This is a genomic window from Bradyrhizobium sp. LM2.9 (assembly GCF_054056555.1).
Genome location: NZ_JBSRYJ010000002.1, coordinates 1,264,527 through 1,322,197, shown reverse-complemented (window position 1 = coordinate 1,322,197; position 57,671 = coordinate 1,264,527). Strand labels below are relative to the sequence as shown.

The window sequence follows — 57,671 nt, the reverse complement described above, 5'->3', positions numbered from 1 at the left end:
AGCGCCACAGCGCCGTCGACGCGCACGGCGGGCCGGAGGGCCGCCGCCACTTCCCGATCAGACGGTGATCCTGACCAAGGAGTTTCCAAGGCTCCAGCCGAACAGGGCCGCCGCAGCCATCGGCGCCATCGACATGCGCCTCAACTCCGCAATCGACGTCTCGCTGCGCTCACACATACGCCAGCTGCGGGGCGGCCCGTCCAACTTCGTCATCGACGCCGCCGATGCCCACGGTCCCTTCAAGGGGCGCACCTTGCTGCTGGTCCACGGCACCTTCTCGAGCGCCGTCAACATGATCGGCGAGTTCCAGGCCACCGCCGACGGCCAGGCGTTTCTTGGCTCCGCCCTGAACGGACCCAACAAGTACGATCAGGTTCTCGTCTTCGAGCACGCGACCCTTGCCGTCAGCCCGGTTCTGAATGCGCTCGAGCTTGGGCGCGCGTTCGTCGATGCAATTGGACAAATCGACGTCATCGCCCATAGCCGCGGCGGCTTGATCGTGCGGTGGTGGCTGGAGGCGTTCGGCCGCTCGCTCGCCGCCACGACGCGCGTCGTCTTTGCGGGCTCGCCGCTCCACGGCACCTCGCTCGCCGCGCCCGACAAGCTCCAGCATGCGCTGAGCCTGCTTTCCAATATCGGCACCTTCGCCGAGAAAACGTTACAGCTCGCCGGTGGGGCCAATCCGTTCCTGTGGGTTGCCGGCAAGCTGGTCGAGGTGGTGATGACCGTCACCGGCACGCTTGCCCACACGCCGCTCCTTGACGGGCTGGTTGCGCTGGTTCCAGGGCTGTTCGGACAATCCATGATCGAAAACAATTACGAGCTTAATCTGCTGCGGCTCGGTCCCTGCACGACTCAGCCCGCCTACTTCGTCGTGCAGTCGAATTTCGAGACGACGGATCCCGGCTGGCAGTTCTGGAAAAATTTCAGGGCACTGCGGATCGGCGACCTGGCCGCCGACGAAATTTTTCCCGACAAGAACGATCTCGTGGTCGATACAGTCTCGATGTCGGACCTGGGAGCGACGGGCTTCCCGCTCGCCATCCACGGCGTCGAGGATTTCGGCAACTCGCCCGACGTTTGGCACTGCAATTACTTTCGCCAGACCAAAACTATCGGCTTCATCCGGCGCAGCTTGGCCTAATCCCCCGGAATCGACGGCTTTGTCGCATGCTCGCGGAACAGCGCGCGCAATTGCCGTCGCAGCGGCACCAGCGGCTTCGACGCGGCACCTGTACGCGCAGAAAGGTCGATGTCAGATCATATGGTAAATCATTCCTTAACCCACCCGCACCCCAACCGGCCTGGAAAAGCGGCATTTCCCGGCCGTTTCCGCCCATAAGTATGCATTGGGAACAAACCTCACGGCCGAATTGTCGCGGATTTAAGGAAGCGCGCGCGGTTGCCGTTTAACCGTTTGTCCAGCGACGGCCGCGCATAGTCCGGGCAAAGCACTTGCTCTTGCCAGGTTCATTCATTGTGACATCCTTTGGACGCGTGATTTCGGTTCGCGGATCGCTCGCGCGGGTCGGGCTGCTGGCTGAAAGCCGGATGCCGGACTCGGAAGTTCGGGCCACCGTCGGCCGTTTCGTCAGCATCCGCTGCGCCAGCTCGGTGATCGTCGCGATGATCACCGAGGTGTCCTGCGAGAACCTCTCGAGCACCGACAATTTGATCGCAATCGCCTCGGTGGACCTGCTGGGCGAAATCCTCAATGCCGCCGGCAAGGCCAAATTCCAGCGCGGCGTCACCAACTATCCGACCATCGGCGATTCCGTCGACCTGATTACGAGCCAGGAGCTGCGCACGATCTACGCGCCGACCGGCTCCGACCAGATCAATGTCGGCTTCCTTCAGCAGGATAGCTCCGTCGTCGCCTATGTCGACATCGAGGAAATGCTCTCCAAGCACTTCGCGGTCCTGGGATCGACCGGCGTCGGCAAATCGACCGGCGTGTCGCTGCTGCTCAACGAGATCCTCAAGGCACGCCCGAACCTGCGTATCTTCCTGCTCGACGTGCACAACGAATATGGACGCTGCTTCGGCGACCGCGCGCTGGTGCTCAACCCGCGCAATCTGAAACTGCCGTTCTGGTTGTTCAATTTCGAGGAAATCGTCGATGTGCTGTTCGGTGGCCGCGCCGGCGTGCCCGAGGAGCTCGACGTCCTCGCCGAGGTCATTCCGCTCGCCAAGGGCGTCTACACCCAGTACCAGAATGCCGACCGCATCGGCCTGAAGCGCATCGATCCCAAGCAGATCGGCTACACCGTCGACACGCCGGTGCCCTATCGCCTGGTCGATCTGATGTCGCTGATCGACGAGCGGATGGGCAAGCTCGAAAACCGCTCCTCGCGTATCATCTATCACAAGCTGATCTCCCGCATCGAGGCGGTCCGCAACGACCCGCGCTACGCCTTCATGTTCGACAACGCCAATGTCGGCGGTGACACCATGGCCGAGGTGATCAGCCATCTGTTCCGCCTGCCGGCCAACGGCAAGCCGATGACGGTGATGCAGCTCGCCGGCTTTCCGGCCGAAGTCATCGACTCCGTCGTCTCGGTGCTGTGCCGGATGGCCTTCGACTTCGGCCTGTGGAGCGACGGCGTTTCGCCGATGCTGTTCGTCTGCGAAGAGGCCCACCGCTACGCCTCCGCCGATCGCAATGTCGGCTTCGGGCCGACCCGCAAGGCGGTGTCGCGCATCGCCAAGGAAGGCCGCAAATACGGCGTCTATCTCGGCCTCATCACCCAGCGTCCCGCCGAACTCGACGCCACCATCATCTCCCAGTGCAACACGCTGTTCACGATGCGTCTTGCCAACGAACGCGACCAGGCGCTGCTGCGCGCCGCGGTGTCGGATGCGGCCGCGAACCTGCTCTCGTTCGTGCCCTCGCTCGGCACCCGCGAAGTGCTGGCGTTCGGCGAAGGTGTCGCACTGCCGACACGGCTGCGCTTCAAGGAGGTGCCGCCGCACCAGTTGCCGCGCGGCGAAGCCACCATCAGCAGCGTGCCGTCCGTCACCTCCGGTCACGACATGCATTTCGTCGGCGCCGTGCTCGAGCGCTGGCGCGGCGCCACCTCGCAGCGCGACGTGCCGAACGACCCGGTGTTCTCGGCGCCGCCGGCCAAGACGCTCTCCAACGTCGAGGCGCCGATGCTGCAACCGTCGATGGGGCTGGACCCGGACCGTTTCTCGCTGCTGAAGAAGCCGCTGCGGTAAGGCAACGCTGCGTCCCCAACCTCGCAAGGGCGACAGCCCTTGGCCAAGTTGAGCACGACGCCCGCATCGACTATGGTTGCCGGCCCCAAGCCGGAATCCATACCAATGACAAAGTCCGCCGCGCAACGCTTCCCCGCTCCCGCCCTCGACGCGCTCCCCGACGATATCCGCACGCGCCTCCTCGCCGTGCAGGAGAAGAGCGGCTTCGTGCCGAATGTGTTTTTGACGCTGGCCTACCGCCCGGACGAGTTCCGCGCCTTCTTCGCCTATCATGACGCGCTGATGGAGAAGGACGGCGGACTCACCAAGGCCGAGCGCGAGATGATCGTGGTCGCGACCTCGGCCGCCAATCAGTGCCAGTATTGTGTGATCGCGCATGGCGCGATCCTGCGCATCCGCGCCAAGAACCCGCTTATTGCCGACCAGATCGCTACGAACTACCGCAAGGCCGACATCACGCCGCGGCAGAAGGCGATGCTCGACTTCGCGATGAAGGTCTCGGCCGACGCGCAGCGTACCTCCGACGAGGATTTCGCAGCACTTGCCCCGCATGGCTTCAGCGACGATGACATCTGGGACATCGCCGCGATCTCCGCTTTCTTCGCGCTGTCGAACCGGCTCGCCAATTTCACCGGCATGCGGCCGAATGAAGAGTTCTATCTGATGGGACGCTTACCGAAGAAATGACCGAGCTCGACTGGCCCGAAATCCTTGCCCGTCTCGGCGCAGCGACTGTCGCCACCGGAGCGATCGGGCTCGACCGCGATCTGCACGGCAAGCCGATCGGACTGAAAACGCTCGGCATCGTCGGGCTCTCCACCGCGACCGTCGTGCTGCTGGCGGTGCAGTTCGCCGAGCCGGGCAAAATGACCGATGCCACGAGCCGGGTCATCCAGGGCATCCTCACCGGCATCGGCTTTCTCGGCGCCGGCGTCATCGTGCACGAGGGCCACCGCTTCCGCGTGCGCGGCCTGACCAGCGCCGCCTGCACCTTCCTCGCCGCCTGCATCGGCATCGCCTGCGGCGCGGGAGAATGGAAGATCGTCCTGGTGGCGCTGGCGCTCGCCTTCGTGCTGTTGACAGTCGGCCGCCGCATCGAGCGCCTTCTGCACCGGATGGTCGGCGGCAAGGACGAGGCGCACGAGACGGAAATGCCGGAACATTAGAGCGAGTTCGACGCTGGCGGATCACCGGTTCGGTACCGGTGATACTGTGGCAACGCGCTGGGCGCTGCATTCCGAATGAGCCAGGATCGGAAAAGCCATCCTGGCGGGAGTCCGCGAGAACGCAGCGCACGTGTGTGCGTTAGAACTGGGCTTGGCCTACAACGCCGGCGGGGCGACCGCTAACGATGATAATGCCGCGTTCGGCAAGTGACCCGCCGCGTCCGTCCGGCGCGGTTACCGTGATAAGGTGCCGTCCGTCCTGCAATTGCGCGACGAGTTCGTACCCAAGGCCTAGGTCGCCGTCCAGATCCGAATGCCACCGAATTTCATCGGACCGGACAACACCGAGCCCGCGGCAGTCGATCATCGCGCCCAACGGCACGGCGCCTGGCGCGATCGGACACTGGGGATCAGGCAGTCGCAGATAGAGCCGGCGACGGCTGCGCTGCAGCTCGAATTGAGAGCTGTCGGCGCTCGCGCTCCGAAATTCCGCGGTTGCGATGGCGCGGAAGAAACAGCGTTCGCCGCCCGGCAAGCGTTCGCTTTCCACCAGCACCTCGCCATCTGGAGGATCAAACGCGACCGGTTGCCATGTCTCGCGATCATCACCGCTGAACAGCACGACTATCGACGGCTGGGCCCGCGGATGACGCGCGTGCACGCGCAGCGCGAGGAATTGGTCCCGCCGTTCGGGGCCGCTCATATCGACCTGCGGCGGTTCGCCCACTTCGAAAGTCGCGAGCGGTTCGCGGCCATCATGCAACGAGATGGCAGCGACTTCCTCGCTCGGCCATTCGATCGCTTCATGCAGATCGTAGAACGGCTCGCGGTCGAGCGGAACGGCTACACCTCCTCCACAACAGCCGCAGGTCGCTTGCGCGCGTGTGTAGAGACAATGATGAGTCGCAATGATCCGGCGATGGGCATCGAGCAGATCAACCGAGAGCGGCGAAATGGCGCCATCGCTCGGCCGTGATACCATGCCGGCGGCTTCGATCCGGTAAGCCTTGCGAATCTCGATGCGGTTCTCGTCGCTGACGCGGCGATGCACCCGCACTGCCAGGATCAGGAGCGAACGAACGCGACGCGGATCGGCCGGTGCGGATTGGTGATTCTCGCGCGCATTAAGGATCTTCAGATAGGTGTACGGCGAGATCCACTGCTTCGACTTGTAGGACATGACGTCGGATGTGTCCGACGGGCCGAACAGCGTCGGCGGCGTCGTTCCTGGATCGATGCCGACTTCGCCGATGGAGGTCTTGCTTCCGCCATAGTTTGGATAGTTCGGGTCATCGCTGCTGTCGCCTGGCACCGCGACGTGGTTGCAGGTGAAGACGTGTCCCATCTCGTGGGCGAAAATGAAATCGTAGGCGAAACGTGTGTCGCTCCCCGCAAAGGCGGCGCCGACGCCTTCAGCGCGACCGCACCCCGTGTTGTAGGAGCCGGCAGCGGCGGGAACAGCTACGCTCGGCACAAACGCGAAGACAATATCGCCGAGCTGGAACAGAGCGGTGAAGATGCGCGTGACAGCCAAGTCAGCGAGCAGGCCGGTCCACGCGGTGTTACAACCTCCGCCCGTCGCGGCGGACGCAAACGCTGCCGAGCTGTTCGTCGATGTGCCAAGAATCGTCGTCTCAAAATAAGGGAACGGCAGCATCCGTTCGGCCGTGCGCATCGTGCTGAGCATAATCGCGTCGGCGGGGCTCGTAACGTTGCCGGAGCTGTCGGTCCAGTTGACCCTCGCGATGGCGACACGCGGCGGCCGCACATCCATAAAATCGATATAGCGCCCGGTCGTGGCGCGGTCCTGGGGCGCGGATAAAGCGCCGTCGCTGCCAGCACGCCAGAGCCGGACGGAGAGATAAAAGTGGCCGGTCCGGCAATACCATGCTGGCACGAAAAAATTCAGCGACGAATTGACGTGCGCGAGGTGGAATGCAAGCGCGCCGAGTCCACCAACTGGGACCGTCAACTCGTTGTCCCACAGCTCGCGCGAGAGCTCGTTACGCGCACCGAGCCGGGCCCCGTCGGCGCGCGTAGGGCCGGTGCGGTAAACGATTCGATCGCCAACCGAAAGCACCAGCTCACCTGTAACGCGTGCGCCAGTGAGTGTGTCCGGCTCGGCAACGCCGGGCTGCACGTATGGATAGGCACGCACCACCAGCGGCTTGAGCGCAACGAGCGGGATCGAATTGTCGTCGCCGTAGCTGACGCCGACGGCGCCGTTGTACTGGATTGATTGGGTCAACTCGAGGCCGGCCAGCGCGAGGTGTCGCCTGGGCCAAAGTACGTCCGGAAGCTGATGCTGTGGATCCCAGGGGAGCGGTAGTTGCTCGAGATCCGGCTGCACTGGCTTGCCGCGAAAAGGGCCAGCAAGCTGCCGAGCGACCGCCGCCACGAGGGCGTCGAGTTCAGGACGATCTTGGGCGTTCATCTGGCGCTCCATGAGTGTCGGGCGCAATTTTCAAAGCGTCGGCCGCAACGTTACCGGGGTCATGGAAAACTCTGCCATCCGCAGCACGCGGCGCCTTTCAGCCCCCGCGGGTGTGATGCAGAACCCGGCGTGGATAAGTCTGAATGGACTACGCAAAGGTTCATTGGTTGGGGACCTATGTGAGGTTCCCAAGGCCGCTTCATCGCCTTCCCTTGCGCTGAAGCGTTTTCGAACGAAGTGGGTACCGACGCCCGGCCCTACTACGGCTGCGTTGCCTACGGGGTGCGACTATGCCGTTAGCGCTTCGCCATCAACTCGAGCGCCGGCGCAAAGCGCTCGGAAAATGTCAATGTCCTGGTGTGATGAACTGCGGCAAACGAGGCCGAGATCCCTGCTGAGGCGACCGCGAGCAAGGCAACGGCGAAAACCAGACGGCGCATTCCTGCCTCCTGTGTGAGCTCAATTACCTCAAAGATGGACCGGCTCTGTTTCAGGACCGCTTCATGGGGCGCGGGAAATGATTTCGCTCAAGCGGCTGTGATGAGGTCCGTTTTGTGGTGCCGCACGCCGTGCTGAAGTGAGCGTCTCGCCCTAATCATCCTCCGCCGGTCCGCACCAGCCGGGCAGATAGATCGCATCCTTGCTCTTGGCTGAGGACATCGCCTTCTCGAGCGACTTGTCGAAGTCGGCATCCACCGCCTTGCGCGACAGTTTTCGGCGCAGATAGTCGGCCCACAGGAATTCGGAGAACGGCGTGGTGTCCTTGGCGAAGCCGCCCATGCGGCGAAGCTCACCGGCAAGGCTCCGGAACGGATCGTCCTTGAGATCGACGATCGATTTCGGCAAGTCGCGGAACGGCCGCCGGCTCGCCCTTGGCGTCGTAGGGATAGACCCAGCGCTTGTTGTCCATCACGCCCCAGAACGCCTCGCGCTCGACCATCCTGAGGTCGCCGACGATGGTGACCAGCACCTCCTTGACGCCCTCGTCATGCAGCGCGCGGCCGAGATGATGATGGTCGATCACGTAATAGCGCTCGTCGGGGCCGTGCACGACGGGGATCATGTGCCTGCCGAGCAGATCGGCCTGCTTCTTCTTGTCGTGCTCGCGCCAGCGCTTGCGCTTCTCCTTGACCTCGCGCATGCCGACCGTCATCTGCGTCGGCCGAAGCGACAGGATCGGCACCGGATGCACTCTCGGCTCGCGCGTGTTGGTGGTCATGGTCGAAGGGCCCTTCCATGGTTGCAACTGGGTGGTTCAGGTTCCCTGGACTATGCCACGGGCTTCGCGCCGGCAAAATGCATTCAGCTGGCCGCAGAGTTATTGCAACGCACCGCCTGCAGCCCGGACGTCGGTTCCGTGATCACCGCACCCCGAGCAGGATAGTGTGTGAATGCGCAATGCACGTGCGCGTTGAGAAGATTTTCTGCAACGCGTTCACCACGTATGCTATCTAAAAATCGCTGCTTCGGAGTGATCCCTGCACCATGAAAACCCAGCGGCCCATAAGCTCGGATGACGAGCACCGGGTGCTCCAGTTCAGGCCGCGCACCTCGCCTTCCCCGACGGCCTCCCGGGGCAACGGTACCGTGCAGCAATTGCGCGTCGGGCCCGAGCCGCTCGACCTGTCGCGCTACGAGCAGGCCCGCCCTGAACCGGACGATTTCCGCCATCGCATGCTCGCCAACATCGCAGCGCTGGCCTTCACCATCGCGCTGACCGCGATCGGGATCTGGCTTGCGGTGAGCATCGCCGATCTGCGCCGGACCCAGGATTGCGTGCTGATGGGCCGCCGCGACTGCCTCAAGATCACGACTCCGCACGCCTAGGCGAGATATCTGGCAGGGCCCGCGGCCGGTCCTCGACCGAACGGGTTCCCGCCGGCATCCCCTGCCCTGTCCCCACCCCATCCGGCTCCATTGAACTCAGGGCGGCGCTCCGATATACGGGCTTTCGACCCGGCCAGAGGAGGGTTGAGGGCGTCATCAGGGGCGCGATGCAGACCCACCGTTCCCCTCTGGAAAATCCGACAAATATCAGCAAAATATCAAAGGCTTAGTGATGTCCTCCACATTCGATCAGGTCGCTACGATCATCGCTGAAACCTGCGACATCCCGCGCGACACGATCACGCCGGATAGCCATGCCATCGACGATCTCGGCATCGACAGCCTCGATTTCCTGGACATCGCGTTCGCGATCGACAAGCAGTTCGGTATCAAGCTGCCGCTGGAAAAGTGGACCCAGGAGGTCAACGACGGCAAGGCGACCACCGAGCAGTATTTCGTGCTAAAGAACCTGTGCGCCCGCATCGACGAACTGGTTGCGGCCAAGGGCGCGAGCGCGTAAGCGCGCGGTCATGCAACTCGAATATTTCCACATGATTGATCGCGTCGTCGACCTCAACATCGACGCGCAGACGATTGTCGTCGAGGCGCTGGTCCCGAAGGAGAGCACCATCTTCGAGGGGCACTTCCCGGGCTATCCCCTGATGCCGGGCGTGCTCCTGATCGAATCGATGGCGCAGGCCTCGGGCTGGCTTCAGCTCGGCGTGCTCAAGTTCGAGCGCATGCCGATCCTTGCCGCCGTCAAGGAAGCCAAGGTCCGCGGTTCGGTGTTCCCCGGCGATCTCATGAGCATCGAGGCGAGCCTTTCGCATCAAGGTTCGGGCTACGCGGTGACCGAGGCCAAGATCAAGGTCGGCGGCAAGCTGCGAGCGAATTCGACGTTGACCTTCACGCAGATTCCCTTCCCCAATGCGGATATGCGCTCCCACATGGACGCGGTCGCGAAACGCGTCGGCTTTCCGCAACAGGCCGTATCGCCATGACTGAGACTGCTTCGAAGCCCGGCCCGACGGAAGTCTGGATCACCGGCATTGGCCTTGCCACCTCGCTCGGCGAGGGCCTCGACGCCAACTGGGCCGCGCTTCAGGAGAAGCGCATCAATGTCGATGAGAAGGGCTTTGCGCCCTACATCGTGCATCCCCTTATGCCTGTTACCTACGACAGCCAGATACCCAAGAAGGGCGACCAGCGCCAGATGGAAGCCTGGCAGCGCATCGGCGTCTACGCCGCAGGCCTTGCGCTCGATTCCGCTGGCATCAAGGGCAACAAGGACATTCTGTCGAAGATCGACATGGTCGCCGCCGCCGGTGGCGGCGAGCGCGATCTCAACGTCGACACCGGCGTGCTCACGGCCGAGGCCAAGGGCGCCAACGCGCCCGGCTTCCTCAACGAACGCCTGATGAGCGATCTCAGGCCGACGCTGTTTTTGGCGCAGCTCTCCAACCTGCTCGCCGGCAACATCGCCATCGTCCACGGCATTGGCGGCACCTCGCGCACCTTCATGGGCGAAGAGGTGGCGCGGCGCCGACGCCGCCCGCATCGCGCTTGCGCGCATCGCCTCGGGCGAGAGCGACATCGCGCTGATCGGCGGCTCGCATAATGGCGAGCGCAAGGACCTGATGGTCCTCTACGAATTCGGTGACTTCAACCTGAAGGACAAGTTCGCCCCGGTGTGGGCGCGCAAGGATCACGCCGGCTTCGCGCTCGGCTCGGCCGGCGCGTTTCTGGTGCTGGAATCGAAGGCGCATGCGGAAGCGCGTGGCGCAAAGCCGTTCGCAAAGCTGTCGAGCGTCGTTGCGGACCTCGCCCGCCGCAAGCAGCCCGGCGACATGGCCGCGACGCTGGAGAAGCTTTGGGCGAAGCTGCCGAAGCGCGACGGCAAGGGCGCGATCATATCCGGCGCGACCGGCGCGGAGCCCGCCACGAGCGAAGAGCGCGGCTTCCTGAAGGGCCACGCCGACTTCCCGGTGCGCTCGACTGGCACGATGTTCGGCCACACCATGGAAACGCAATTCCCGCTTTTCTTTCGGCCTTGCACTCGCGGCGCTGTCGATCTCGCGCGGCGCGCTGTTTCCGCCGAACGATTCGACCGGGACCGAGATTGAAATGCAGGGCGCGCCCACCCAGATTGTGGTGGTGGGGGCCGGACACTGGCGCGGCGAAGGCATGGCGCTGGTCGAGGCAGTTTAGTTAGCTCTATCGGGGGATCGACATGACTGCACCACGCGACAAACTCGGGCGTCCCGTCGTCGTCGTCACCGGCATGGGCATCATGACCTCGCTCGGTAACGGCAAAGGCGACAATTGGGCGAAGCTCGTCGCCGGTGAATCCGGCATTCGCACCATCACGCGCTTTCCCGTCGACGGCCTGAAGACCACGATGGCCGGCACCGTGGATTTCGTCAGCGTCGATCCGTTCTCCTCCACCGGTCTGTCCGAGCGAATGGCCGAACTGGTGACGGAGGAAGCGCTCGCGCAGGCCGGCATCGGCGCCAAGGCTGATTTCCCGGGTCCCCTTTTCCTGGCGGGTTGCGCCGGTCGAGGTCGAATGGCCGCAGCGTCGTGAGCTCGGCCGCGCCGTCGGCGCGCTCGACTTCACCTATGACGATCTGCTGCGCATCTCCGGCGGCGGCAAATACAGCGCCTATCATCACCGCTTCATGTTCGGCTCGGTCGCGGCCCACCTCGCCGAGACCTTCGGCACCAAGGGCTCGCCGATCTCGCTGTCGACAGCCTGCGCTTCGGGCGCGACCTCGATCCAGCTCGGCGTCGAGGCGATCCGCCGCGGCGAGACCGACGCCGCGCTGTGCGTGGCGACCGACGGCACCGTGAATCCGGAGGCGCTGGTGCGCTTCTCGCTGCTCTCGGCGCTGTCGACCCAGAACGATCCGCCGCAGGCAGCCTCCCGCCCCTTCTCCAAGAACCGCGACGGCTTTGTCATGGCCGAAGGCGCCGGCGCCCTCGTGCTGGAAAGCTATGAAGCCGCCACCGCGCGCGGCGCAAAAATCCTCGGCGTGATCGCCGGCTGCGGCGAGCTCACCGATTCCTTCCATCGCACCCGTTCGTCGCCCGACGGCAAGCCGATCATCGGCTGCATGAACAAGACGCTGGCCGATGCCGGCATGACGCCGGACCAGATCGACCACATCAACGCGCACGGCACCGCGACGCCCGAGAACGACAAGATGGAGTACAATACGACATCGGCGGTGTTCGGCGAGCTCGTGCAAAAGATTCCGGTCACCTCCAACAAGTCGATGGTCGGCCACACCATCTCGGCCGCAGGCGCGGTCGAGGCGATCTTCTCGCTGCTGACGCTGGAGCATCAGCGCATCCCGCCGACGATCAACTACGACAATCCGGATCCCACGATCCTGTTCGACGTCGTCGGCAACAAGGCGCGCGACGCCCGCGTCACCGCGGTGATGTCGAACTCGTTCGGCTTCGGCGGCCAGAACGCATCGCTGATCCTGACCCGCGAACCGGCCTGACCGGACGCATGGCGCTGCTTCCTGCGAGGACGACGGCCCGCGCGCGGGAGGTCGCCAAGTCGATCGGCGGCAGCTTGGTCGGCGCCGCGACCGTCGGCATGCTGCGTACCACGCGCTATTTCGATCCGGCCAAGACCTCGGACTTTTTCGCGCGCGTTACCAAGCTGATCGGGCCGCGCCTGCGCGAACACCGCATCGGCCGCGCCAACCTCACAGCCGCCTTTCCGGAAAAGTCGGCGGAGGAGATCGAATCCATCCTGATGGGCGTCTGGGACAATCTCGGCCGCGTCGGCGGCGAATTCGCCCATATGGACCACGTCTGGGACTATGACCGCGATCATCCGGAAAACAGCCGGATCGAATTGCCCAAGCATAGCATCGAGCTGTTCGACCGCATCCGCGACGACGGCAAGCCGGCGCTGATCTTCGCAGCCCATCTGTCGAACTGGGAATTGCCTGCGCTCGCGGCGGTTGCGCATGGGCTCGACACGGCGATCCTCTACCGCCGGCCGAACATCGCGTCAGCCGACCGCATCATTCAGGAGATGCGCCAGGTCAACATGGGCACGCTGATCCCGGCGGGACGCGACGCGCCGCTGCGGCTCGCGCAGGCGCTGAAGGACGGCAAGCACGTCGCCATGCTGATCGACCAGTATCTGACCGGCGGCGTCGAGGTTACCTTCTTCGGCCGCAAGACCCGTGCCAATCCGATGTTGGCGCGCCTCTTGCGTCAGGTCGATTGTCCCATCCATGGCGTCCGCATTATCCGCCTGCCCGGCAACCGTTTCCGCGCTGAACTGACGGAAGAGATCCCGCCGGTGCGCGACGCCGACGGCAAGATCGACATCCAGGGCACGACGCAGGCGATCACGAACGTCGTAGAAGGCTGGGTCCGCGAGCATCCCGAGCAGTGGCTATGGCTGCATCGGAGATGGCGGTAGCAGGCTCGCCGCTCCGCGGTGGCCGGCTTGTCCCCGCCATCCACGCATCGCCACGCGGCAGGAAAGACGTGGATGCCCGGACAAGCCCGTGCATGACGACTGAGCAGGATGCGTCCGCTCCTCCCAACCCCTCAGCGCCCCGTTTTCACCTTGGTCCACAGTCGATTGATCACCCGCTGCGTCGCCGGATCGCGCGCCGTGATAACGAACAACTTTGAGAGTGTCGCCTCGTCCGGATAGATGTTCTTGTCGCCGAGGATCTTCGGATCGACCAGCTTCTGGCTGGCGAGGTTGCCGTTGGCGTAGGACAGGAAGTCCGAGTTCTTGGCGGCGACGTCCGGGCGGTAGAGATAGTTGATCAGCTCGTAGGCTTCCTTGACGTTCTTGGCATCCGCGGGGATCGCGAGATTGTCGAAGAACATCTGGGCGCCTTCTTTCGGGATCGTGTAGCCGATCTCGATGCCGCCCTTCGCCTCGGCCGCACGGGCGCGGGCCTGCATGATGTCGCCGGACCAGCCCACCACGAAGCAGATCTCGCCGGTCGCGAGCGCGCTGAGATATTCGGACGAATGAAACTTGCGCACGGAGGGCCGAACCTTGGCGACGACATCGGCCGCCTTCTCAAGGTCCGCCTGCCTGGTCGAGTTCGGATCGAGCCCGAGATAATTCAGCGCCGCCGGAAAAATGTCGTCGGCGGAGTCGAGCATGTGGACGCCGCAGTTTTTGAATTTTGCCAAATTCTCCGGCTTGAACACGATGTCCCAGCTGTCGATCTTCGCGTCCGCTCCCAGAATCTGCTTCAGCTTCGCGACATTGTAGCCGATGCCCGTCGTGCCCCACATGTAGTTGGCGGCGTAGACATTGCCGGAATCGTAGATCGCGAGACGTTCGGTCACCACCGACCAGGCATTGGCGAGGTTCGGCAGCTTCGACTTGTCGAGCTTCTGGAAGATATTCGCCTTGATCTGGCGCTGGAGGAAATAGGCTGTCGGCACTACGACGTCATAGCCGGACTTACCGGCCATCAGGCGCGTCTCCAGCGTCTCGTTGGCATCAAACGTGTCGTAGACCACCTTGATGCCGGGTCTCCCTGGTGAAGGCATCGAGGACGTCAGGCGCCACGTAGTTCGACCAGTTGTAGAAGTTGACGACCCGCTCTTCGGCCCCGGCGGGACCCGGGAGCCACGCCAGCGCCGCGGCGAACGCGAGACCAAGGCGAGCCCCTGAGCGGCCGACGTTCGTCATCTCCCTACCTCTTGCGCCTGCGCACCGCGTCCGACAGCCGCTCCAGCGCGGTGTCGAGCGTCTCGTCCTTCTTGGCAAAGCAGAAGCGCACCACCGAGGTCACGGGGTCCTGCTCGTAGAAGGCCGAGACCGGGATGGCCGCGACCTTGTAGTCCTTCACGATCCGCCAGCAGAACTCGGTGTCGCTCTCGTTAAGCCCGAGCGGCGACAGGTCGACGGTGAGGAAGTAGGTGCCCTGCGACTTCAGCACGGGGAAGCCGAGGCTCTCCAGCCCCTTGGCGAGGCGGTCTCTGCTCCGCGTCAGGTCCTTGCGCATTGACAGGAAATACTCGTCGGGCTTCGCCGAGGCCGTAGGCGACGGCGGCCTGGAGGTTGGGCGCGGTGGTGAAGGTCAGGAACTGGTGCACCTTGGCGGCGACGCGCAGCAGCGGCGGCGCGGCGCAGACGAAGCCGATCTTCCAGCCCGTCAGCGAGAAGATCTTGCCGGCCGAGCCGACCTTGATGGTGCGATCGCGCATGCCGGGCATCGTGATCAGCGGGATGTGCTTGTGCTCGTCGAAGGTGACGTGCTCCCAGACCTCGTCGCAGATCGCGATGACGTCGAACTCCTGGCAGTAGCGCGCAAGCAGCTCGAGGTCTTCGCGCGGAAACACCACCGCGGACGGATTCAGGGGATTGTTGAAGAGCACCGCCTTGGTCTTTGAACTGAAGACGCTTTTCAGCATGTCCTCATTCAGCCGCCAATGCGGCGGCTCGAGCCGGACCAGGCGCGGAATGCCGCCGGCCTGGCGGATGATCGGCAGATAGGAATCGTACACCGGCTGGAAGCACACCACCTCGTCGCCGGGCTGGACCACCGCGAGGATGGCCGAAGTCAGCGCCTCGGTGCCGCCGGAGGTCACCATCACCTCGCTCATCGGATCGAGCTTGAGGCCATGCCAATGGTCGTAGTGCGTGGCGATCGCCTGGCGCAGTTCCGGCAGGCCCATCATCGACGGGTACTGGTTGTAGCCGTTCAGCGATGCATCGGCCGCGGCGCGGCGGATGTCCTCAGGACCGGGATCGTCGGGAAAGCCCTGCCCGAGATTGATGGCGGCATTGTCGCGCGCGGCCTGCGACATCGCCTCGAAGATGGTGACGGGAAGGTCGGCGAAAACATTGTTCAGGGACGAGCTCTTGGTCATCGGCCGGTCAGCCACCGACCTTGCTGGGAAGACCCGCCGCCTTCCAGCCCAGCATGCCGCCGGCCAGATGCTTGTCATACGGCAGGCCTGCCGCCTGCGCCGCGAGCGAGGCCGTGACCGAGCGTTTGCCCGAGCGGCAGGCGAACACGACCTCCTTGCCGGCGGGATCGGGGATCGCCTTGGGATCGAAGGTCGAGAGCGGCACGACGACACCGTAGGGATAGGCCTCGGCTTCCACCTCGTTCGGCTCGCGAACGTCGACGAGGAGATAGCGGCCCTCCGCGACACCCTTGGAGACCTCGTCCGGGGTCAGATCCTGTACCTGGTTTGCCATATCATCCTCCAACGTCGCAGCCGCATCCGGGGTGATCCCCGCGGGCGGCAACCTCGCCTCTCGGTGAGCGAAAATCAAGCGCTACAAAGGCTTGGGCTCATCCGTGCAAGTTAAAGTTAAATCGCAGCCACTTGAAGTGCGACCCTCAAATGGAGGATCAGATCGTCGCTTTAGATCGTTACCTGGGTCCCGACCTCGACCACGCGACCGCTGGGGATCTGGAAATAGTCGGTGGCGTCGTTGGCGGAACGGCTGAGCGAGATGAACAGCCGGTCCTGCCAGCGCGGCATGCCGGAATGGGCGGCCGGCTTGAGCGCCCTCCGGGGGGGTCGGGGAACCCCCCCCCGACAGGAAGAACGAGGTCGACATGATGTCGAACTGCCAGCCGAGCTTGCGGGCGATCGCCAGCGCCTTCGGCACGTTGGGCGATTCCATGAAGCCGAACTTCAGCGTCACTTTGGAGAAGGTCGGCGAGATCTGCTCCAGCCTCACCCGTTCGGCCGGATTGATGCGCGGGGTCTGCGCGGTCTCGATGGTGAGAATGACGTTCTTCTCATGCAGCACCTTGTAGTGCTTCAGACTATGCATCAGCGCGGTCGGGGCGCTGAGGGGATCGCTGGTCAGGAACACCGCGGTACCAGGTACGCGCTGCGGCGGCCGCTTCTCCAGCATCGCCACGAGGTCGGCGAGGGGGAATTCGAGCTTGCGCGACTTCTCGAACAACAGCCGGCTGCCGCGTCGCCACGTGTACATCAGGATGATCATGAGCGCGCCGAGCGCCAGCGGCACCCAGCCGCCCTCGAACACCTTGAGTAAATTGGCGGCCAGGAACGTGAGATCTAAGAACAGGAACGGCGCGATCAGGGCGGCAGCCGTGAACGGCGACCACTTCCAGACCTTCCAGATCACGACGAAACCCATCATCGCCGTGACGACCATGGTGCCCGTGACGGAGATGCCATAGGCCGAGGCCAGCGCGCTGGAGGAGCGGAACAAGAGCACCAGCAGCACCACCGCGAGCAGCAGGAGCTGGTTGATGCGCGGGATGAAGATCTGGCCCGAATGGGCTTCAGACGTATGGCGAATTTCAAAGCGCGGCAGCAGGCCGAGTTGGATCGCCTGGCGTGTCAGCGAATAGGCGCCGGTGATGACCGCCTGGCTCGCGATGACAGTTGCGGCGGTCGCCAGCACGACCATGCAGCCGCGGAAAAAGCCTTGCGGAAAGAGCTGGAAGAACGGGCTCACGATCGCACCGGGATCGCCGAGCACGAGGGCGCCCTGCCCCAGATAGTTCAGCGCCAGCGACGGCAACACGATGGACAGCCAGGCGATCTGGATCGGCCGCGCTTGCCGAAATGGCCGAGGTCGGCATAGAGCGCCTCGGCACCGGTGACCGCCAGGAACACCGCGCCCAGCGTCACGAAGCCGATGATGCCGTGGTGGAACATGAAGGACACGGCGTAGAGCGGGTTCAGCGCGTACAGCACCTGCGGCTGCTCGATGATCGGGTGGATCGCCGCTGCCGCGATGACCGCGAACCAGACGCACATAATCGGGCCGAAGAAGGCGGCGACGCGAGCTGTGCCGCGGGACTGCACGGCGAACAGTCCGACCAGGATGATGATGGTCAGCGGTACGATGTAGGGCTCGAAGCGCAGCGTGACGTCCTTCATGCCTTCGATCGCCGACAGCACCGAGAGCGCCGGCGTAATCACGGCGTCGCCGTAGAACAGGGCGCCGGAAATGATGCCGAGCAGGACGATGGTGGCTCCGCCGGTGCCGACCGCACGCTGGGCCAGCGCCATCAGCGCCAGCGTGCCGCCCTCGCCGTTGTTGTCGGCGCGGAGCAGGATCACGACGTATTTGAGCGTCACCACGACGATGAGCGCCCACAGGATCAGTGAGAGCACGCCGAGCACGGCCGCTTGCGTCGGCACGCCCTCCACGCCGGAAGCCGCCATCACCGCCTCGCGGAACGCGTAGAGCGGGCTGGTGCCGATATCGCCATAGACGACGCCGATGCTGCCGAGCGTCAGCGCACCGAAACGGGCGGTCGTGTGGGCATCGCCATGCCCATTGGCCGCCGCCGTTTCCGGGGCGGAAATCGCTAGGTCACTTGTCATGGGAGAGCCTGGTGGCCTCTAGAATGCTTCACTGCACAATCGCGGAGGGCCGCGCGGCTTATAGGCCTGCGCTATCGGCATAGCCTAGCCTGATTCTGGGCCTTAGCCATGCAATTCTGCATTGCTCAGCCGATCGCGTTCAAATAGTGACTTGGGTTCCGACTTCAACCACCCGCCCGGTGGGAATCTGGAAATAGTCGGTGGCGTCGTTGGCGGACCGGCTCAGCGCGATGAATAAATGGTCCTGCCAGAGCGGCATGCCGGACTGCGCCGACGCCTTCAGCGAGCGCCGCGACACGAAGAACGACGTCGACATGATGTCGAACTGCCAGCCCTGCTTGCGCGCGATCGCGAGCGCCTTGGGCACGTTCGGCTGCTCCATGTAACCGAAGCGCAGACGGACCTTGAAGAACTTGTCGCTGATCTTCTCCATCCGGAAACGCTCGGACAGATCGACTCGCGGCATATGCGCGGTCTCGATCGTCAGGATCACGTTGTGCTCGTGCAGCACCTTGTTGTGCTTGAGATTGTGCAGCAGCGCGGTCGGCACGAAAGAGGGATCACTGGTCAGGAACACGGCGGTGCCCTTGACGATATGCGGCGGCCGCTTCTCCAGGCTGCGGATCAGATCGTCCAGCGGCACCTCGATCCGGCGCGTCTTCTGGATCAGTATCCCCGACCCTCGCCGCCAGGTCCAGATTGTCCCGGCCATGGCCACGCCGAACAACAGCGGCACCCAGGCGCCTTCGAGCAGCTTCAGAAGATTCGCGCTGAAAAAGCTCAGGTCGACCACGACAAAGGGCAGGATCACCACTGCGGCCGTCGCGGCGCGCCAGTTCCACAATTTCCAGATCACGATGAAGCCCATGATGCCGTCGGCGACCATGGTGGTCGAGACCGCTATACCGTAGGCCGAAGCTAGATTGCTGGGGGTGTGGAATAACAGCACCAGCAGCATCACTCCGATCAGGAGCAGCCGGTTTACACGCGGCAGATAGATCTGGCCGGCGTGGGTTTCCGAGGTGAAACGCACCTCGAAGCGCGGCAAGAGCCCGAGCTGCACAGCCTGATAGACCAGCGAATAGGCCCCCGTGATCACCGCCTGGCTCGCAATCACGGTCGCCGCGGTCGCAAGTCCGACCAGCGGCAGCACGAAATGCTCTGGCACCATGCGGTAGAACGAGTGCTCGATCGCGCTGGGATCGGACAGCACCAGCGCGCCCTGCCCGAAATAGTTGATCAGGAGCGAGGGCAGCACGAAGAACATCCAGGCCGACTGGATCGGCTTGCGGCCGAAATGGCCGAGATCTGCATAGAGCGCCTCGCCACCGGTCACAGCCAGGAACACGGCGCCCAGTGTCACCAGGCCGATCGTGCCATGCGACAGCAGGAATTGCAGCGCGTAATAGGGATTGATGGCAGCAAGCACCGACGGGTCGTCGGCGATGTGAATGATGCCGAGCACGGCAAGAACGGTGAACCAGATCACCATCACTGGGCCAAAGGCCGAGGCCACCAGTGCCGTCCCCTTGCTCTGGACAGCGAACAGCAGCGCCAGGATGAAGACAGTGAGCGGCACGACGTAGTGTTCAAACGCTGGCGTTGCGAGCTTCAGACCCTCGACCGCCGACAGCACCGAGATTGCCGGCGTGATCATGGAATCGCCGATGAACATGGAGGCGCCGACCACGCCGAGCGCCATCAGGAACCAGCTCCGCCGCCCGAGCGCGCGCTGGCCGAGCGCCATCAGCGAAAGCGTGCCGCCCTCCCCGTTGTTGTCAGCGCGCAGCAGCAGCAGCACGTATTTGGCGGTGACGACGATCAGCAGCGCCCAGAGGATCAGCGAGAGCACGCCGAGCACCATGACCCGCGAGACCGGCGCGCCATGGGCCGCGCCCCGTACCGCCTCGTGAAATGCATAAAGCGGCGAGGTACCGATATCGCCGAAGACGACGCCGATGCTCCCGAGCGTCAGGCCCCAGAATCCCGAGGTAACTGGCGCGTCCTGGGGTTCGGTCGATGTGATGCTCGCCGTCATGAGAGACTAGAAACGCTTCTTCCCGAGAAATGATCCGGCGCCTTTTGACGGTTCCGGCGCGCTTGTCAAACGACACGCCACCTTAGCAGGCGCGGAGCCGAATGCTGTGACGGCGCAGCAACGGTCGTCGACGCGCGACGACATGCCTCAGGTAAGATCGTAGCGCAAGGGCTTGGAGCCTTTCCGTTTCAATTGCACCGGAACCGGCTCCAAATTCTGATTTCGACGGGTTTTCTTCGCGCGACCGGCGTCCCTTCGCTTGAAAGCACCCTACGGCTTCAAATTCGGCGGCAGCGGCGGATCTTCGCGCATCAGGGTGATGGTCACCCGCCGGTTGGCCGCGAGCGAGGGATCGTCCGGAAACAGCGGTTGGGTGTCAGCCTTGCCGGCGACGGCGAAGACGTGCGCCGGCGGCAGGCCCTCGCGTTCGAGGATCTGACGCACGGCGTTGGCGCGATCGGCCGAAAGGTCGAAGGCGCCGTAGTCGCTGCGGGTCGGCACGAATCCGGCTGCGGTATGGCCGGCGATGGAGACGCGCAACGGCGTCGCCTTGAGCGGGACAGCGAGCTTCTCGATCAGCCGGCGGGTGCGGTCATAGGGCACCTTGGAGCCGTCGGCGAACATCGAGCGGCCGTCTTGGTCCACGATCTCGAGGTTGAGGCCCTGCTTGGTCTCTTCGAACATGATGTGCTTGGATATCTCGGTCAGTTCCGGCATGTCCTGCAAGGCCTGGCGCAGCGAAGCCGCCGCCAGCGCAAAGTTGCGATCGACCTTGATCTTCGCTCCCGACGTGCGGTCATGATCCTCCTGGTCCGGCGTCGGCGTGTTGGAGGCGTCTTCAGGCTGAATGTGGTCGACGTTCTTCAGCCGCGCGCGGGTCGGCAGGCCGTCGGATTCGATGATGCCGGCGTAGCGCGCTTCGCTCTGGACGCCGAAGGCCTCGCGCATGGAGCCCGCGACGATCTTCAGCTTGTTGGAGTCCTGCGTGGAGAATGCGACCAGCATCACGAAAAACGCCAGCAGCAAGGCCATCAGATCGGCAAACGTCACGAACCAGCCATGGCCGCCATGTGCTTCTTCGCGTTTTTTCTTGGCCATGGGTCAGATCCCGGCGTCCGGCGTTACGCCGGAACCGGCTCGCCTTCGGCGTGGCGGTGCTTCTCGGGAAGATAGGCCAGCAGCATTTCGCGCACCAAAGTCGGGCTCTTGGAGTCGCGGATCATCAGAATGCCGTCGATGATCAGCGTACGATTGGTTTCCTCGTCGATCAGCTTGCCATGCAGCTTGTCGGCAATCGGCAGGCAGAGCAGGTTCGCGACGAGCGCACCGTAGAGAGTTGCCAGCAGGGCGGTCGCCATGAACGGGCCGAGCTTCGAGGGATCTGACATGTTCGAAAACATTTGCACCATGCCGATCAGGGTTCCGATCATGCCGAACGCGGGCGCGCAGTCGCCGACGGCGCGGTAGATCTTGCTGCCTTCGTTCAGATGCATCAGGAAATTGTCGCGGTCGCGTTCCAAATTATCCCGAATGAAATCGAGGTCGTACCCGTCGGCGACGTAGCGAATGCCCTTGGCGAGGAAAGGCTCGTCGGTCTCGACCTTTTCCAACCCCACCGGGCCCTGCTTGCGGGCAATCTCGGCGATGCGGGCGAGCTCGTCGACCAGATCGTGCGCCGACAGCCGGCTCATCGTGAAGGCGAACTTCATGCCGAGCGGCAGGCCGTGCATCAGCACTGAGAGCGGAAAGCGGATCATGGTCGCTGCGGCCGATCCGCCGAAGATGATGATCATCGCATGCTCGCTGATGAACATGTGCAGATCGCCGCCCAGCAACACCATCGTCGCGACGACGATAATGCCCGCCACGAGGCCGGCGCCCGTCATGATATCCATGGAAGACTCCAACGCGCACACAACAACGGCCGTCCTGGCCGATGGCGCGGCCCAACACCGAACCGCATCGGAAACCCTAGTGAGCTGCGATTAAAGACGCGTAAAGGTTAAGTTGAGCCGGCTCGCCTGGCGGGTGCAGCGCGCTGAAAGGCGCCGGCTTTGCCGACTGCCGACAGGACTTTCAACGTTTTGATAACCATAAGGGCTCTCGCGCCCCGTCACTCAAGGCTGTGGGTGCGCGAACCCTTCGGCTGCGGCCTTGCGCCACATCGGGGGTGACGGGTCAGTTTGGTATTCTGGCGCGGGCCGGCACACTCATGGCGGAAGGCATCGTAATGGTGACGCTGTTCAGTCTTCTCACCGCGCTTCCCGCAGTGCTGGCGCTCCACATGCTCAAACCCGAGCTCGTCCTGCCGGTGTTCAGCGTGCTGCTCTTTATCGAGGCGGCCTTGGCCGTGATCGCAGCGCGCTTGATCCACATCCCGGACAATGCGGAAGATATTACTCTGTGGGATTTTGCCGGCGGCTTCACCTTGATTGGCTGCGCTGCCGCGGTGTTCGGCGAGCCGGATCAGGCCGCCCTGTTCTTGACGGAACAGGGCAGCCCGCGGGCGGCGCCGCAGCCGTAGATCGTTGCAGTCCCGCCGTTAGTGGATCTCAGCAGAGCGCTTCAGCGCGGCCTTGAGCTTCTCCAGCGAGAAGTCGGGGCTGCGGGCGATCTCGAGGATCGGCGTCTCGCGGCGGCCGCAGAGCTCGGCGGCGTGGGGCAGTTTTGCGGCGATGTCGCGCGGGATCACGATCGCGCCGTGCAGATCGGCGTGGATCAGATCGTCCGATTTCACGGTCATGCCGGCGACGCGCACCTCGCCGCCAAAGCTCTCCGCATGCACCCAGGCATGCGACGGTCCGATCGAGCCGGCCAGCGCCTGGAAGCCCGGGGCCCATTGCGGAATGTCGCGGATCGAGCCGTCGGTGATGACACCGAGGCAGCCGAGCGCCTTGTGCACGTTGCTCTGCACCTCGCCCCAGAACGCGCCGTAGCCGACGTCGGGACCGTCGATGTCCTGGATCACCGAGATGCGCGGACCAAAGCCGGTGCCGACATATTCGTAATAGTCGATGCGGCGCTTCGACTGCTCTTCCGGCGGCAGCGAATTTTTCAGCACCGAGCGGATTGCAACCGTGCGGGCGTAGCCGACGATCGGCGGCAGATCGGGGAACGGGCAGACCAGTTGCTTGGTGGTGTAGCCGATCAGCCGGCGCTCGGGCGCCACGATCTCCATGGCATTGCAGATCGTCGGCGTGTCGTAGCGGCCCAGCGCTTCGAGGACGGAAGCGGGCAGCGGCCCGGTCGCGGTATCAGTCACGGCGTTCTCTCCCAGATTGGCGGCCGCTGTTGGCGCGGTGCCGCCGGCACTGGCGATATAGCCGAGATCCGGCCTCAACCCAACTCAGGGCGACTCATGGCAGATATCCGAGTCTTGCTGCTCAGTCTCTTGCTGCTCAGTGTCTTGCCGCTCAGTGCAGGCTTCCGGGTCGGTCGTCCTCGTGCGGCGGCTCCGAAAGGTTAGCCAGCGTCGGTGCCGACGGCGGCGACGAGACCTCGCCTCCCGACGGCGCCGTGGCTTCCATCGCGCGCGCCTGGTCGCGATAGGATTTGTAGCCGAGCGGCAAAACGAGGAGATACAACACGGTACCCACCGAGAGTACGTGCCAGGGATAAGCGATCAGGATCGCGATGAAGACGACCACCGCGACGAAGGCCGGCAGCACCAGCTCGGGCGGCACGCGCATACGCTTGGTCTTACCGGAGAACACCGGCAGGCGTGACACCATCAGGAAGGCGATCAGCAGCGTATACGCAGCCGTCACCGCCGCAGGCAGCCGGCCGAGATCGAGGAACGCCACATAGATCGGCAGCAACACCGTGATCGCGCCGGCCGGCGCCGGCACGCCGGTGAAGAAATTGGCGGCGAACGCCGGCTTGTTGGGATCGTCCATGGTGGCGTTGAAGCGCGCCAGCCGGAGGCCGCCGGAAATCGCGAACACCATCGCCGCGATCCAGCCCGCATTACCGAGCTCGTGCAGCTGCCAGAAGTACAGCATCAGGCCGGGAGCGACGCCGAAATTGACGAAGTCGGCGAGGCTGTCGAGTTCGGCGCCGAACTTGGACTGGCCCTTGATGAGGCGCGCAACGCGGCCGTCGATGCCGTCGAGCAAGGCCGCGAACACGATGGCGTAGACTGCGAGTGACATCCGCCCCTCGATCGACAGGCGGATCGAGGTCAGGCCGGCGCAGATCGCCAGCAGCGTGATGACGTTGGGCACCAGCATCCGCACCGGGATCGGGCGGAACCGCCGGCGGCGCACGTCAGGATCCTTGAAATCATAGGGCGTCATTGGCTCGTCCTCACCTTGAGGCGAGATATAGCAAGCTGCGCTCCCCTCCGCCATTGCGGCGGAAAGCCCCCTGGACCGCCTTATTGGTTAATTGGAGCGATAGGCGCGGCTCGGGTCGTCCCCGGTGAGATCGGCCAGAATCGTCTCACCGGCGATCGCCGTCTGCCCTTCCGAGACCAGCGCCTTGGTGCCCACCGGCAGGTAGACATCGAGCCGCGAGCCGAAGCGGATCAGGCCGAAGCGCTCACCGGCGCCGATCGCCTGCCCCTCTTTGACGAAGCAGACGATGCGCTTGGCGACAAGCCCTGCGATCTGGATCACGCCGATCCGCGCCGTTGGCGTCGTGATCACCAGCGAGTTGCGCTCATTGTCCTCGCTCGCCTTGTCTAACTCGGCATTGATGAACAGGCCGGGCCGATAAGCGATACGGTCCACCCTGCCCGTGATCGGGCTGCGGTTCACGTGGCAGTTGAACACGCTCATGAACACCGAGACGCGCGGCAGTGGCCGGTCGCCGAGCCCGAGCTCGGCCGGCGGCAGCGCCATGGTGATCATCGAGACGCGGCCGTCGGCCGGCGACACCACGAGCCCCTCGCGGACGGGGGTCACGCGCACGGGGTCGCGGAAGAACAGCGCGCACCACACGGTCAGGATGGTGCCGATCCACCCCAAAGGCGACCACAGCCAGAACAGGATGAGGCTTGCCAGTGCAAAGCCGCCGATGAAGGGATAGCCCTCCTTGTGGATCGGCGGGATCTGACGCTGGATCGAATCGAGAATGGACATCGCTATCTGCCGCTCAGGGTTGATGGCGCAGGTCGTCCCGCGCGGTGGTGTTGTTTAGGCCAGAGTTGGGACCGGAGACAAGGTCACTCCGCCGCCGCAGGCGTCGTCAGGACGTCCTGGACCGACGGCGGCTCCCGGTTGGGCGCCTCGCCAGAGTCGGCCATCCGGGCCAGTTTCTCGCGCGCCGCCTCGGCCTCGCGCTGCCTGTTCCACATGCTGGCGTAAAGGCCCCCCTCCGCGAGCAGTTTTGCGTGGGTGCCGCGCTCGGCGATGCGGCCCTGGTCCAGCACAATGATCTCGTCGGCGCCGACGATGGTCGAGAGCCGATGGGCAATCACCAGCGATGTGCGGTTCTTCGCCACGCGCTCGAGCGCGCCCTGGATCTCGTGCTCGGTGTGGGTGTCCAGCGCCGAGGTGGCCTCGTCCAGCACCAGGATCGGCGGCGCCTTCAAGACAGTGCGCGCGATCGCGACGCGCTGTTTCTCGCCCCCGGATAGTTTCAGGCCGCGTTCGCCGACCTGGGTCTCGTAGCCCATCGGCGACATGCGGATGAAATGGTCGATCTGCGCCAGCCGCGCCGCCTCTTCCACCTCGGCATCGCTGGCGTCCCGGCGGCCGTAGCGGATGTTGTAGCGGATGGTGTCGTTGAACAGCACGGTGTCCTGCGGCACCATGCCGATGGAGGCGCGCAGCGAGGCCTGCGTGACCTCGCGGATGTCCTGGCCGTCGATCAGGATCTTTCCGCCGGAGATGTCGTAGAGGCGGAACAGAAGCCGCGACATGGTCGACTTGCCCGCGCCGGACGGGCCGACGATCGCGACCGTCTTGCCGGCCGGCACCTCGAAGCTGATGCCCTTGAGGATCGGCCGGGCCGGCTCATAGGAAAAGCGCACGTCCTCGAAGCGAACCGTGCCGGCCGAGACCACCAGCGGCTTCGCGTCGGGCGCGTCCTTGATCTCGGCCTCGCGTCCCAGCACGTTGAACATCTTCTCGATGTCGATGATCGCCTGCTTGATCTCGCGATAGACCATGCCCATGAAGTTCAGCGGCTGGTAAAGCTGGATCATCATGGCGTTGACCAGCACGAAATCGCCGACCGTGTTGGTGCCGTTGCGCACGCCGATCGCGCACATCAGCATGGTCGCGGTCAGCCCCAGCGTGAAGATCACGGCCTGGCCGGTGTTGAGCACCGCGAGCGAGGTATAGGCCTGAACGCTCGACTCCTCGTAGCGTGCGACCGACTTGTCATAGCGCTGCGCTTCGCGGGTCTCGGCGCTGAAATACTTCACGGTCTCGTAGTTGAGCAGCGAGTCGATCGCCTTGGTGTTAGCCTCGGTGTCGGAATCGTTCATCTTGCGGCGGATGCCGATCCGCCACTCGGTGGCGATGTAGGTGTAGTACATGTAGACGGTTACCGTGATCAGGGTTGCGACCACGTAGCGCCAGTCGAACTGCCAGAGCAGCACGGCCATCAGGAGCGAGACCTCGACGATGGTCGGGATCAGCTGCAGGATCACCATGCGCACGATGACCTCGATGCCCTCGCGGCCACGCTCGAGCACGCGCGTCAGACCGCCGGTCTTGCGCTCGAGATGAAAGCGCAGCGAGAGTTCGTGCATGTGAATGAAGGTGATGGTGGCGAGCTTACGCACCGCGTGCATGGCAACGCGCGCGAAAATGCCGTCGCGCCATTGCGTCAGCACCGCCATCACGATGCGCATCGCGCCGTAGCTGGCGGTCAGCAGCAATGGCGAGGCGATCACCCAGAGGTGCCAATTGTCCGCCTGCACCGGCGCGGTGTTGGCCCCTGTCAGCGCGTCGGTCGCCCATTTGAAGCTGAAAGGAACCGTCAGCGTGATCAGCTTGGCCGCGAGCAGCAGCACCATCGACCAGACCACGCGCATCTTCAGGTCGAAGCGGTCGCCGGGCCAGATATAGGGCCACAGATGCGCCAGCGTGCCCATCAGCGTGGCCCGCTCCAATGGTCCCACGGCGGGAGGATCAGGAACGTCGGCGCCGTCGAACGATTGAGCTTGGTCCATCAAAAAGCCTGAAAGGCCCGCCGGATGCGGGCACGGTACGATTTGCGATTTTCGTTCGTCATATAGAGCCTTCCCGATGCCAGCGCACCCCGCCAGATGGCGAATCTCCGATCGTTTTCCGCCATTTACCGGTAGATTTCCGGTGGCCCGAATCACCGATTGGGCTTGACGCCTCTTCGCTGCAATGCATCATGGCACCAATGAGCACGATCAAAACCGTCTGTGTCTATTGCGGCTCCGGCCCCGGAACCAATCCCCGTTTCACCGAAGGCGCCAAGGCGTTCGGCAAGTCCCTCGCCGAGAACAACATCCGCCTGGTCTATGGCGGCGGTTCGCTCGGCCTGATGGGCTCGGTCGCGACCTCCGTGCTCGATCACGGCGGCACCGTCACCGGCATCATCCCCGACTTCCTGCGGATGCGTGAGAACGCGCTGACGCGTGTGCAGGAGATGATCGTCACTCCCGACATGCACGAGCGCAAGCGGCTGATGTTCGAACGCTCCGACGCCTTCGTGGCGCTGCCGGGCGGCGTCGGCACGCTGGAGGAGCTGGTCGAGCAATTGACCTGGAAGCAGCTCGGCCGTCACGCCAAGCCGGTGCTGCTCGCCAACATCGACAATTTCTGGGAGCCGCTGTTCTCGCTGCTGTCGCACATGCGCCAGACCGAGTTCATCCGCGCCGGCCTTTCGGTCGATATCCTCAAGGCTGATCGGATCGAAGAGATTTTGCCGAAGCTGAAGGCGGCTGCGGCACAGATCGACGAAGCGGAAAAGAAGCTCGCTCCCGAAGTGGCGCGCAAGCTTTAGTCCGCAGGAAACGTCACCGCCTCGATCCGATTGCCGTCCGGATCGATGACGAAGGCCGCGTAATAGCGCACGCGGTCGTGCGGGCGGATACCAGGCGCACCGTCGGATGCACCGCCGGCGGACAGCGCTGCAGCGTGAAATGCATTGACCTCGGCGGTCGTCTTGGCCCGCAGGCAGATGTGCACGCCGCTCTCTGGCGTGACGTGCGTCATTCCCTCGCGCAGATTGATCCAGAATTCGGGATAGGCCTTGCCGAAGCCGATCGTCCGCGGTCGCGTGACGAGGCGCGTGAGCCCGAGGGTCGCGAGCGTAGCTTCGTAGAAGCGAGCGGAGCGATCGAGATTGCTGACGCCGACGGAGATGTGATCGATCATTGGTCGCGCTCCCCTCTCTCCTCGTCATTGCGAGCGAAGCGAAGCAATCCAAACCGGCTCTGCGGAAGCAGTCTGGATTGCTTCGTCGCTTCGCTCCTCGCAATGACGGTGTTTTATGGCGCCGCCATAGCTCACCTCACTATCCCCTACGCCGGCGCCCCCGTCTTCACCAGCTTGTAGATCACCGAATCCATCAGCGCCTGGAACGAGGCGTCGATGATGTTCGGGGACACGCCGACCGTGGTCCAGCTGTCGCCGTTCTCGTCCTCGCTCTCGATCAGCACGCGCGTGACCGCGCCTGTGCCGCCGTTGAGGATACGCACGCGGTAGTCGATCAGCGTCAGGCCCTCGATGTATTTCTGGTACTTGCCGAGATCCTTGCGCAGCGCAACGTCGAGCGCATTGACGGGGCCGTTGCCTTCAGCCGCCGAGATCAAATGCTCGCCGGCGACGTCGACCTTGACGACAGCGAGCGCCACGGTGACGCGCTCGCCGTGCGAATTGTAGCGCTGCTCGACATTGACGTCGAACTGCTCGACCGCGAAATAATGCGGCACCTTGCCGAGCGTGCGGCGCGCCAAAAGCTCGAACGAGGCGTTGGCGGATTCATAGGCATAGCCTTGCGCCTCGCGCTCCTTCAGTTCCTCGACCAGCCGCGTCAGCTTCGGATCGCTCTTCTCGTAAGCGATGCCGGCGCGGTCGAGCTCGGCGATGACATTGGAGCGGCCGGCCTGGTCGGACACCAGCACCTTGCGGTGGTTACCGACCAATTCAGGCAAGACGTGCTCGTAAGTCTGCGGATCCTTCAGCACCGCGGAGGCATGAATGCCGGTCTTGGTGACGAAGGCGCTCTCGCCGACATAGGCCGCATGCCGGTTCGGCACGCGGTTGAGCATGTCGTCGAGCGTGCGCGAGACTTTGACCAGGGTCGCGAGCTTCTCGGACGTGACGCCGATCTCGAAGGCGTCGGCAAATTCCTGCTTCAGCTTCAAGGTCGGGATCAGCGAGCAGAGATTGGCGTTGCCGCAGCGCTCGCCGAGGCCGTTCAGCGTGCCCTGGATCTGCCGCGCACCAGCACGCACCGCGGCGAGCGAATTCGCCACCGCCTGCTCGGTGTCGTTATGGGCGTGGATGCCGAGATGATCGCCGGGGATGTGCTTTGCGGCCTCGGTGACGATGGCCTCGACCTCGTTCGGCATGGTCCCGCCGTTAGTGTCGCATAGCACCACCCAGCGCGCGCCGGCCTCATAGGCAGCCTTGGCGCAGGCGATCGCGAAGCTGGAATCTTCCTTAAAGCCGTCGAAAAAATGCTCGCAGTCGAGCATGACTTCGCGGCCGGCGGCCTTGGCCGCCGCGACGCTGTCGCGGATCGAGGCAAGGTTCTCCTCCTTCGTCGTCTCCAGCGCGACGCGCACCTGATAGGCTGACGCCTTCGCCACGAAGCAGATCGCGTCGGCTTTCGCCTCCAGTAGCCCAGCGACGCCGGGATCGTTGGAGACCGAGCGCCCTGCCCGGCGCGTCATGCCGAAGGCGGTGAATCGCGCATGCGCGAGCTTCGGCTTGGTGCCGAAAAACTCGGTGTCGGTCGGATTGGCACCGGGATAGCCGCCCTCGACATAGTCGATGCCGAGATCATCGAGCATCGCCGCGATGACTTGCTTGTCCTTCAGCGTGAAATCGACGCCATTGGTCTGCGCGCCGTCGCGCAGCGTGGTGTCGAAAAGATAGAGGCGCTCCTTGCTCATTGCAGTGCTCCCGATGCGGGCCCAGCTCCGAGCGTCTTCTGCATGGTGGTGTTGGCGAGCCACTCGTCGTTGACGGTGATGCTGTTGCGCTGCATGGCGACATAGCCGCGCTTGGCAAAAAAACCCTGCGCGTTGTCGCTGGCGTCGACCGTCAGCTTGTCCGCGCCGCGGCCGCCGGCAAGCTTTTCCAGCGCATCGACGAGCATCGTCGCCAGGCCCTGCCCGGCCACGGCCGGATGCACATAGAGCATGTGGATATGATCCTTGCCGCGCAGCGACGCGAAGCCCACCGGCGATCCCTCCAGCGTTGCGATCAGCGTCAGGTCGGAGGCGAGCCGCTTGCCGAATTCTTCGTCCTCCGCCGCCGCCATCCAGGCTTGCTGCTGCGCTTCGCTGTAGTCGTCGCCGGTCAACTCCTCGATGCTGGCCGTGAAGATCGCGGCGAGAACCGGCACGTCCTCCAGCAGGAACGGCCGCAAGCCAGGCTTTGGAAGCGCATGTGCCATCACGCCAGCTCCCAGGTCGTCACCGGCTTGCCGTCGGCGTCCTTGCCATCCTTGAGCACCACGCCCTTGCCGACGAGTTCGTCGCGAATGCGGTCGGACTCCCTAAAGTCTTTTTGCGCACGCGCAGCCGCGCGCGCCGCGATCAAGCGGTCGATTTCGCCGGCGTCGACGCCAGTTGCCTGCTGCTTGCGGCTTTCCCATTGCGCAGCGCTCTCGGACAGGAAGCCGAGCAGACGCAGCGACCCCACCAGGGCGCTCACATCGGTGCCACGCAGGCTGTGCAATGCCGCGATCGCGAGCGACGTGTTGAGGTCGTCGAGCAGCGGCTCGACGACGGATGCGGCCGGCTGGCCGGGCGCGACGTCGGCCGCAACGCGATACCAGTCGTCGAGCGTCCTGGCGCTCTCCTCCAGCGACTTCATGGTCCAGTCGATCGGCGAGCGGTAATGCGTCTTGAGCATATTCAGGCGCAGCACCTCGCCCGGCCAGTCCGCAAGCAGCTCGTGGATCGTGACGAAATTGCCGAGCGACTTCGACATCTTCTCGCTCTCGACCTGCAGGAAGCCGTTGTGCATCCAGTAGTTCGCCATGCGCTCCCGGTGGAAGGCGCAGCAGGTCTGCGCGATTTCGTTCTCGTGATGCGGAAACACGAGATCGATGCCGCCGCCATGGATGTCGAAATGTTCGCCGAGATGTTTCCAGGCCATCGCCGAGCACTCGACGTGCCAGCCCGGCCGCCCCTGCGCGGCGATGCCGGCCGGCGACGGCCATGACGGCTCGCCCGGCTTGGACGGTTTCCACAGCACGAAATCGGTATTGCCCTTCTTGTAGGGCGCGACATCGACGCGGGCGCCGGCGACCATCTCGTCCAGCGAGCGATTGGACAGCGCGCCATAGCGCGGCAGGACGGAGTTGGCCGCGTTCATCGCCTGTGGCGAGAACAGCACATGGTCCTCGGCGACATAGGCAAAGCCGCCGGCGACCAGCCTTTCGATGATCTCGCGCATTTCGGCGACATGCTCGGTCGCGCGCGGCTCGACGCTCGGCCGCAGCGCGCCGAGCGCATCGACGTCGGCGTGAAATTGCCTGCCGGTCTGCTCGGTGACTTTCCGGATCGCTTCGTTCAGCGGCAGGCCGGGGAAATCGCGCGCGGCGCGGTCGTTGATCTTGTCGTCGACGTCGGTGATGTTGCGGACATATTTGACGTGGGCCTCGCCATAGAGATGGCGCAGCAGCCGAAACAGCACGTCGAACACGATCACGGGCCGCGCGTTGCCGATATGGGCGAAGTCATAGACGGTCGGTCCGCAGACATACATGCGGACGTCCTTCGCATCGAGCGGCACGAAGCTGCGCTTTTCCCGGCTCAGCGTATCGTAGAGGCGCAATTCCATATGGATACCCGTCGGCTGTTGGCCGGGCGTCCAGTGCTCTCAATGTTTTTGAGATAAAGACGGCTCCAGCCAGCGAATCGCTAGCTAATAATCTCGCGGCAAATGGCGCAAATGGCGAGGAGACCGTTCATGCGGCGACATATGGGCCACGAAGGGCCCACGCGTCAAGGGAGCCGCGAAAATGCCGTTTTATCTCCGCAAAGCGCGGCCGCCCCGCCTTGATGGTTCATCATCCTTAACCATTTGAGCCCATTCTGGAACTGGCAGTTCCTTCTTTTTGCCCCCGGTGTTTTTCATGCGATCATTGCTCGCGCTCATTTCCTGTGTCTCCATCCTTGCGGCATCCAGCGCTTTCGCCGAGACTCGCGTCTTCATCATCGCCAACCAGGCGGACGGCTACGGTGGCGACCAGTGCCTCGCCAAAAGCGAGAAATGCGGCTCGCAGGTCGCACGCACCTATTGCCAGTCACGCGATTTTGCCCAGGCTTCGGCCTATCGTCGGGTCGATCCCGACGAAATTACCGGCTCTGTCCCCAAATCCGGCGCAAACTGCTCCCATGGCCATTGCGACGAATATGTCGCAATCACCTGCCAGCGCTGAATTCACTCGGAACTGGCGTATCTTAGGCGCAATCTTTGGCCCCTGAAACGACGTGACGATGCCGCAGGAAGCGGCTATGGGAGGACGCGCTTCGGCGCCCCAAATCACGCGTGGCCGTGACCTCGCTAGAATGGCGGATATGCCTGAATTTTTGTCTCTCCCCCGTGCTCGCTTCCTCCTTGCCTGCACCGTGCTCCTAAGCACGGTCGTGCTTGTCACCGGCGCTTTCGCACAGGCCGGCCCGCCCGGGCCGCCGCCGCCTCAGCCCGGCCAGAACGGGCTTGGACCGAATCCGATGTGCGTGCGACTGGAGGGCCAGCTCGCCGCGCTCGATCGTAGCGGTGGCGGCGGTGACCCCGCGCGCGAAGACCAGATCCGCCGCTACCAGGAGTCCCAGACCCGGCAGCAGGCCGAGCTCGACCGCGTCACCATGCAGGCCAAGCGCATGGGCTGCGATTCCTCCGGCTTCTTCTCGCTGTTCAGCGGCCAGTCGGCGCAATGCGGTCCGGTCAACACCCAGATCCAGCAGATGCGCGCCAATCTGGACCAGATCACCGGCAATCTCGAACGCCTGCGCGGCGGCGGTCCCGGCGGCTTCAGTCCGGAGCGCGACAACCAGCGCCGCTCGGTGCTGGCCGCGCTGGCGCAGAACAATTGCGGCCCGCAATATGCCAACGCCGCGCAGTCGCAAGGCGGCAACTTCCTGAGCAATCTGTTCGGCGGCAACAACCCCAACAGTCCACAAGGCGTGCCGCCCTCCGATCTCGGCCCGCAGTCAGGCACCTATCGCACCGTGTGCGTGCGCACCTGCGACGGCGCCTACTTCCCGGTCTCGTTTGCGACTGTGCCCGCGCGCTTCCCCGACGACGAGAAGACCTGCAAGGCGCTGTGCCCGGCCGCCGAAGCCGTGCTCTACACTCATCGCAATCCCGGCGAAGACATGAACTCGGCGGTCTCCACCAGCGGCCAGCCCTACACGGCGCTGCCGACCGCGTTCAAATTCCGCAGCGAGTTCAACCCGTCCTGCTCCTGCAAGGCCGCGGGCCAGACCTGGGCCGACGCGCTGAAATCGGCTGACGACAAGGCGTCGGCCGAGCAGCAGGGTGACATCATCGTCACCGAGGAGAGCGCCAAGAAGATGCAGCAGCGGCAGCTCACCAAGGGCACGCCTGCCACGGCTGCGAAGAAGGGCGCAACGCCGCCCCCGGCCACGGCCGGCACACCGGCCGCCGCACCGCCCGCCGATACTGGCACCGCTGCGACCACCGAGAACAAGCCCATCCGTTCGGTCGGACCGACCTTCATCCCACCGAAGCAATAATTCTGCACCAATCTCGAGCCAAGTGGGCCGCCGGGAGCGGCCCTCTTGCTGTTACTGCTCGCCCTCGCGGCTCCACGGGAAGAGATTGGCCGGAAAGTCCGCCGCATAGCGCCGCCCCTTCGGGGGCGGCGGCGGTTCATCAGGTGGATTCGGATTCGGCTCGACCACCCTCCGGTAAAGATGCCAAGTGGCATGACCGAGCACCGGCAGAACGACAGCGAGACCGACGAAGAGCGGCAGTGAGCCGATCACGAGCAGTGCCGCGACGACCAGCCCCCACCCCGCCATCGCAACCGGATTGGCCGCCACCGCCCGCAGGGAGGCCCGGATCGCATCGATCGCCGTCGCATGCCGATCGAGCATCAATGGAAACGATACGACGCTGACGCATAGGGCCGCGACGGCAAACAGGAAGCCGACACCGCAACCGACGATGATGAGCGACCATCCTTCCGGCGTCGTCAGCACGCGGGTTGCGAAGTCAGGAATGCTTGCGGCCGCCGCGTGACCGAAGATGGCGACATAGATCGCGTTCGCGACGCCGATCCAGACCCCGAACAGGACGAGCAAGAGAACGCCGAGCTCGAGCATGGCGCCGAAGGACGGTGCACGCAAAACCTTGATCGCGTCCCACGCCTCGACCTCCTCGCCGCGCTCGCGGCGACGGCTGAGTTCGTAGAGACCGATCGCGGCAAAGGGCCCTATCAAGGCAAATCCGGCCGCCAGCGGAAACAGCAGCGGCAGGACCGAATGGCCGAGGACCATCCTGAACAGGACGAGACCGAGAACGGGATAAATCAGGCATACAACGACCGCGTGACTCGGCATCGCCTGGAAATCCTCCCAGCCCAGGCGCAGCACCTCTCTCAGGTCGGACAAGCCGATCTTGCGAATGGGATAAGAGACCGCCTCGCCGAACAGGTGCCGTTTTACGATGTTGTTGGAATAAAGAGTGGCCATGGACACACCCTCCTCTGCTGAAGTCGCCGCGGCGAACCGCGCGCTTTCCGGCCGCGCGCATCCGCCTTTATGTGCGGGAGACGCGATCGAGCCGAATACGGCAGTTCCAGGCTCAACGAGGAAGGAGCTTAGCCGGACGAAACCCGTCGCGACCTGCGCTCCAAGCTTAGCGCGGGCGCATCGGAATGACCAGCGCTCCCACTTGGTGAATTGTGTTTCGCATATTTTGTGCGATGCATCACATCGAGACTGCAACTGGCGCTCGCCAGCTTGCACCGCGACAGGAATCGTCGCGCCAGCGAAGCGCGTTTGACGTGCTATTGACGTCGGGTTCGCAGGGGATCATTCTAAAAGCCTAGACGCCCCCAGCAGTGAGCGGTCGCGATCTTTCTCTTGAATGTCGCGACCGGTTGAATGGGCGAGACAAGAGGCGCGGCGATGGCGCATATGTCAGTATAGATGCCAGCACAACAGAAGAGTCCGCCATCGCGACCAATGTGAGCTTCGCCCTGGATTCGTATCCGCAGCCTTCGATGGCGCAGCCTTCGATGGCAAGGATGGATCAGGATGGCTGTCGCACTGATACTGCTTTTGGTCGCGATCGGCTCGGTGCTGTTTCACCTTTACAGCCCGTGGTGGTGGACGCCCATCGCCACTAACTGGAGCTACATCGACCAGACGATCAACATCACATTCTGGATCACCGGATTCGTCTTTACCGCGGTCGTTGCATTCATGGCCTATTGCGTCTTTCGCTTCCACCATAGGGAGGGAAGACAGGCAGACTACAATCCCGAAAACAAAAAGCTTGAATGGTGGCTCAGTATCGGGACCGGCATCGGCGTCGCCGCCATGCTCGCACCCGGCCTGGTCGTCTGGCACCAGTTCGTGACGGTGCCCGCAGACGCCACCGAGATCGAAGTCATGGGCCAGCAATGGCAATGGAGCTTCCGTTTGCCGGGGAAGGATGGTCGGTTGGGCACGTCCGACGTCGGCAACATCAGTCCAGACAATCCGATGGGCCTCAATCGCAGCGATCCGCATGGCCAGGATGACGTCGTGATCGAGAACGGCGACCTGCATCTTCCAACCGGCAAGCCCGTCAAGGTTCTGCTCCGCTCCGTCGATGTCCTGCACGATTTCTATGTGCCGGAATTCCGGGCCAAGATGGACATGGTCCCTGGCATGGTCACCTATTTCTGGATAAGGCCGATCCGAACCGGGACCTTTGATGTTCTCTGCGCGGAACTATGTGGCGCCGCTCATTATCAAATGCGGGCCAAGGTGATCATCGAGGAAGAGAGCGACTATCACGCCTGGCTCGATCAGCAGAAGACGTTTGCCGAATTATCCGGCCCAAAGGCCGTCGTGAGGGCGACGTACCAATCGGGCGGCAAATAGGGAAATGCCGCTGCGAACATGGATCGGGCGCGTGAACCAACTCATCGCCCCCGAAGGAAACGACCGAGGAGGTGCTCTATGGTCGATGTTCCATATGATGGGATCACAGGCATTCCGCCTGCCGAAGTGCCTGAAGTCGAGCTCTACCATCCGAAAAGCTGGTGGACGCAGTACGTCTTTTCGCAGGACGCCAAGGTCATCGCCATCCAGTACTCGCTTACAGCCTCGGCCATCGGTCTCGTGGCCCTGGTGCTGTCGTGGCTGATGCGACTGCAACTGGGATTTCCCGGCACCTTCTCCTTCATCGATGCCAACCAGTACCTCCAGTTCATCACCATGCACGGCATGATCATGGTGATCTATCTGCTTACCGCATTGTTCCTCGGAGGCTTCGGCAACTACCTGATCCCGCTGATGGTCGGAGCACGGGACATGGTCTTCCCCTATGTGAACATGCTGAGTTACTGGGTCTACCTGCTCGCGGTCCTGGTGCTGGCTTCGACCTTCTTCGTGCCCGGCGGCCCCACCGGCGCCGGCTGGACGCTGTACCCGCCGCAGGCGATTCTCTCCGGCACGCCCGGACAGGAATGGGGCATCGTGCTCATGCTGTCCTCCCTGATCCTGTTCATCATCGGCTTCACCATGGGCGGGCTGAATTACGTGGTGACCGTGCTGCAGGCGCGCACCCGCGGCATGACCTTGATGCGTCTGCCCTTGACGGTGTGGGGCATCTTCACCGCCACCGTTATGGCGCTGCTGGCATTCCCTGCGCTGTTCGTTGGCTCGGTGATGTTGCTGCTCGACCGTCTGCTGGGAACCAGCTTCTTCATGCCGTCGCTGGTCGAGATGGGCCAACTCAGCAAATATGGCGGTGGCAGCCCGCTGCTTTTCCAGCACCTGTTCTGGTTCTTCGGTCATCCCGAAGTCTACATCGTCGCTTTGCCCGCCCTTTGGCATCGTCTCCGACCTGATCAGCACGCATGCGCGAAAAAACATCTTCGGCTATCGCATGATGGTCTGGGCAATCGTGGCGATTGGCGCGCTCAGCTTCGTCGTGTGGGCGCACCACATGTATGTGAGCGGCATGTACCCATATTTCGGGTTCTTCTTCGCCACGACGACGCTGATCATCGCCATTCCCACCGCCATCAAGGTCTACAACTGGGTCCTGACCCTTTGGCGTGGCAACATACATCTCACGATACCGATGCTGTTCGCGCTTGGATTCATCGTCACCTTCGTGAACGGTGGGCTTACCGGCCTATTCCTCGGCAACGTCGTGGTCGATGTGCCGCTTTCGGATACCATGTTCGTCGTTGCGCATTTCCATATGGTGATGGGCGTCGCGCCGATCATGGTTGTGTTAGGGGCGATCTATCATTGGTACCCGAAGGTCACGGGGCGAATGTTGAACAACGTTCTGGGCCAGTTTCATTTCTGGGTCACGTTCCTCGGCGCCTACCTGATCTTCTTCCCCATGCACTATCTCGGGCTGCTCGGCGTTCCGCGCCGATACTTCGAACTCGGCGAGACGGCGTTCATTCCGCCGTCCGCCCACTCGCTCAACCAGTTTATCACCGTGGTCGCGTTGACGGTTGGCTTCGCCCAGATGGTGTTCCTGTTCAATCTGGCCTGGAGCCTGTTCGAGGGCGAGCCGTCGGGGGGCAATCCTTGGCGCGCAACGACGCTGGAATGGCAGACGCCGGAGACGCCGCCAGGGCACGGCAACTGGGGCAAGGAGCTCCCGGTCGTCTATCGTTGGGCCTATGACTACAGCGTGCCGGGTGCTGCTGAGGACTTCATTCCACAGAACCAGCCGCCCACGACGGGGGCCATTCAGGGAGCTGCTCCGTGAGCGCCGTTATCCTGTTCCTGGGCGTGATCGCGGTCATCGCCGGATGGTGGCTCTCGCAGCAACGGCTGACTGCCAAACCGTGGCTGGAGGCGGGTCCGATCGATGACTTCCCAGGCACGGGCGCAATGACCTGGCCGGCAGCGAAGGTCGGACTTGGCGTATTCCTCGCCGTCGCCGGCTCGCTGTTCACACTTTTCATCAGCGCCTACTCCATGCGCATGAACATGGCGGACTGGCGGACAATGCCCGTGCCGACGGTACTGTGGTTCAACACGGGCGTGCTGGTCATAAGCAGTGTCGCATTGCAATGGGCGTACGTTGCGACGCGCCGGAACGACATCGACGGCGCCATCGTCGGTCTGCTCGCCGCTGGAGGGGCAGCGATCACGTTTCTCGCAGGACAGCTTCTGGCGTGGCAACAGCTGAACGCCGCCGGCTATTTCGTGGCGTCCAATCCGGCCAATGCCTTCTTCTACATGATCACCGCGGTGCACGGGCTGCACCTGACCGGCGGCTTGGTGGCGCTCGGCAGGACCACAGCCAAGGTATGGCACCGTAACGCCGCGACGGCCGAGATGCGCCTGAGCGTGGAGCTCTGCACCATCTACTGGCATTTCCTCCTGCTGGTCTGGGTTGTCCTGCTCGGTCTCCTGACGGGTTGGACGAACGATTTCGTCGACATCTGTCGCCAGTTGCTGAGCTAGGGAGGGTGAAAACAGATGGCTGAGACTGTGCTGACGAATACGGGGCAAGGTGCTGGGCGACTTCCGGGCTGGCAAGGCATCGCCGCGGACTGGGCTTCTGATCAGCGCGCCTTCAAAAACGTGTCCTGGGGCAAGGCCATGATGTGGATCTTCCTCCTCAGCGACACCTTCATTTTCAGCTGTTTCCTCCTGTCCTACATGACGGCACGGATGTCGACGACCGTGCCATGGCCCAACCCAAGCGAGGTCTTCGCGCTTAATCTCGGCGGCAAGGACGTCCCCCTTATCCTGATCGCCATCATGACCTTCGTCTTGATCAGCAGCAGTGGGACGATGGCGATGGCCGTCAATTTCGGCTACCGCAGGGATCGCGTCAGGACCGCAATCCTGATGCTGGTCACGGCAGCATTCGGCGCGACGTTTGTTGGCATGCAGGCCTTCGAATGGACAAAGTTGATCATGGAGGGCGTTCGCCCCTGGGGCAACCCGTGGGGCGCGGCGCAGTTCGGCTCTTGCTTTTTCATGATCACCGGATTCCACGGCACCCACGTCACGATCGGCGTGATCTTCCTGATTGCAATTGCGCGCAAGGTCTTGCGGGGCGACTTCGATGTCGAAAGGCGCGGCTTCTTCACGAGCCGGAGAGGCTATTACGAGATCGTCGAAATCACCGGCCTGTACTGGCACTTCGTCGATCTCGTGTGGGTGTTCATCTTTGCGTTTTTCTATCTTTGGTGAGGTCGGCGCATGACAAATGCCACGGTACACATGGAAGGACAGCTCCAGGCTCATGTGCATGACGCAGTCGCACCGGCGGCGGCACACGCCAAGGGCCAGCAGCACCCGATCAAACTCTACCTCGTGGTCTGGGCATGGTTGTTCGTGCTCAGCACCTGCTCCTATCTCGTCGACTATTTTGGCCTGCACGGCAGTCTGAGATGGTCGCTGATCCTGCTGTTCATGGTGTTGAAGGCCGGCCTCATCGTTGCCGTCTTCATGCACATGGCCTGGGAGCGGCTGGCCCTGGCCTATGCCATCCTGCTACCGCCGGTCGCGGTGTTGGTTTTTGTGTCGATCATGGTGCTTGAGTCCGAGTACACGCACTTGCTTCGAGTGGTGTTTTTCGCGACGCCGTTGTAGGACCCGCGGGCTCGCCCAATGCCGGAATCACCCCTCGAACGCGTCGATCGACGCTTTGCTCCCACGCGACACCAGCGTCTCGTCCGGGGCGGCTAGCTGCTCGCCTTTGTCGCGAAAGCGGTTGGTGATGGGATAACGGCGGTCGCGGCCGAAATTCCTGGCCGTCACCTTGACGCCGGGCGCCGCCTGGCGGCGCTTGTATTCGGCGACGTTGAGGAGATGGTCGATGCGCACCACCGTCTCGCGGTCGAAGCCGGCGGCGATGATTTTGTCGAGCGGCTCTTCGCGCTCGATGAGACGCTCGAGAATGGCATCGAGCACCTCGTAAGGCGGCAACGAATCCTGGTCAGTCTGGTTCTCGCGCAGCTCCGCCGTCGGCGGACGTGTGATGATATCGGGCGGGATCACCTCGCCGGCCGGCCCGAGCGCGCCATCGGGCTTCCAGACATTGCGCAAGCTTGCCAGCCGAAACACCTGCGTCTTGTAGATGTCCTTGATCGGATTGAAGCCGCCGTTCATGTCGCCGTAGAGCGTGGCGTAGCCGACCGACATTTCCGACTTGTTACCGGTGGTCATCACCATCAGCCCGGTCTTGTTCGAGATCGCCATCAGCAGCGTGCCGCGGGTGCGGGCCTGGAGATTTTCCTCGGTGATATCGGCCGGCAGATTCTTGAAGATGCCGGACAATATGGTCTCGAACCCGGTCACGGCTTCGGCGATCGGCAGCACCTCATAACGAATCCCGAGACGGCCGGCGAGCTCGCCGGCGTCCGCGATCGAGCTTGCCGCAGTGTAGCGGTATGGCAGCATCACGCCGTGCACCTGATCGGCGCCAAGCGCATCGACCGCAATCGCCGCGCAGAGGGCAGAGTCGATGCCGCCGGAGATACCGAGCAGCACACCGGGAAAGCCGTTCTTGGCGACGTAATCACGCAAGCCGAGCACGCAGGCTGCATAGTCGGCATAGTCGCCCTCGGGCTGCTCCGCGACAGGACCGGTGCAGCGCCAATCGTCGCCGTTTCTGGTGAAGCGCAGTGTGGTGATGCTTTCCGCGAACGCCGGCAATTGCGCCGCGAGCGAAAGATCGCCGTTGAGCGCGAAGGAAGCACCGTCGAACACCAGCTCGTCCTGGCCGCAAACCTGGTTGAGATAGACCAGCGGCAGACCGCTCTCGGTGACGCGCGCGACCGCAACCGACAAACGCACGTCGGCCTTGTCGCGGGCGTAGGGCGAGCCGTTCGGCACCAGAATGATCTCGACGCCGGTCTCGGCCAGCGTCTCGACCACGTTCTCGTAATCCTCGGACTCTTCCAGCCAGATGTCCTCGCAGATCGGCACACCGATCCGAACGCCGCGCACGGTCACCGGCCCCGCGGCGGGGCCGCGCGAAAACAGCCGCTTCTCGTCGAACACGCCGTAATTCGGCAGGTTGCATTTGAAGCGAAGCGCGGCGATACGGCCGCCATCGAGCAGCGCGCAGGCATTGTAGAGTCTGCCCTCCTCCACCCAGGGCGTGCCGACCAGCATGGCCGGGCCGCCATCAGCGGTCTCGCGCGCAAGCGCCTCGATCGCGGCGCGGCAAGCGGCCTGGAAGGAAGGCTTCTGCACGAGATCTTCCGGCGGGTAGCCGGCAATGAACAATTCCGGAAACAGCACGAGATCGGCACCGTCGGACCTGGCTTGCGCGCGCGCGGTACGCGCCTTGGCGGCATTGCCGTCGATGTCGCCCACGGTCGGATTGAGCTGGGCGCGAGCGTGACCGCGAATTCGTTGAGACGTTCGGTCATGGCCGCCGCGCTCCGATCAATGGGCTAGAGGAACCCCAACCGCTCGATGATGGCGATGATCCAGAACGCGCCGGCCATCAGGAGCGCAACACCGACCGCGGCCGAGCCCATGTCCTTGACCCGGCCGATCTGCTTGTCGTGATCCATGGTCAGCCGGTCTGCAAGCTTCTCGATCGCGGTGTTGAGCAGCTCGACCACCAGCACGAACGCGACTGAACACACCAGCTCGACCGCGCGCATCGCGGTCGCGCCGACGAACCACGCCAGCGGCAGCGACAAAAGAAGCGCGACAATCTCCTCGCGGACGGCCTGCTCCGACCGGAACGCAAAGGCCAGACCGTTGCGGGAATTGACCGTGGCCTTCAATATCCGCAGCAAGGTCTCAGAGCCCCGCTGCGGCCGGCATCGGCATGACCTTGCCGGCGCGCTCCTGCTTGAGCAGCTCCGCGATCAGGAAAGCCATGTCGATGGATTGCTCTGCATTGAGCCGGGGATCGCAGACCGTGTGATAGCGATCGTTGAGATCCTCGTCGGTGATCGCGCGGGCGCCGCCGATACACTCAGTGACATCCTGGCCGGTCATCTCCAGATGCACGCCGCCGGCGTGCGTGCCTTCTGCCGCGTGGATGGTGAAGAACGACTTCACCTCGGACAGGATGCGGTCGAAGGGGCGCGTCTTGTAACCCGACGTCGAGGTGATGGTGTTGCCGTGCATGGGATCGCACGACCAGACCACCGCTTTGCCCTCGCGTTTCACGGCGCGGATCATGTTCGGCAGGTGCTCGCCGACCTTGTCGGAGCCGAAGCGGGCGATCAGCGTCAACCGGCCCGGCTCGTTGTCGGGATTGAGCACGTCGATCAGCTTCAGCAGCTCGTCGGGCTTTAGCGACGGACCGCATTTGAGCCCGATCGGGTTCTTGATGCCGCGGAAATATTCGATATGGCCGTGATCGAGCTGGCGGGTGCGGTCGCCAATCCAGATCATGTGGCCTGAGGTCGCGTACCAGTCGCCCGTGGTGGAATCGACGCGGGTCATGGCCTGCTCATAGCCGAGCAGCAGCGCCTCGTGGCTGGTGTAGAAATCGGTGGCGCGCAGCTCGGGGTGAGCCTCGAGATCGAGGCCGCAGGCGCGCATGAAGTTGAGCGCGTCCGAGATGCGGTCGGCCAATTCCTTGTAGCGGCGGGACTGCGGCGAGTCCTTGAGGAAGCCTAGCATCCACTGATGCACGCTGCCGAGATTGGCGTAGCCGCCGGTCGCGAACGCGCGCAACAGGTTCAGCGTCGCCGCCGATTGCCGGTAGGCCATCAGCTGGCGCTGCGGATCAGGGACGCGCGCTGCCTTGGTGAAGGCGATGTCGTTGACGATGTCGCCGCGATAGCTCGGCAGCTCGACGCCGTCGATCTTCTCGGTCGGCGACGACCGCGGTTTTGCAAACTGACCAGCGACACGGCCGACCTTCACCACCGGCACGGCACCGGCATAAGTCAGCACCACCGCCATCTGGAGCAGCACGCGGAAGAAATCGCGAATGTTGTTGGCGCCGTGTTCGGCAAAGCTCTCGGCGCAGTCGCCGCCCTGCAGCAGGAAGGCCTCACCGGCAGCGACCCGCGCCAGCGACTTCTTCAGGTTGCGCGCCTCGCCCGCGAACACCAGCGGCGGAAAGGTCGCAAGCTGCGCCTCGACGTCGGCCAGGGCCTTGGCGTCGGGATAGTCGGGCACCTGTAGCACCGGCTTGCTGCGCCAGGACTCGGGCGTCCACCGCTCGGACATCGCAATCTCTCCGTGAAGCAAAAAGTGCAACCTGATCTGTGGGTTGCGAGGGCCGCCTTATACACAGGCTAATCCTTGGCCGCCAGTTGTAAATCCATCTGGCACTGCAAACCCTTGCGGGAAAAGCCAAATTCGCATTTGCTGGGAAACGGCGAGGAAAACTGGCAGGATACTTTCTGCCCATGGACGCGGCATTGGACGACGTTTTCGTTGACGAGATCAGCTTCCCGGCGACCGACGGGTATGCGCTGAGCGGCACCCTGTTCCTGCCGCGCGGCACCAAACGCCATGCCGTACTGATCAACTCCGCCACCGCCGTCCCGCGGAAAATCTATCGCGGCTTTGCCTCCTATCTCGCCCATCGCGGCTGCGCGGTCCTGACTTACGACTATCGCGGCATCGGCGACTCCCGGCTGCCGGCGATGGTCGGCTACAACCAGCCGAAATCACTGGTCGGCTTCAAGGCCTCGATGTCGGACTGGGCCGCGCTCGACGTAACCGCCGCAGTGCACTGGATGCGCGCGCGCTACAGCACCCTTCCCCTGGCCTATGTCGGCCACTCCTTCGGCGGCCAGGCGCTCGGGCTGATCGCGAACAACACGGACATCTCGCGCGCCGCGTTTGTGGCCTCGCAGGCGGCCACCTGGCGGCTGATGACGTCGCCGGAAAAATACCGGGTCTTCGCCTTCATGAATTTTGTCGGAGTGCCGCTCGTCCACGCGCTCGGTTACGCGCCGGGCTGGGCCGGCATCGGCGAGGATTTGCCCAAGGGCGTTTTCCTGCAATGGGCCGAGTGGGTCTCGAGCCCCCGCTATCTCTTCGATTCAAAGCTGCCGGCGCTGGAGAATTTTGCCAAATTCAAAGGCGAACTGCGCACACTCTGCTTCTCCGACGACCCGTGGGCGACGCGGCCCGCCGTCGAACTGCTTGCGAGCGGGTTCACCGCGATCAAGCCAGAGGTGGTGACGGTCAAACCGTCAGAGGTCAGCGCCAAGGGAATAGGCCATTTCGGCTTCTTCCGCCCCGAGCATCGCGACACGCTGTGGCGCAGCGTGGCGGAATGGATCCAGGGGGAGTGAGGCGGACACTTAACGAATGATCGTCGTCAGCGACGAGTAGCGCTTGTTCGGCTTGCCTTCGCCCGGCGCGAATTGCGCAAACGCCTCGCTGACGCGGACCGCCGGCGGCGTATCGCCGGCGAAACGAAACTCCTTCGGCCGCGGCGCGTAGAAGCTGCCGCTGTAATAGGCGTCGTCGAAGCGCGCCTCGCCGACCCCGAACAATGCGTCGCACGCGATCAGGAGCGCGTAGACTCCCGCGACCGCGACGACGACCTCCCTGAGAACTGACATGCTGGTGCCCCACCCTGTTGCAGGCAGGATGCACGCCTGTTCCAACGCCGGGGTTTAAGGCCGCGTGGTTCTTGTCCGCAGGGTTTGCCGCCGCTGAGCGGAATGCAGGCAATTTTACCGATCTCGAAAAAGAGCCCGCCGGATCGGGCGATCAGCCGGGCTCCAGGCTTGGCCGCTCGGGAGGTATCAGACGGCCAGGTTCATCCACACAGCCTTCGGCTCGGTGAAGTTGTCGAGCGCGGCGCTGCCGTGCTCGCGGCCGAGGCCGGAGTCGCGCTCGCCGCCCCAGGGCAGGCGCACGTCGGTGTAGCCATAGGTGTTCATCCAGACCGTGCCCGCGCGGGCCCGCTTGGCGAAGCGCTGGAGCTTGCCGATGTCGCGGCTCCACACGCCGGCAGCCAGGCTGTAGGCCGTGCCGTTGGCGATCCGCAGCGCGTCGGCTTCATCCCTGAACTTGATGACGCTGACGACGGGGCCGAAGATCTCCTCCTGCGATATCCGCATCTCGTGCGCGACATTCGCGAACACCGCGGGGCTGATGAAGTAACCACGCTCGCCAACACGCTCGCCCCCGGTGACGAGGGTCGCGCCCTCCTTCCGGCCGATGTCAACATAGTCGAGGATCGACTTCATCTGCTTCTCGGAGATCACGGGCCCGAGCACCGTCTTGCGGTCGAGCGGATCACCGATCCTGAGCGACTTCGCGCGTGCCGCCAGCCGCTCGACGACCTCGTCATAGGCCTTCTCCTGCACCAGCACGCGGGAGCCGGCCGAGCAGACCTGGCCGGCATTGAAGAAGATGCCGGAGGCCGCTGCTTTGGATGCGGCTTCGAGATCGGCATCGTCAAAGATGACGTTGGCCGACTTGCCGCCGAGCTCGAGCGAGACACGCTTGAAGTTGCTTGCGGCGCCCTTCATGATTCCACGACCCACGCCGGGTGAGCCGGTGAAGGTGACCTTGTCGACGTCAGGGTGATTAACCAGCGCATCGCCGACGACCCGGCCCGGCCCCGTGACGACGTTGAAGACGCCCGCCGGCAGGCCGGCCTCAAGCGCGAGTTCGGCGATGCGCAGCGCCGACAGCGAGGTCAGCTCGGCCGGCTTCATCACGATGGTGCAGCCGCAGGCCAGCGCCGGCGCCAGCTTCCACATCCCAATCATCAGCGGGAAATTCCAGGGCACGATGGCGGCGACCACGCCGACCGGCTCGCGCACGGTGTAGGTCAGGGCGTCGTCGCGCACGGGCACGACGTCGCCGCTGATCTTGTCGGCCCAGCCGGCGTAGTAGATCAGCGTGTCGACCGCGGCCGGGAAATCCTGCCGCGAGGTCGCGGCGATCGGGCTTGCCGGCATCGATCGACTCGAGTTCGATGATCTCGTCGGCATTGGCCTTGAGCAGGTCCGCCCAGCGCAGCAGGATCTGGCCGCGCTCGGACGCCCGCATCGTGCGCCAGGGGCCTTCGAAGGCCCGGCGCGCGGCGGCAACCGCATGCTCGACATCGGCTTCGTTGCCTTCGGCGACAACGGCGATGACCTGCCCGGTGGCCGGATTGAGCGATTTGAAGGTGCGACCGGAGCTTGCGGGGACGCGGCGGCCGTCGATCAGCAGAAGCTGGGGCCGGGACATGAACTCCGTGGCCGGCGAATGCGCAAAATCATATGCAACTGACATCATATTTCCTTCCAGCTTTTGAATGCCAGACTAGGCGCATGCAGGCCAAAGTAAATATGATATCGTTTGCAAATGGAACGCCTTCATATGAAGTACAGTTCATAAGAGAAACGAATGCTTCAGATCGAGATCGAGGCCGTCTGGCGGTTTCGCCGCGAGGGCAATCCGCGCACCGCAATCATCATGCTCGGCGTCCTCAACGAAATCAGGAGGGCCGGGAAGATCACCAGCGCGGCCCGCGACGCGCACCTCTCCTATCGCCACGTCTGGAATCTGATCGAGCAATGGTCGGAGTTTTTCGGCACGCCGCTGGTCGAGACCCAGCGCGGCAAAGGCTCGAAACTCACGCCGTTCGGCGAGCGGCTGGTGTGGGCGGGTGAGCGCATGCAGGCCCGCCTCGGACCTCAGCTTGAGAATCTGGCGCAGGAGCTGGCGAGCGAGATCAAGCCGTTCCTCGAGCAGCGCCCGTCGGTGATCCGCGTGCATGCCAGCCACGGTTTCGCGGTCGCAAAACTGCGCGAATTCCTCGACCGCGAGCCGGGCATCGGCGTCGATCTGCGCTATGTCAGCAACCAGCATTCGCTGGTCTCGCTGGCGCAGGGCGCCTGCGATCTCTCCGGCCTGCATCTGCCGCACGGCGCGCTGCGGGCCCAAGGCATCAAGGCTGCCCCGCGAATGGCTCGATCCGCGCGAGGACCGCATCATCAGTTTCGTCACGCGCGAGATGGGGCTGATGGTCGCGCGCGGCAACCCGCTGCGCATCGCTTCGCTTGATGATCTGACCGGACCAAAAGTCCGCTTCGTCAACCGCGACCACGATTCCGGCACGCGGCTTCTGTTCGACCAACTGCTCGCGGCAAACGGCATCGAGGAGAGTCGCATCAACGGTGCGCAGCAGATCGAATTTACCCACGCCGCGGTCGCGGCCTATGTCGCGAGCGGCATGGCGGATGCGAGCTTTGGCGTCGAAGCCGCCGCCCGGCATTTCGGCCTCGATTTCATCCGGCTCCTGACCGAAGATTATTTCTTCGTCTGCAAGCGCGCGTTCCTGGACACCGGGCCGATGCAGCGCATCCTCGAGATCATCCGCAGCGCCGATTTTCGCGCAGCGGTGGCTACCCTGCCCGGCTACGTGCCGTCGGACACGGGCACCGTCACCGGCGTGAAGGCCCTTTCTGGAGATGCACGCCGTGCGATGATGCATGGCGTGTTCGCCTTGTCCGTGACGGGCAGGAATGCCAATCTCCGCCGCAATGATCCAAGAGAGTCCGTCATGCCGCGCGCGAGCGCCAAATCGGCGCCTGAGAAGGCCGATCGCGCTCAGCCGTGACGGGCCGCCTTGTTGCGGTGGCCGCTCTCGCTGAGGCGGTCGACCCAGGCGATGCCGATCGCGGAGATGATGAAGGTCAGGTGGATCAGCACCTGCCACATCACGCCGGACTCGGTGAAATTGCTGCGCGTCGTGCCGAGATTACCCGCCTCGATGAAGGTCCTGAGCAGCGAGATCGAGGAGATGCCGATGATCGCCATCGCAAGCTTGATCTTGAGCACGCTGGCATTGACGTGGCTGAGCCATTCCGGCTCGTCAGGATGACCGTTCAGGTTCAGGCGCGAGACGAAGGTCTCGTAACCACCGACGATCACCATCACCAGCAGGTTCGAGATCATGACGACGTCGATCAGCCCGAGCACGACCAGCATGATCTGTTGCTCGCTGGCGTCGAACGAGTGCACGACCAGGTGCCAGAGCTCCTTCAGGAACAGCAGCACATAGACGGCCTGCGCGACGATGAGACCGACATAGAGCGGGACCTGCAGCCAGCGCGAGCCGAAGATGAGCTGGGCAAACGGGCCGATTTGCGGCGCTGGCGCCGGATCGGCCGAAAGTGCTTTGGGTTCAGACGTCATTGATCACTCCGGATGATAGGCAGAATCGTTGCCCTACAGGCTCGCGATGACAGGCGCGAGCTCGAGCGAGCCGCGATAGATCATCTCGAAGGCGACGTAGACGATGATAGCGAGACCGACATAGCCGATCCAGCGCTGCTTCTGAAGCACGCGGCCGAGCAAATCGGCAGCGACGCCCATCAGCGCGACCGACAGCAACAGGCCGAAGGCGAGGATGTAGGGATGCTCGCGCGCCGCGCCCGCGACCGCGAGCACGTTGTCGAGTGACATCGAGACGTCGGCGGCGACGATCTGCACCGCCGCCTGCCTGAAGGTCTTGCGCGGAGCGGCAGCAGCGCTCCCGTCGCCGCCATGGCTGAACGCGAGCTCGTTCGCATGCGCGGCCTGCTCGCGCAGCTCCCGCCACATCTTCCAGCACACCCAGAGCAGCAGCACGCCGCCGGCGAGCAACAGCCCGATCACTTGCAGAAGCTGGGTCGCGACGCCGGCAAAGACGATGCGCAAGGCGGTGGCGGCGATGATGCCGACGACAATGGCGCGCCGGCGCTGCTCGGCCGGCAGGCCGGCTGCGGCAAGGCCGATGACGACGGCGTTGTCGCCGGCGAGCACGAGGTCGATCAGGACGACCTGAAAGAGCGCGGTCAGCGCTTCGGTGGTGATGAATTCAGTCATGATTGATCGCTTTTAGGTGCGGACGGATCGAGCCATTGCGGCTTCTTCCGCTCGACCCAATCCAGAACCTTGCCGCGCGCGGATCGCAACGCGGGGCACGTCTTCCGCAAGCAAAGCGAGGCCGAGCGGCAGCATCCAGACGCCGAGCACCGGCAGGAAGGAGAGCACGCCGCCAACAATGAGCAGCGCGCCCGAGGGGATCCTCACCCAGCGGCTGGACGGCTTGAGCAGATAGGTGACGGTGTCGCCCATGCGCGGCGGCAGGCGACGGACAAGCTTGTCGAGGCGCGGGTCGCCGCCGGCCATCTGGCCGGTAGCGCCCGCAGTCCCTGTCTTATCCTCGTCCGAAACTGCGCTCATGCTTACTCCTCGGCGGCAATGCGCTGTTCGGCACGCACTGCACCCGGCGCCACCTGCTTTGCGCGCGGCAGCACCAGCGTCAGCAGGCGCAACAGCTTGATCGCCTGCAGTTCATGGGGATGGACGTCCTCGTCCGCGGCCGCGACGCGCTCCGACAGTTCCATCAAATGAGCCGACAGCCGCAGGTCCGAGACCGGACGCAGATTGTCGATCACCACATTGGCGAAATCCGCGTTCCTCGAGCCGTTCGGCAAGCTCGTCGAACATCGCATAGAGCCGGTCGTCCGGGATGTGCGGTGCCAGCTTGCGATCCCGGATGAAACGGACGACCTCGTCGCGTTCGACCGGTGAAACTTGCCGGTCGGCGACCGCAACCAGCGCGCCGACGATCACCAGCGCCACCGCAGCCTGCTCGTTCAGGCTGGACGGCTCGGTGATCTCGATTCCGATCGGATTTGAATGCTTGGCGTCAGACATCGTTGCTCCCTTATCTTGCGAAATGACCGCACGGAGCTGCGATGGGGACGATTGGGTCGGAGAGACTCTCAAGAAGGCCCGACGATCGGCCGATCCATCGCATTCGCGCGGGACAGGTCATCCGACATCACGAGGTTTTGCCGACAGCGTCGACTTCCTCGCCAGAGGGGCCCGGATTCTTGTTCCTTTCACACATAAAGATGGGCCTGTCGGAATCAAGGCAACGACACTGCGACCAGCCGCCGCATCGGGTTCCCGTGTTGGTCTGTTTGGCAGACGCACCATCATTGCGACGGAGCCCGTGTTACTCCACCCGCTCGACAAGATGCGCCCGCGAGGGCGACGGCTCGAACTTGTCACCGAAATACTGCGTCTCATGCGCCACCAGACCGTCGCGGAATTCCATGATGCTCACCACGTAAGCCGGCACCCCATCATACGTCAGCACGAATTCGCTCACCCACAGATCGCCGCCCCCGACGATGCGCCGAACTGTGAAGCGCTTCTTGTTCGGCTGCACGAAGCGGCTCTCCTGAATGTTCCTGCGGCCGCGGATGCGCTCGCCGGATTGCGGATAGTCGAGCACCGCGTCCTCGCGATAGATGTCGTGCTCGGCCTCGAAATCGTTGGCGTCCGACGCGTCCCAATGACGCTGGAGCGCGGCCAGTTTGCCCTGATCATCCATCGCGATCTCCCTCTTTGCGGACTTTGTCTCGTGACGCCATCTGAGATTGGCCTGAGGGCCGCCGGTGGCAAGGCTTGCTCGCAACGTCTAACAACGCCTAACGAGCCAAAAACCCGGTCCGGGTGCAAGGATGACGGGAGAGCCGCGCAGTCACGATTGGGAACACGCAATGGCACGTTTGCTTTCGGTCAATGTCGGCCTGCCGCGCGACGTCGCCTGGCAAGGAAGGACCGTCCACACCGGCATCTGGAAGGCACCAGTCAAAGGCCCGCGCAAGGTGCGCCGGCTCAACATCGATGGCGACGGCCAGGGCGATACGGCCGGTCATGGCGGCGAGCATCGTGCCGTATTCGTCTATCAGGACGATTCTTATCGATACTGGCAGGAACATCTGGGTCGATCGAACCTCGTTCATGGCGAGTTCGGTGAGAACTTTACGGTCGAGGGCCTTGCCGACAGCAACGTGTGCATCGGAGACCGCTACAGGATCGGCTCGGCCCTGTTCGAAGTGACGCAGCCGCGCGTCACCTGCTACCGGCTCGGCATTCGCATGGACGAGCCGGACATGGCGGCGCTGGTGGTCAGGCACGGCCGGCCCGGGTTCTATTTTCGTGTGATCGAGGAAGGCGACGTCGAGGCCGGTGACGAAATCATTCAGATCGCCGTGGGGCCCGAGCGCATGAGCGTGTTCGAGATCAATGCGCTGCTTTACCTGCCGCCTCATCCGCGCGAACGCCTGGAGCGGGCGCTGCGGATTCCGGCGCTGAGCCGCGGCTGGCACCGCTCTTTCGAGGCGCTGCTCGAGCAGCGCAAGGAGAACAAAGCGGCGGGAAACGCCGGGCTCGGATCGGCGGCGAGCCCACCTCCGGCCTGGCGCGGATTCCGGCCGTTTCGCGTAGCCCGCAAGATCGCAGAAAGCGGCACCGTGACGTCGCTGATCCTCGAACCTGTCGACGGACATCCTGTGGCCGCCGCCCTGCCCGGTCAGTTCGTCGTTGTCCGACTCGGGCCGCTGGCTGCTCAAGCGATGACGCGCAGCTATTCGCTCTCGAGCGGCTCCGATGCCGCGCCCTATCGGATCAGCATCAAGCGCGAAGCGCACGGTGCCGCCAGCCGTTACATCGCCGATGACCTCCGAATTGACGACGTCGTACAGGTCGGTCCACCCCGCGGCAGTTTCACGCTCCGGCAAGATGCGCGCCCAGTCGTCCTGTTGAGCGCCGGAATCGGCGTGACGCCGGTGCTCGCAATGCTCCACGCGCTCGCCGCTGAAGAGACGACGCGGGACGTCTGGTGGCTTCACGGCACTCGCGACGGCCGCGAACATGCGTTCGCCGCCGAGGCGCGCGAATTGCTAAGTGGGCTCGCTCATCACCATAGCCACGTCTGTTACAGCGCGCCTGACCCGGGCGATCGTCTCAATGTGGAGTTCGATACAGCCGGACATCTGGACGCACGCCTGCTCCGGAGCCTGAGCGTGCCGCGTGACGGCGATTTCTATCTGTGCGGACCGGCCGCTTTCATGAGCGATCTGAAAGCTGGCCTCACCACGTTGGGCGTCGCGCCGGATCGCATCCACACCGAATTGTTCGGTGCCGGACCATCCTTGACGCCCGGCATAGCGTCCTCCCCGCAGAAGCGAGCGCACACGCCGGCCGGCGCCCCCGGCCCCGGCCCGATGGTTTCGTTCGCCCGAAGTGGACTCAATGTGTGCTGGGGACCGGCCTATGCCAGCCTGCTGGAGCTGGCCGAAGCCTGCGACGTCCCCGTGCGCTGGTCGTGCCGGACCGGCGTCTGCCACAACTGCGAGAGCGGACTGATCGCGGGAGCGGTCAGCTACGCGCCGGATCCACTCGACCCGCCAGCGGAGGGCAACGTCCTGATCTGCTGCTCGCGGCCCCGAAGCGATGTCGTGATTGATCTGTGAAAATGGGGACTCGTTATGCGAGGCGGCGCCGGGTCTCAGGACGCTGTGGGACCACGGCCGCAAGGAGCATTTTTATCCCTACGGCAAGGCTTACGTCGAAACTCTCGGCGAACCGGACTAGAACCACATTCCGACATCGTCCGCTCGGTCGAATGCCGGCTTGGAATGTGGATGATCCAGATGAAGACCAATCCCGCTCGCCGTGCCGGCCGCATGGGCGCGCGCCACATCTACGAAGCCCTGAGGGATCAGATTTTGGCACGGGTGTACGGGATCGGCGGGTTGCTGCCGTCCTCGCGCGCGCTTGCCGGCGAGATGGGCGTGGCCCGCTCGACCGTCACCGTCGCCTACGAACAGCTCGCCGCCGAAGGCTTTATCGAGACACGCCATGGCGCGCGGCCGCGTGTGGCCCGCGCCATCGTCGAGCGAGGACGCACGCGCGTGGCGTCGGGGCCGTCGGCGCGGAAGGTGCGGCTGTCGGCCTTCGGCGAGCGGTTGCTTCGGGACCCGCTGCGCAGCTGCGCGGAATCGTCGGCGTGCGCATTCCCGTCGTGCGGTTCGAAGGCAAGCGCAAGATGAGCCAGAACCGTCCCGAGACCGACCGTGTCGGCGTCGCGCAAGGGCTTGCGGCGAGCGAGAACGCGCTTGATCGGGAGGTTGCGCCCCTCATTCCGGTCCCGATGTGAGCGAAATTCAGCGCGCCGAGGCGCGCTTGAATAGTTGCAGGGCGGCGTTTCGATCCGCATGTAGCAGACCGGAGCCATCCTGGCGTCAGGCTGCCGTGGACATGGCGAAGTGGGCCGACAGTCCGTACGGCAAGCCCGAGCGGGCTGTCCGTCGGTCGTTCGAGTGAATGGCTTCAGACACCCGGCCGCTGGCACTTGCTGATCGGCGCAGCCGCACGTCCGCGCAAGACCTGCCGACAAATTAGACAAGACGCGTCTCGTCACTGGATCTGCAGGCTTGGCGAAGAGGGCCATGCAGGCCCGTGAAGCGGGTCATCTAACATCAGGTGCAACCTCGATTTTTTTTCGCGTGGCGGCGAGCCGAAGAGCCCGCGTGCCGCGCGGCACCTCGACTGGCCCAAATTTCGCAAGGCAGCATCAGGCCTGATTCCCTGCTCTCCCACGATTGGAGCGGCAAGATGCGTGCGCCGAGAGACCGGGTGAGCGGCCCAGAATCGGAGAATGCCATGAACGTGCATGCCGCCGGCGATCTCAAATTCACCGGCCTGACCCGCCCGGACGGCGCGCCCGTTCGCCTCAACGCTCGGGATTTCGTGGCGATCGATCGCGACCGGAATGCGAAGTTCGAAGCGACGTACCGGCCGCAAGCGCTCTACAATCGCGCCAACGAAGGCTTTCACGCCAACAACGAAACCTTCCTGCTGCACGAAGTCGCGACCAATCTGCCGATCTACCGTCCGGACACCGGCCCTACCGATTTCCACCTGCATCTTCCGCCGGGCGGCTTTCAGCTCGTGCTGGTCACCTCCGGCGCGTTCACCTTCGACTATGACGGGCGCTTCTACAATGTCGGCCCTGGCGCGGTGATGTTGCAGAGCGCGATCGTGCACCGCCAGCTGTTCTACACCTGGTCGGGACTGTCGACCGAAGAGAACCTGAAGACGCCGCAGACGGTGGTGCCGGATCCGATTTCCATGGGCTATTCGGGCAAATTCCTCGAAGCCTTCGTGACCGATCCCACCACCTTTCCAAACCCGAGCATCGTCGGCCCGGACCAGATCAACGAGGCCGAGACGCCGCGTGTGGCCTGGAGCCACTCACTGCATGATCGCCCGGCCGATGCAGGCTTCTGGCTTCAGGATCCCCTGGCGCTGGATGCGCTGTTCAAGCCGCTCACCGACAGCCCTGTCAAATCGGCGATGCCGGTCTATGTGCGCGACATCGGGATCGAGGCCCCGAGCGGCCATCTCGTCACCGGCCACATCATCGCGACCGACCCGCGTGGCCAGTCACTTTTGCCGAAGAGCACATCGACAGCTGCGGACGCCGCCAGTTTGGCCAAGGGCGAGGTTGCGATCTATCGCGTCATTCGCGGCACGGCTGAATTCAAGAGCAAGGCTGGCGAGACCTTTGAGCTCGCGGCTGGCGATGTGGTGACCGCCGGCAACAACGCGATCAGCCTCACAGGCATCGGTGACAACACGCAAGTTCTCCGGCTCGGCCTTCTCAAGGGCATGAACGACCTTCGCAGCTGGACGCCGACGCAGCGCGACGAGATCGACGGCCTCGCCGGTCAGATCATCACGCAGAAGGACATCCGTCCCCTGCGCACCGAAGGCAAGCCGGTCGGGTATCTGTACGGCTGAGCGCCGGGGTTATTCCGCCGCCTGGCGCACATGCCGCGCGGTCGGGGTGCGCATCGTGACGAGCTCTTCGGCCGCGGTCGGATGCAGCGCAATCGTCGCGTCGAAATCGGCCTTGGTCGCCTTCATCTTCACCGCAATCGCGACTGCCTGCGTGATCTCGGCCGCGGCATCACCGACGATGTGACAGCCGAGTACGCGATCGGAGGCACCGTCGACGACGAGCTTCATCAGCACGCGGGTATCGCGGCCCGACATCGTCGCCTTGATGGGGCGGAACGTCGTCTTGTAAATGTCGACATGGCCAAATTGCGCCCGCGCCTCGGTCTCGGTGAGGCCGACGGTGCCGACCTCCGGCTGCGAGAACACGGCGGTCGGGATGGTGGCGTGATCGACCTGCACCTCGCGCTTGCCGAACACGGTATCGGCGAACGCATGGCCCTCGCGGATCGCGACCGGCGTCAGGTTGAAGCGGTGGGTGACGTCGCCGATCGCATAGATGCTGTCGACCGAGCTCCTCGAGAAATGATCGACCGCGATGCCGCCATTCCTAGGGTTGATGGCGACGCCGGCCTTCTCCAGGCCGAGATTGGCCACCGCCGGATGGCGGCCGATCGCGAACATCACCTGGTCGGAGGCAAGGCTCGATCCGTTCGACAGATGCGTGGTGAACTCCTCGCCGTGCCGATCGACCTTCGCTACCGTGCAGCCGGTGAGGATGGTGATGCCCTGCTTCTCCATCTCGGCCCGGACGTGCGTGCGAACATCCTCGTCAAAGCCGCGAAGGATGTTGTCGCCGCGATAGATCACGGTGACGTCGGAGCCGAAGCCGGCGAAGATGCCGGCGAATTCCAGCGCGATGTAGCCGCCGCCCTGGATTACAATCCGCTTCGGCAGCTTGGTCAGGTGGAAAGCTTCATTGGAGGAGATCACGTGCTCGATGCCGGGGATCGAGGCGCCGTGATTGGGCGCGCCGCCAGTGGCGATCAAAATGTATTTTGCCGTGATCTTCTTGTCGTTTTCGAGCAGGCGGACGGTGTGCTTGTCCTCGATCACCGCACGGCTCTTCACGACCTGCGCACCCGCCTTCTCGACGTTGGCAGTGTAGATCGCCTCGAGCCGGGCGATCTCCCTGTCCTTGTTGGCGATCAGTGTCGGCCAGTCGAAGCTGGCAGGCGGAACGGTCCAGCCGAAACCCGCGGCATCCTCGATTTCATGACGGAAATGCGAGCCGATCACGAACAGCTTCTTCGGCACGCAGCCGCGGATCACGCAGGTCCCGCCCATGCGGTACTCTTCCGCGATCGTCACACGGGCGCCGTAGCCGGCCGCGATGCGGGCGGCACGCACGCCGCCCGAACCGCCACCGATGACAAAGAGGTCGACGTCGAATTCAGCCATTGTCCACTCCGACCTCTTTCAGCAACTCCTGATCAGATAGTATCTGTCAGATCTCCTTGCCACGCTTGCGCATCTCGGCGCGGAAGTTGCCCATCACGGTCTCGGAGAAATTTTGAGCCCAGGAGTTCATGAAGGCCATGCTCAGCCCGATTGCGCGCGGCTCGGCCTCGATCAGCTTCTTGCCCAGCGGCGACTTGTAGAAGGTGACGAGATCCTTCAGCTCCTGCTCGGTGAACTCGCTGGCATAGACCTGCGCCATGCCGTCGCCGATTTCGCTCTCGCGGCCCTTGAGCTGCTGGGCGACGACCTGTGCGACCTCGTTGAGGTCCTTCTGGTAGTTGAGGTTCTGCTGGATCAGCGTGATCTTGGTCTTCTCGACCATGCCGGGCACCGCGTTGGCGTACATCGCGCCGGCGTTCTTGATCGCCAGGATCTCCTTGGCGGCCGCGATGGCGCTCGGCGACGATTTCGGCGGGGCCGCCTGCTGGGCGAGCGCCGGGGCGGCCGAGAGGGCCAGTCCCACAGCGAGAGTCACGACCGGCAAGAACTTCAAAACGCTCTTCATTCCTAGTCTCCTTTCGGCTTTCGCCGTTCAACCACGCGGATTCCCTCGCCACCCGCCAAAACAGCCGAGCTGGCCAAGCCGATAAACAACCCATGCTCGACCACGCCGGGGATCGCGCTCAACGCCTTGGCGAGGCGGGGCGGATCCACGATCTGTCCGAGCTGGGCATCGACGATCCAGTGGCCGCCATCGGTGACGAAAACGTGGCCGTCCTTGCCTTTGCGGACCGCCATTTGCCCGGAAACGCCGCATTCCGCAAATGCCTTCTCGATCGCACGCCGCGTTGCGCCGAGCCCGAACGGGACGACCTCGACCGGCAGCGGAAAGCGGCCGAGCGTCGGCACCCATTTGGTGTCGTCGGCAATCACGATCATGCGATCGGAGGCGGCCGCCACGATCTTCTCGCGCAAAAGCGCGCCGCCACCGCCCTTGATCAGGTTGAGCGCGGGATCGATCTCGTCGGCGCCGTCGACGGTGATGTCGAGATGGTCGATCGCGTCCAGCGTGGTCAGCGGCACGCCGCAGCGCTCGGCATCGAGCCGCGTCGTCTCGGAGGTCGGCACGCCGATCACTTTCAGCCCGGCGCGGACCCGCTCGCCGAGCAGCTCGACGAAATGTTTGGCGGTCGAGCCGGTGCCGAGCCCGAGCTGCATGCCGTCACGGACATCCTCGAGGGCGCGCGCCGCAGCCTGCCGCTTCAACTGGTCCATGTTCACGATGTGCCCGCCTCTGGATAGGGAGTGTGCCGCCGATAAAGCCCGCTTGCGGCGGCCTATGTAGCCCCGTTTCCCCTCGGAGAACAGGGTCTGGGAACA

44 protein-coding genes and 13 pseudogenes (1 of these 57 only partly in view) are annotated in these 57,671 nt (G+C 63.9%); 25 read left to right on the top strand and 32 right to left on the bottom strand.

From position 1 onward, the window contains the following. The 4 genes from ACVWW3_RS07560 to ACVWW3_RS07545 form a co-directional block, all read left to right on the top strand. On the top strand, nt 1-1,144 hold the 3' portion of the coding sequence (locus tag ACVWW3_RS07560; protein WP_456650442.1) for an esterase/lipase family protein. The gene continues 242 nt to the left of window position 1, outside the view; the window shows 1,144 of its 1,386 coding nt (coding positions 243-1,386); its start codon lies beyond the left edge, outside the window; its stop codon occupies nt 1,142-1,144. Nucleotides 1,145-1,479: 335 nt separating this feature from the next. Beyond that, complete coding sequence (locus tag ACVWW3_RS07555; protein WP_247345535.1) at nt 1,480-3,219, top strand: ATP-binding protein; 1,740 nt, start codon at nt 1,480-1,482, stop codon at nt 3,217-3,219. Between the two features lie 105 nt (nt 3,220-3,324). Continuing rightward, nucleotides 3,325-3,906 (top strand): peroxidase-related enzyme, encoded by a 582-nt coding sequence (locus ACVWW3_RS07550; RefSeq protein ID WP_456671923.1) that lies wholly within the window; start codon nt 3,325-3,327, stop codon nt 3,904-3,906. Then, the gene (locus ACVWW3_RS07545; RefSeq protein WP_456650443.1) at nt 3,903-4,385 is read left to right on the top strand and encodes an MgtC/SapB family protein; all 483 of its coding nucleotides are present in this window, start codon (nt 3,903-3,905) and stop codon (nt 4,383-4,385) included. The genes ACVWW3_RS07550 and ACVWW3_RS07545 overlap by 4 nt, the downstream gene beginning before the upstream one ends. A gap of 139 nt (nt 4,386-4,524) precedes the next feature. Here ACVWW3_RS07545 and ACVWW3_RS07540 read toward each other — a convergent pair whose 3' ends face one another. The 3 genes and pseudogenes from ACVWW3_RS07540 to ACVWW3_RS07530 form a co-directional block, all read right to left on the bottom strand. Next, nucleotides 4,525-6,831: a hypothetical protein gene (locus ACVWW3_RS07540; protein ID WP_456671922.1), complete on the bottom strand. Its 2,307-nt coding sequence runs from the start codon at nt 6,829-6,831 to the stop codon at nt 4,525-4,527. Nucleotides 6,832-7,115: 284 nt separating this feature from the next. Beyond that, nucleotides 7,116-7,259 (bottom strand): hypothetical protein, encoded by a 144-nt coding sequence (locus ACVWW3_RS07535; protein WP_247446726.1) that lies wholly within the window; start codon nt 7,257-7,259, stop codon nt 7,116-7,118. Between the two features lie 151 nt (nt 7,260-7,410). Continuing rightward, a pseudogene (locus tag ACVWW3_RS07530) lies at nt 7,411-8,038 on the bottom strand (ParB-like protein). 266 nt (nt 8,039-8,304) lie between these two features. Between ACVWW3_RS07530 and ACVWW3_RS07525 the strand changes: the two are divergent. From ACVWW3_RS07525 to ACVWW3_RS07500, 6 genes and pseudogenes are all read left to right on the top strand, one after another. Beyond that, nucleotides 8,305-8,646 (top strand): hypothetical protein, encoded by a 342-nt coding sequence (locus tag ACVWW3_RS07525; protein WP_247345517.1) that lies wholly within the window; start codon nt 8,305-8,307, stop codon nt 8,644-8,646. 232 nt (nt 8,647-8,878) lie between these two features. Beyond that, entirely contained in the window at nt 8,879-9,166 is a 288-nt protein-coding gene (locus tag ACVWW3_RS07520; protein WP_007592476.1) for an acyl carrier protein, read from the top strand. Nucleotides 9,167-9,176: 10 nt separating this feature from the next. Continuing rightward, nucleotides 9,177-9,647, top strand: coding sequence for a 3-hydroxyacyl-ACP dehydratase FabZ family protein (locus tag ACVWW3_RS07515; protein WP_247345514.1), 471 nt, complete (start codon nt 9,177-9,179; stop codon nt 9,645-9,647). Beyond that, nucleotides 9,644-10,854, top strand: a pseudogene (locus tag ACVWW3_RS07510) (beta-ketoacyl-ACP synthase). Before ACVWW3_RS07515 ends, ACVWW3_RS07510 begins: the two are co-directional and overlap by 4 nt. Nucleotides 10,855-10,876: 22 nt before the next feature. Next, nucleotides 10,877-12,155 (top strand): annotated as a pseudogene (locus ACVWW3_RS07505) (beta-ketoacyl-ACP synthase). Between the two features lie 8 nt (nt 12,156-12,163). Continuing rightward, nucleotides 12,164-13,096, top strand: a complete 933-nt coding sequence (locus tag ACVWW3_RS07500) for a lipid A biosynthesis lauroyl acyltransferase (RefSeq protein WP_456650447.1) — start codon at nt 12,164-12,166, stop codon at nt 13,094-13,096. A gap of 131 nt (nt 13,097-13,227) precedes the next feature. On the opposite strand, the pseudogene ACVWW3_RS07495 reads toward ACVWW3_RS07500, so the two are convergent. The 7 genes and pseudogenes from ACVWW3_RS07495 to ACVWW3_RS07465 all read right to left on the bottom strand — a co-directional run bounded on the left by ACVWW3_RS07495 (nt 13,228) and on the right by ACVWW3_RS07465 (nt 21,915). After that, nucleotides 13,228-14,341, bottom strand: a pseudogene (locus ACVWW3_RS07495) (polyamine ABC transporter substrate-binding protein). Nucleotides 14,342-14,345: 4 nt separating this feature from the next. Continuing rightward, a pseudogene (locus ACVWW3_RS07490) lies at nt 14,346-15,525 on the bottom strand (aminotransferase). Between the two features lie 7 nt (nt 15,526-15,532). After that, nucleotides 15,533-15,859 (bottom strand): rhodanese-like domain-containing protein, encoded by a 327-nt coding sequence (locus ACVWW3_RS07485; protein ID WP_015686918.1) that lies wholly within the window; start codon nt 15,857-15,859, stop codon nt 15,533-15,535. 170 nt (nt 15,860-16,029) lie between these two features. Continuing rightward, nucleotides 16,030-17,982: pseudogene (locus tag ACVWW3_RS07480) on the bottom strand (potassium transporter Kup). A gap of 139 nt (nt 17,983-18,121) precedes the next feature. Next, nucleotides 18,122-20,020, bottom strand: a complete 1,899-nt coding sequence (locus ACVWW3_RS07475; protein WP_247345494.1) for a potassium transporter Kup — start codon at nt 20,018-20,020, stop codon at nt 18,122-18,124. A gap of 270 nt (nt 20,021-20,290) precedes the next feature. Further along, on the bottom strand, nt 20,291-21,118 hold the full coding sequence (locus ACVWW3_RS07470) for an OmpA/MotB family protein (RefSeq protein ID WP_247345491.1): 828 nt from the start codon (nt 21,116-21,118) through the stop codon (nt 20,291-20,293). A 23-nt stretch (nt 21,119-21,141) separates the two neighbouring features. Further along, nucleotides 21,142-21,915, bottom strand: coding sequence for a motility protein A (locus ACVWW3_RS07465; RefSeq protein ID WP_247345488.1), 774 nt, complete (start codon nt 21,913-21,915; stop codon nt 21,142-21,144). Nucleotides 21,916-22,232: 317 nt separating this feature from the next. Here ACVWW3_RS07465 and ACVWW3_RS07460 point away from each other — a divergent pair, with 317 nt between their 5' ends. Next, complete coding sequence (locus ACVWW3_RS07460) at nt 22,233-22,544, top strand: hypothetical protein (RefSeq protein WP_247446718.1); 312 nt, start codon at nt 22,233-22,235, stop codon at nt 22,542-22,544. 18 nt (nt 22,545-22,562) lie between these two features. Here ACVWW3_RS07460 and ACVWW3_RS07455 read toward each other — a convergent pair whose 3' ends face one another. From ACVWW3_RS07455 to ACVWW3_RS07440, 4 genes are all read right to left on the bottom strand, one after another. Then, a complete protein-coding gene (locus ACVWW3_RS07455; protein ID WP_456652053.1) occupies nt 22,563-23,282 on the bottom strand; it encodes an RraA family protein in 720 nt (239 codons plus the stop codon). Between the two features lie 151 nt (nt 23,283-23,433). Beyond that, nucleotides 23,434-24,315: a CDP-alcohol phosphatidyltransferase family protein gene (locus ACVWW3_RS07450; protein ID WP_247446717.1), complete on the bottom strand. Its 882-nt coding sequence runs from the start codon at nt 24,313-24,315 to the stop codon at nt 23,434-23,436. 87 nt (nt 24,316-24,402) lie between these two features. After that, nucleotides 24,403-25,107 (bottom strand): phosphatidylserine decarboxylase, encoded by a 705-nt coding sequence (locus ACVWW3_RS07445; RefSeq protein ID WP_346730951.1) that lies wholly within the window; start codon nt 25,105-25,107, stop codon nt 24,403-24,405. Between the two features lie 77 nt (nt 25,108-25,184). After that, nucleotides 25,185-27,143, bottom strand: coding sequence for an ABCB family ABC transporter ATP-binding protein/permease (locus ACVWW3_RS07440; RefSeq protein ID WP_456650450.1), 1,959 nt, complete (start codon nt 27,141-27,143; stop codon nt 25,185-25,187). 200 nt (nt 27,144-27,343) lie between these two features. Here ACVWW3_RS07440 and ACVWW3_RS07435 point away from each other — a divergent pair, with 200 nt between their 5' ends. After that, entirely contained in the window at nt 27,344-27,949 is a 606-nt protein-coding gene (locus ACVWW3_RS07435; protein WP_247345475.1) for an LOG family protein, read from the top strand. On the opposite strand, the gene ACVWW3_RS07430 is transcribed toward ACVWW3_RS07435, so the two are convergent. The 4 genes from ACVWW3_RS07430 to cysS all read right to left on the bottom strand — a co-directional run bounded on the left by ACVWW3_RS07430 (nt 27,946) and on the right by cysS (nt 31,968). Next, nucleotides 27,946-28,323: a VOC family protein gene (locus ACVWW3_RS07430; protein ID WP_354103813.1), complete on the bottom strand. Its 378-nt coding sequence runs from the start codon at nt 28,321-28,323 to the stop codon at nt 27,946-27,948. The genes ACVWW3_RS07435 and ACVWW3_RS07430 overlap by 4 nt on opposite strands. A gap of 146 nt (nt 28,324-28,469) precedes the next feature. Further along, nucleotides 28,470-30,068, bottom strand: coding sequence for a citramalate synthase (gene cimA, locus ACVWW3_RS07425; protein ID WP_456650451.1), 1,599 nt, complete (start codon nt 30,066-30,068; stop codon nt 28,470-28,472). Then, nucleotides 30,065-30,574, bottom strand: a complete 510-nt coding sequence (locus tag ACVWW3_RS07420; protein ID WP_456650452.1) for a GNAT family N-acetyltransferase — start codon at nt 30,572-30,574, stop codon at nt 30,065-30,067. Before ACVWW3_RS07420 ends, cimA begins: the two co-directional genes overlap by 4 nt. Next, nucleotides 30,574-31,968, bottom strand: coding sequence for a cysteine--tRNA ligase (cysS, locus tag ACVWW3_RS07415; RefSeq protein WP_456650453.1), 1,395 nt, complete (start codon nt 31,966-31,968; stop codon nt 30,574-30,576). Before cysS ends, ACVWW3_RS07420 begins: the two co-directional genes overlap by 1 nt. A gap of 295 nt (nt 31,969-32,263) precedes the next feature. Between cysS and ACVWW3_RS07410 the strand changes: the two genes are divergently transcribed. Beyond that, nucleotides 32,264-32,569 (top strand): hypothetical protein, encoded by a 306-nt coding sequence (locus tag ACVWW3_RS07410; protein ID WP_456650454.1) that lies wholly within the window; start codon nt 32,264-32,266, stop codon nt 32,567-32,569. A gap of 130 nt (nt 32,570-32,699) precedes the next feature. After that, the gene (locus ACVWW3_RS07405; RefSeq protein ID WP_354103818.1) at nt 32,700-33,890 is read left to right on the top strand and encodes a DUF2865 domain-containing protein; all 1,191 of its coding nucleotides are present in this window, start codon (nt 32,700-32,702) and stop codon (nt 33,888-33,890) included. Between the two features lie 51 nt (nt 33,891-33,941). Here the strand turns inward: ACVWW3_RS07405 and ACVWW3_RS07400 are convergent, their stop codons facing one another. Further along, nucleotides 33,942-34,850 (bottom strand): DUF2189 domain-containing protein, encoded by a 909-nt coding sequence (locus tag ACVWW3_RS07400; RefSeq protein WP_354044569.1) that lies wholly within the window; start codon nt 34,848-34,850, stop codon nt 33,942-33,944. Nucleotides 34,851-35,417: 567 nt separating this feature from the next. On the opposite strand from ACVWW3_RS07400, the gene ACVWW3_RS07395 reads away from it, so the two are divergent. From ACVWW3_RS07395 to ACVWW3_RS07375, 5 genes and pseudogenes are all read left to right on the top strand, one after another. Next, entirely contained in the window at nt 35,418-36,251 is an 834-nt protein-coding gene (locus ACVWW3_RS07395; RefSeq protein ID WP_247340812.1) for a cytochrome c oxidase subunit II, read from the top strand. Nucleotides 36,252-36,329: 78 nt separating this feature from the next. Then, a pseudogene (locus ACVWW3_RS07390) lies at nt 36,330-38,106 on the top strand (cbb3-type cytochrome c oxidase subunit I). After that, complete coding sequence (locus tag ACVWW3_RS07385; protein WP_247446708.1) at nt 38,103-38,810, top strand: cytochrome c oxidase subunit 3; 708 nt, start codon at nt 38,103-38,105, stop codon at nt 38,808-38,810. The pseudogene ACVWW3_RS07390 and the gene ACVWW3_RS07385 overlap by 4 nt, the downstream one beginning before the upstream one ends. Before the next feature lie 15 nt (nt 38,811-38,825). Further along, nucleotides 38,826-39,548: a heme-copper oxidase subunit III family protein gene (locus ACVWW3_RS07380; protein WP_247340816.1), complete on the top strand. Its 723-nt coding sequence runs from the start codon at nt 38,826-38,828 to the stop codon at nt 39,546-39,548. A gap of 9 nt (nt 39,549-39,557) precedes the next feature. Then, entirely contained in the window at nt 39,558-39,950 is a 393-nt protein-coding gene (locus ACVWW3_RS07375; RefSeq protein ID WP_354043747.1) for a cytochrome C oxidase subunit IV family protein, read from the top strand. 27 nt (nt 39,951-39,977) lie between these two features. On the opposite strand, the gene ACVWW3_RS07370 is transcribed toward ACVWW3_RS07375, so the two are convergent. From ACVWW3_RS07370 to ACVWW3_RS07360, 3 genes are all read right to left on the bottom strand, one after another. After that, a complete protein-coding gene (locus tag ACVWW3_RS07370; RefSeq protein ID WP_456671921.1) occupies nt 39,978-41,681 on the bottom strand; it encodes an NAD+ synthase in 1,704 nt (567 codons plus the stop codon). Between the two features lie 80 nt (nt 41,682-41,761). Beyond that, entirely contained in the window at nt 41,762-42,115 is a 354-nt protein-coding gene (locus tag ACVWW3_RS07365) for a diacylglycerol kinase (protein WP_247340819.1), read from the bottom strand. Between the two features lie 4 nt (nt 42,116-42,119). Then, nucleotides 42,120-43,508 (bottom strand): class II 3-deoxy-7-phosphoheptulonate synthase, encoded by a 1,389-nt coding sequence (locus ACVWW3_RS07360; RefSeq protein ID WP_456650457.1) that lies wholly within the window; start codon nt 43,506-43,508, stop codon nt 42,120-42,122. A gap of 182 nt (nt 43,509-43,690) precedes the next feature. Here ACVWW3_RS07360 and ACVWW3_RS07355 point away from each other — a divergent pair, with 182 nt between their 5' ends. Next, a complete protein-coding gene (locus ACVWW3_RS07355) occupies nt 43,691-44,587 on the top strand; it encodes an alpha/beta hydrolase family protein (protein ID WP_456650458.1) in 897 nt (298 codons plus the stop codon). 9 nt (nt 44,588-44,596) lie between these two features. Here the strand turns inward: ACVWW3_RS07355 and ACVWW3_RS07350 are convergent, their stop codons facing one another. Beyond that, on the bottom strand, nt 44,597-44,860 hold the full coding sequence (locus tag ACVWW3_RS07350) for a hypothetical protein (protein WP_456650459.1): 264 nt from the start codon (nt 44,858-44,860) through the stop codon (nt 44,597-44,599). A gap of 186 nt (nt 44,861-45,046) precedes the next feature. Further along, nucleotides 45,047-46,532 (bottom strand): annotated as a pseudogene (locus tag ACVWW3_RS07345) (aldehyde dehydrogenase family protein). A 114-nt stretch (nt 46,533-46,646) separates the two neighbouring features. On the opposite strand from ACVWW3_RS07345, the pseudogene ACVWW3_RS07340 reads away from it, so the two are divergent. Further along, nucleotides 46,647-47,731: pseudogene (locus ACVWW3_RS07340) on the top strand (substrate-binding domain-containing protein). Nucleotides 47,732-47,852: 121 nt separating this feature from the next. On the opposite strand, the gene ACVWW3_RS07335 reads toward ACVWW3_RS07340, so the two are convergent. From ACVWW3_RS07335 to ACVWW3_RS07315, 5 genes and pseudogenes are all read right to left on the bottom strand, one after another. Next, the gene (locus tag ACVWW3_RS07335; RefSeq protein WP_456650461.1) at nt 47,853-48,440 is read right to left on the bottom strand and encodes a TIGR00645 family protein; all 588 of its coding nucleotides are present in this window, start codon (nt 48,438-48,440) and stop codon (nt 47,853-47,855) included. 33 nt (nt 48,441-48,473) lie between these two features. Beyond that, nucleotides 48,474-49,112, bottom strand: coding sequence for a TerC family protein (locus tag ACVWW3_RS07330; protein ID WP_247340826.1), 639 nt, complete (start codon nt 49,110-49,112; stop codon nt 48,474-48,476). Beyond that, nucleotides 49,109-49,472: pseudogene (locus ACVWW3_RS07325) on the bottom strand (hypothetical protein). The gene ACVWW3_RS07330 and the pseudogene ACVWW3_RS07325 overlap by 4 nt, the downstream one beginning before the upstream one ends. Nucleotides 49,473-49,474: 2 nt before the next feature. Then, nucleotides 49,475-49,949, bottom strand: a pseudogene (locus ACVWW3_RS07320) (TerB family tellurite resistance protein). Between the two features lie 304 nt (nt 49,950-50,253). Further along, nucleotides 50,254-50,634 (bottom strand): nuclear transport factor 2 family protein, encoded by a 381-nt coding sequence (locus ACVWW3_RS07315; RefSeq protein ID WP_456650464.1) that lies wholly within the window; start codon nt 50,632-50,634, stop codon nt 50,254-50,256. A 169-nt stretch (nt 50,635-50,803) separates the two neighbouring features. Here ACVWW3_RS07315 and ACVWW3_RS07310 point away from each other — a divergent pair, with 169 nt between their 5' ends. The 4 genes and pseudogenes from ACVWW3_RS07310 to ACVWW3_RS07295 all read left to right on the top strand — a co-directional run bounded on the left by ACVWW3_RS07310 (nt 50,804) and on the right by ACVWW3_RS07295 (nt 54,893). Beyond that, entirely contained in the window at nt 50,804-52,561 is a 1,758-nt protein-coding gene (locus tag ACVWW3_RS07310; RefSeq protein WP_456650465.1) for an MOSC domain-containing protein, read from the top strand. Between the two features lie 171 nt (nt 52,562-52,732). Beyond that, a pseudogene (locus tag ACVWW3_RS07305) lies at nt 52,733-53,077 on the top strand (GntR family transcriptional regulator); the annotation flags it as partial. Then, nucleotides 53,071-53,247 (top strand): annotated as a pseudogene (locus ACVWW3_RS07300) (FMN-binding negative transcriptional regulator); the annotation flags it as partial. The pseudogenes ACVWW3_RS07305 and ACVWW3_RS07300, both read left to right, overlap by 7 nt. 506 nt (nt 53,248-53,753) lie before the next feature. After that, nucleotides 53,754-54,893 carry a hypothetical protein gene (locus ACVWW3_RS07295; protein WP_456650466.1) on the top strand — a complete coding sequence of 380 codons (1,140 nt, stop codon included), beginning with the start codon at nt 53,754-53,756 and terminating at the stop codon, nt 54,891-54,893. 9 nt (nt 54,894-54,902) lie between these two features. On the opposite strand, the gene gor is transcribed toward ACVWW3_RS07295, so the two are convergent. Genes gor through rpiA form a run of 3 tightly spaced genes read right to left on the bottom strand, consistent with a single transcriptional unit; the run spans nt 54,903 to nt 57,572 of the window. Continuing rightward, entirely contained in the window at nt 54,903-56,291 is a 1,389-nt protein-coding gene (gene gor / locus ACVWW3_RS07290; protein WP_247340833.1) for a glutathione-disulfide reductase, read from the bottom strand. A 46-nt stretch (nt 56,292-56,337) separates the two neighbouring features. Continuing rightward, the gene (locus ACVWW3_RS07285; RefSeq protein WP_247446692.1) at nt 56,338-56,856 is read right to left on the bottom strand and encodes a DUF2059 domain-containing protein; all 519 of its coding nucleotides are present in this window, start codon (nt 56,854-56,856) and stop codon (nt 56,338-56,340) included. A 2-nt stretch (nt 56,857-56,858) separates the two neighbouring features. Beyond that, nucleotides 56,859-57,572, bottom strand: coding sequence for a ribose-5-phosphate isomerase RpiA (gene rpiA / locus ACVWW3_RS07280; protein ID WP_456650467.1), 714 nt, complete (start codon nt 57,570-57,572; stop codon nt 56,859-56,861). Between the last annotated feature and the right edge of the window lie 99 nt (nt 57,573-57,671).

Coding starts and splice junctions, on each gene's coding strand:
- ACVWW3_RS07420 (WP_456650452.1), bottom strand. CDS start 30,574: ATGGCACATGCGCTTCCAAAGCCTGGCTTGCGGCCGTTCCTGCTGGAG.
- ACVWW3_RS07470 (WP_247345491.1), bottom strand. CDS start 21,118: ATGGCCAAGAAAAAACGCGAAGAAGCACATGGCGGCCATGGCTGGTTC.
- ACVWW3_RS07525 (WP_247345517.1), top strand. CDS start 8,305: ATGAAAACCCAGCGGCCCATAAGCTCGGATGACGAGCACCGGGTGCTC.
- ACVWW3_RS07330 (WP_247340826.1), bottom strand. CDS start 49,112: ATGACTGAATTCATCACCACCGAAGCGCTGACCGCGCTCTTTCAGGTC.
- ACVWW3_RS07395 (WP_247340812.1), top strand. CDS start 35,418: ATGGCTGTCGCACTGATACTGCTTTTGGTCGCGATCGGCTCGGTGCTG.
- ACVWW3_RS07310 (WP_456650465.1), top strand. CDS start 50,804: ATGGCACGTTTGCTTTCGGTCAATGTCGGCCTGCCGCGCGACGTCGCC.
- ACVWW3_RS07535 (WP_247446726.1), bottom strand. CDS start 7,259: ATGCGCCGTCTGGTTTTCGCCGTTGCCTTGCTCGCGGTCGCCTCAGCA.
- ACVWW3_RS07475 (WP_247345494.1), bottom strand. CDS start 20,020: ATGACGGCGAGCATCACATCGACCGAACCCCAGGACGCGCCAGTTACC.
- ACVWW3_RS07435 (WP_247345475.1), top strand. CDS start 27,344: ATGAGCACGATCAAAACCGTCTGTGTCTATTGCGGCTCCGGCCCCGGA.
- ACVWW3_RS07350 (WP_456650459.1), bottom strand. CDS start 44,860: ATGTCAGTTCTCAGGGAGGTCGTCGTCGCGGTCGCGGGAGTCTACGCG.
- ACVWW3_RS07465 (WP_247345488.1), bottom strand. CDS start 21,915: ATGGATATCATGACGGGCGCCGGCCTCGTGGCGGGCATTATCGTCGTC.
- ACVWW3_RS07315 (WP_456650464.1), bottom strand. CDS start 50,634: ATGGATGATCAGGGCAAACTGGCCGCGCTCCAGCGTCATTGGGACGCG.
- ACVWW3_RS07360 (WP_456650457.1), bottom strand. CDS start 43,508: ATGTCCGAGCGGTGGACGCCCGAGTCCTGGCGCAGCAAGCCGGTGCTA.
- ACVWW3_RS07520 (WP_007592476.1), top strand. CDS start 8,879: ATGTCCTCCACATTCGATCAGGTCGCTACGATCATCGCTGAAACCTGC.
- ACVWW3_RS07380 (WP_247340816.1), top strand. CDS start 38,826: ATGGCTGAGACTGTGCTGACGAATACGGGGCAAGGTGCTGGGCGACTT.
- ACVWW3_RS07545 (WP_456650443.1), top strand. CDS start 3,903: ATGACCGAGCTCGACTGGCCCGAAATCCTTGCCCGTCTCGGCGCAGCG.
- ACVWW3_RS07375 (WP_354043747.1), top strand. CDS start 39,558: ATGACAAATGCCACGGTACACATGGAAGGACAGCTCCAGGCTCATGTG.
- ACVWW3_RS07550 (WP_456671923.1), top strand. CDS start 3,325: ATGACAAAGTCCGCCGCGCAACGCTTCCCCGCTCCCGCCCTCGACGCG.
- ACVWW3_RS07515 (WP_247345514.1), top strand. CDS start 9,177: ATGCAACTCGAATATTTCCACATGATTGATCGCGTCGTCGACCTCAAC.
- ACVWW3_RS07405 (WP_354103818.1), top strand. CDS start 32,700: ATGGCGGATATGCCTGAATTTTTGTCTCTCCCCCGTGCTCGCTTCCTC.
- ACVWW3_RS07540 (WP_456671922.1), bottom strand. CDS start 6,831: ATGGAGCGCCAGATGAACGCCCAAGATCGTCCTGAACTCGACGCCCTC.
- ACVWW3_RS07285 (WP_247446692.1), bottom strand. CDS start 56,856: ATGAAGAGCGTTTTGAAGTTCTTGCCGGTCGTGACTCTCGCTGTGGGA.
- ACVWW3_RS07400 (WP_354044569.1), bottom strand. CDS start 34,850: ATGGCCACTCTTTATTCCAACAACATCGTAAAACGGCACCTGTTCGGC.
- cysS (WP_456650453.1), bottom strand. CDS start 31,968: ATGGAATTGCGCCTCTACGATACGCTGAGCCGGGAAAAGCGCAGCTTC.
- gor (WP_247340833.1), bottom strand. CDS start 56,291: ATGGCTGAATTCGACGTCGACCTCTTTGTCATCGGTGGCGGTTCGGGC.
- ACVWW3_RS07500 (WP_456650447.1), top strand. CDS start 12,164: ATGGCGCTGCTTCCTGCGAGGACGACGGCCCGCGCGCGGGAGGTCGCC.
- ACVWW3_RS07485 (WP_015686918.1), bottom strand. CDS start 15,859: ATGGCAAACCAGGTACAGGATCTGACCCCGGACGAGGTCTCCAAGGGT.
- ACVWW3_RS07460 (WP_247446718.1), top strand. CDS start 22,233: ATGGCGGAAGGCATCGTAATGGTGACGCTGTTCAGTCTTCTCACCGCG.
- ACVWW3_RS07355 (WP_456650458.1), top strand. CDS start 43,691: ATGGACGCGGCATTGGACGACGTTTTCGTTGACGAGATCAGCTTCCCG.
- ACVWW3_RS07440 (WP_456650450.1), bottom strand. CDS start 27,143: ATGGACCAAGCTCAATCGTTCGACGGCGCCGACGTTCCTGATCCTCCC.
- ACVWW3_RS07410 (WP_456650454.1), top strand. CDS start 32,264: ATGCGATCATTGCTCGCGCTCATTTCCTGTGTCTCCATCCTTGCGGCA.
- ACVWW3_RS07450 (WP_247446717.1), bottom strand. CDS start 24,315: ATGACGCCCTATGATTTCAAGGATCCTGACGTGCGCCGCCGGCGGTTC.
- ACVWW3_RS07295 (WP_456650466.1), top strand. CDS start 53,754: ATGAACGTGCATGCCGCCGGCGATCTCAAATTCACCGGCCTGACCCGC.
- ACVWW3_RS07430 (WP_354103813.1), bottom strand. CDS start 28,323: ATGATCGATCACATCTCCGTCGGCGTCAGCAATCTCGATCGCTCCGCT.
- ACVWW3_RS07335 (WP_456650461.1), bottom strand. CDS start 48,440: ATGACGTCTGAACCCAAAGCACTTTCGGCCGATCCGGCGCCAGCGCCG.
- cimA (WP_456650451.1), bottom strand. CDS start 30,068: ATGAGCAAGGAGCGCCTCTATCTTTTCGACACCACGCTGCGCGACGGC.